Genomic DNA, 57,671 nt, shown 5'->3' with positions numbered 1-57,671 from the left:
TGCCCGCGCCAGTGAGAATACGCGCTGGAGGCCGGGCATCGAAGCACCGCGCGGAAGCGCACACGGGGATTGCACCCTCCACAGGTGGTGACACTGGCTGTGACGGTCACGCACGTCCCCGCCGGGGCTGCTGGACGCGAGCATGAGGGCAAGCTAGTCGGCCGGAGCTGATTAGAAGGCCCATCCTCAAGTCGGAGATCAGCATGTCAATGGAGCTACCTCTCGTGCCGGCTTCTGGCACCCTCGCCCTCGTGCCGGAAGCCGGCACTCTCGAACTGACGTCGGCCATTCGCAGTCAATGCCCCGCCTGCAAGGGGGTCGGATGCGACTTCTGTAGCGGCAAGGGCAGCGTCTAGGCCGACGGAATGACGAGGACCCAAAAGGGTGCCCCGCTTGCTCGCACACCTTCAACCCAAGGAAAGGAACGATGATCATGCCTCCGATCGAACTGTTGGAGTCCGACGCGGACGTGTTCGGCCTCGACATCGTCGTCACGCCCGTCGAGGGCATCGCGACCCCGGGTCGGGCGTGCGCCACCGACGACGGGTGCGCCGCAACATGTGCGTCGTCGTGCGTCAGCGGCGCGTGATCTAACCGAACCTAATGGCGCGGGGCCGGAGCATCACGCCGGCCCCGCGCACCGGGAAAGCCTGGGAGGACTGGATGGCTCCGCTGTACCGTCACCGCGAGGTCGGCCTGCTCCGAGCAGCGGCTATGTCTATATCCGACATCCCTGGTTGGTGGCCCAACCCCGATGACATGCAGGACAGCCGGAACTGGCTAGACCACATCTGGGGCAGCCCGACTGGGTTCGCCGACGCCGTGCGCCAAGCCAGTCCCGACCTTGCGGACGCCATCGATGACATCCGCACCCACGGTTCGCTTCGCCCCAAGCAGATCCGCCGTGCCACCCTTTCCACCATCCGATACGCGATGCGCGCCACCGGCCGGTCAACACCCTTCGGACGGTTCGCCGGAGTCGCCTCCGCGTCGCTGGGCTCCACGGCCAGAGTCCGGTGGAGTACTGGCCACCGTGTTGTGGCCCGTGCCGACGCGTCGTGGGTAGCCGACCTTATCGACCGGTTCGAGGTCGACCCCGAACTGCTCGCCCGCCTCGACGTGACGTGCAGCGACCTCGCGGAGCGGCGTGGCGACCGGCTCGAACTGCCAAAAGGCCCGACCCGGGTGTCGATCCGACACACGGCAGCAGTGCAAACTGTGCAGGCCGCAACGTCGTCGGCGATCCGCGTTGACGTCCTGGTCGACAAGCTCAACCAGGACTTCCCCGGCGGTGGGCGAGCAGCGGCGCACGCCATGGTCGCAAGCCTCGTGCAGCAGGGATTCCTGATCACCTGTCTGCGCGCGACAATGACCGATCCTGATCCTCTCGGTCACCTCGTCGACCGGCTCCGAGACACCCACGCCAGCAGCATTCCGGCCCTCGCGCCGCTGGTGAACGACGTCGAGACCATTCACCGCGACCTCAGCAGCGGACAGGCTCAGGCACTCGCGCCACGTATGAGGGCGCTGTCGCCGGCGGGCCGCACCCCTCTCGCGGAGGATCTGCGCCTCGACTGCGCGATACGCGTACCTCGACACGTCGGCCAGGAGGTAGCAGAGGCGGCGAGCGTACTGCTGCGCCTGACTCGTCGCCCTACAGGCGAACCGGCGTGGCTGCGCTACTTCGCGGCGTTCGTCGCTCGGTACGGCACCGGCACCCTCGTGCCGGTTACTGAGGTCGTCGACACCGCTGCTGGTCTTGGGTATCCGGCCAGCTACCCAGAGAGCGTGTTTGCGGTGTCTGCCGAAACAGTGATGGACCGCGATGAGCAGCTACTGCGGCTGGCGTGGCAGGCGCTCGCCGACAACCAGCAGGAGATCGTCTTGACGGCGGATACGATCCGCGCGTTGACCGGCGACAGCCCGTTCGACGAGCGGCACATACCCCCGCATGTGGAGGTCGCTACCCGGATCCACGCCGCTAGTCGCGCCGACCTGGAACAAGGCGATTACACCCTCACAATCTCGCCTGCCCGTGCCGTTGGCACGCTGACCGGCCGATTCACCCATCTGGTCGGCGACGACAGCCTGACCCGCGTCTTTCGGACTGTGCCCACCATCATTGACGGGGCGCTATTGGCCCAGATGTCCTTCCCGCCGATCTACCCGCACGCACAGAACGTGAGCCGCGTACCGGCGCACCTGCCCCATGTGCTGACGCTCGGCGAGCACCGGCACCGCGACGCGCACACCATCAACATCGACGACCTGGCCGTCACCGCCACCAGGAACCGCCTGCATTTGGTCAGCACGTCCCGCCAGCAAGTAGTCGAACCGCAGGTGTTCACCGGGCTCGCGCTGGAAAAGCAGCCCCCGCCCCTGGCGAGGTTCCTCGCCCATCTCGCCCGGGGTTCGTCCCCTGGCTGGCACGAATTCGACTGGGGATCTGCCGCCCGGCGTCTGCCGTTCCTGCCGCGAGTACGGTACGGCCGCACCATCATCTCCCCGGCCAGCTGGCGGCTCTCGGCTATTGACCTGCCCCCCGAGGCTGCCGACGACGACCAGTGGCGTCAGGCCCTGGACCGGTGGCGGCACCGTTGGAGCTGCCCCGAGACGGTGGAGTTACGCGATAACGACCGCAGCATGAGTCTGCGGCTGACGTTCACGGAGCCTGCTCATGTGGCGGTCCTCCGCGCGCACCTCAGACGGCGCAGCGAGGCCCTGTTCGTTGACGCTGTCCCCGAAGGTGACCTCGGATGGATCGGCGGCCACGTGCACGAACTGGTTCTTCCCCTCGTCCGGAGCGGGCCGCCCGCACCCAACCCCCTTACCGGCCCCCTGCCCCGCCTCACCAACGGCAGCCACGGGCAGCTTCCCGGAGCAGCTCCGAGCAGGTGGCTCAACGTGCGGCTCCACGCCCACCCGAACCGCCTCGATGCGATCATCGTCGGTCACTTGCCCGAGCTGCTCACGGCAATCGGACACGACACGCCCCATTGGTTCATCCGGTACCGGAGCCTGACCGAAACCGACCACCTGCGGCTACGCATCCGCACCACCAGCCCCGACCACTACGCCACCTGCATTTCTGCGGTCGGTGACTGGGCACAACGACTACGAGCCACCGGCACGGCAGGGGATTTGGCCATCGACACCTACCACCCCGAGGTCGGCCGCTACGGGCACGGGCCAGCCATGCTCGCCGCCGAGGAGGTGTTCGTGGCCGACTCCCGGGTGGCTGCCGTCGGCCTACGGCACCTGCCGCCCGCCGCCGTGTCCCCCACCGCACTGTGCGCGGCGAACATGCTGGATATCGCCCGTGGGCTGCTTGGCGACGACGACGCACTCCGCTGGCTGATAGACCAGCCGGCACCGGTCGCGCCGGTTGCAGACCGGGCGGTGTTCGAGGAGGCCATCGCCCTGGTCCAACGTGACTCGACCGCGTGGCCGCCCGATGTTGCCGTTGCCCGCCAGGCCCGCGCCGCCGCCCTGGCCACCTACCGGCGGCACCTGCCCGATCGCAGCATCGATCCGGTGTTGGAGTCGCTGCTTCACATGCATCACAACCGGGCCACCGGGGTCGACCCGGACGGGGAGGCCGTGTGTCGACGCCTCGCCCGCCAACTGGCCCTCTCCCACCAGGCCCGGCAACAGGTCGAGGCCGACCGGTGACCGGGACACATCCGCCCGACTGGAACCAATGCCTGGCGACCGGTGCGCCCGGAATCGCCCTGCTACACATCCACGCCGCCCGCGCCGGCACCGGCTCGTGGAGCACGGCGCAACGATGGGCCGCCGCCATGACCGGGCACTCCATCGACGCGCACGCCGACAACAGCAGCTTGTACCTCGGGGCACCTGCCGTCGCGTTCGTCCTGCACTGCGCCGAGCAGCCCGCCTGGGCCGGCACGCTGGATGCCCTCGACGGACACATCGCCACAGCTACCCAGCAGCGCCTGGCGCGAGCCCACGACCGCATCGACTGGCAGCAGCTCCCCACGCTCGGAGAGTTCGATCTGATTAGCGGCCTGACCGGTATCGGCGCGTATCTGTTGCATCGCCGCCACGACGACTTGCTGCGTGAGGTTCTGGTCTATCTGGTGCGGCTGACGCAACCGCTGGTGGTTGGCGGCGGAACCTTGCCCGGCTGGTGGTCCCACCATGGGCCAGCCGACCGGCCCTCGCCCCAGTGGCCCGGGGGCCACTGCAACCTAGGCATGGCTCACGGCATCGCCGGCCCGCTGTCGCTATTGTCGTTGGCGATGAGACGCGGCGTCACCGTGAGCGGACAGGCTGCGAGCATTGATCGGATCTGCACCTGGTTGGACCGGTGGCGCTGCGGCAGCACCCCCTCCATCTGGTGGCCGGAGATGATTTCACGGTCCGAATGGCCCACCCACACTGTTCGTCGGGAAACCCCACCACGGCCGTCCTGGTGTTACGGCACCCCGGGGTTGGCCCGCGCTCAACAGCTCGCCGGTATCGCGCTCGGAGACACCCGGCGGCAGCAGCACGCTGAGCGGGCGTTCGCGGCCTGTCTCACCGACCCGCGACAGGTTGACCAGCTGGACAATCCCACACTGTGCCACGGTTGGGCCGGGCTCACGGTGACGGCTTCGCGCATCGCGGAGGACAGCATCAACGACATGGGGCTAGCCGACCGGGTTTCCTACCTACGGGAGCAAACTCGGGCATATGCACACCACCACAAGGCATCGGGGGATGGTTTGCTAGAGGGCGCGACAGGTGTTGACCTGGCCTTAGCCGCCACAGCGGCCACCTCGCCAGCGACACCCCAATGGGACACCTGCCTGCTCCTGAGCTGACACCCAAGACCGCCGACTGAGAAGGAGACCGATGACTACTGCCATCAGCACACCGCCCGAGGTGCTACGCGCCCGCATGGTCGATCTCATCACCCAGGCCCGCCCTACGTTGCCGCGCGTCGAAGACGCCCTGCGCACGGTGGAGAGGCACCGGTACGTTCCCGACAGCCCTGTTGAAGAGGCGTACAACGTCGACCTGGCGGTCATTACCAAGCGCGCCAGTGACGGCGCAGCGCTCAGTTGCGCGTCCGTACCATCCCTCGTCGCTTCCATGCTCGACCAGCTCGCCGTCAACCCCGGCGACCGCATCCTCGAAATCGGAGCCGGCACCGGCTACAACGCCGCCCTGCTGGCGTACCTGACCGGGCCAACCGGGCAGGTCACCACGATCGACATAGACGAAGAGGTAACAGCCGGCGCACGTCGGCACCTTGACGCCACCGGCTACCAGCATGTTCGGGTTATCACCCGCGATGGTGCGCTCGGTGACGAGGCGTGCGCCCCATACGACCGCATCATCGTCACCGTCGGCCCGTGGGACATTCCGGCGGCCTGGTGGGATCAGCTCGCCCCGGGTGGCCGGATGGTGGTGCCGCTGCGGTGGCGAGGCCAGACCCGATCCATCGCCTTCGTCAAAGAGGAGAACGGTCTGCTTCGGTCCGAGTCGGTCGAGCTGTGCGGGTTCGTGCCCATGGTGGGCCAGGCCGGTGAGCACAGCAGCCCCATCGACCCCGACGGCCACGTCAGTCTCTACTGGGACGCCGACCAGCCCATCAACCCGGATGCGCTACGGGGCGTGTGCGGCGAGGCGAAAACCTCCACCTGGTCCGACACAGTGGTGCGCGGCGATGAGTCGTTCGACGGTATCTGGCTGCGTCTGACCGCCGCCGAGCCAGGCACGTGCCGTATCACCGCCCACTCGGACGCTGTCAAGGCTGGCCTATGTACGCCCGCGATCCCGGTCCGCAGCCCTGCCATCGTCGAGGGCAGTTCGCTGGCGTACCTCGCTCTGCGTCGGGCTGGGGGCACTGATCCTCGCTGGCAGTTGGGCGCGATCGGACATGGCGCGGATGGTGCGGCGCTGGCTGGTCGGCTTTGCGCCCAGATCCACGAGTGGAATCGAGATCGGGCTGCTCAGCCCACCATCACCGCGTACCGGCCGTTTGAGGAGCCGGACGGACACGTTGTGGTGAAGGATTCCGTGAGACTGGTTGTTTCCTACCGGTGATGCCGGGTTCAATCGCCGGCACCCGTGCTTCGGGTACCGGCGATTTCGGCAGATGGCGTGGGCTGTTGAATATAAGAGGACTAGTTTCGAGTACGTACGGTCGACTGCCTTCGGCTGAGGGTGACGCCAATGAGGATCAGGCCGGTTTCCGAGCAGGATCGCGGTGGTGATGGCTTCGTGGAGAGCAAGCCAGTCATCGGTATCCGGCGTCGCGGAGGAGACGGTCAGCCCGGGCGGCGGCGTCGATCTCGATGAGCCAGTTCCTGGTCCGGCCGCGTAGTTCGAACAGTTTCCACACGTCGGCTTCGATTACGTCCGCTATTGCGGTCCCCACCGCGAGCGCGTGACGGCATGGCGCGATCCAGTCGTCACAGCCGCAACTGGCGTCGAGAAGGTGTCCGGACGGGATGAGGTCGTCGAGGACATCTGCGAGGTCCTCTTCAAGGGGTGACGTGTCGTTCTCGCGGAGGAGACCGACCACCGCCAGTGGCCTGTGCAGGAGTTCGGCGCCGAGCCGGTCCCAGGCACCCTCGGTCAACGTTGGCATCTTCCATCGGACGGGATATGACGTACCGCGGTCGCGGACCACGGCGGAAGCGTTGCCGGGGCGGATCTCGACCGCTTCGACTCCGGCCTGCCGCGTGATCTTCCGGGCATGCTTGGCGCTTTCGTCATCTAGGGCCAGGGCCAGCACCACGTCACGCCAGGCCCTGGCCCACTGCGGGCGGCGGTTCACGAGGTCACCGACTGGAGCTTCACGAGGCGGCTGAGGTCCTCATCGTCGAGTTCGGTGAACGTGCGCCCCGACTGTTCGACGTCCAGGATCGCGTCGGCCAGCGCACCCTTGCGCGTGAGCAGGTCGGCGATGCGTTCCTCCAGCGTGCCCTCGCTGGTCAGGCGGTGGACCTGCACCGGGCGGGTCTGGCCGATCCGGTACGCCCTGTCGGTCGCCTGATCCTCGACGGCAGGGTTCCACCACCGGTCGTAGTGGACGACGTGTTCGGCCCTGGTCAGGGTGAGTCCTGTCCCGGCCGCGTGCAGGGACAGGACGAGTACGTCGAACTCGCCGCCCTGGAAGCCATCGACGAGTCGTTGCCGATCGGGCAGGCTCAACCCGCCGTGGAGGAAGCCCACCCTCAACCTCTGGTCCCTCAGATGCCGCAGGATCAGCTCGCCCATCTTGACGAACTGGGTGAAGACGAGACCGGCGGCCCCTTCCGCGACGAAGATGTTGGTGATGTCCAGGAGCGCGTCGAGCTTGCCGGAACGGCCGGCGAGCATCGGGGTGGACTCGTCGAGGAACTGCGCGGGATGGTTGCAGACCTGTTTGAGCTCGGTGAGCAGCTTGAGGATGCGGCCCCGTCGTTCGATCTCGTCGAGTTGGCTGATGTCGGTGAGACTCTCGTCGACAAGTGCCTGGTAGAGGCCGATCTGTTCGTCCGAGAGCGGGACGCTCAGTTCGAGGAACGTCTTCGGTGGCAGTTCGGGTGCGATGCCCGGGTCGCTCTTGCGGCGTCGCAGGACGACGACCTTGGTCAGGTCGTTCAGGCGTTCGCGAGCCGCCTCGTCACCCTTGGCGATGGGCGTCGAGAAACGGCGGCGGAACAGTGTGCGGTTGCCGAGCAGCCCCGGGGTGGTCCAGTCGATGATCGCCCAGAGGTCGTCGAGGCTGTTCTGGATCGGCGTCCCGCTCAACGCGAGCCGATGTCTGGCCTGGAACCGTCGGAGTGCCTGGGCGATCAGCGAGCGGGGGTTCTTCACCGTCTGGGCCTCGTCGGCTATCAGTAGGTTCCAGTGCTGCCGGCTCAACTCGTCCGCGTCCAGCCGCATGGTCGCGTAGGTGGTGAGGGTGATGTCGGCGGTCGGGTCGAGAATCCGTCCGTCGCCGTGGTAGCGGCGGACGGTCTCGCGTGGTGCCCAGCGACCTACCTCGCGCTCCCACGCACCGAGAACCGAGGCGGGACAGACGACGAGCGTCGGCCCTGTCATGCCGTGGCTGCGTAGGTGAAGGTGGAAGGCGATGGCGGTGAGCGACTTGCCGAGTCCCATGTCGTCGGCCAGGCACGACCCCAGTCCGAGCGCGGCGTTGCGTGCCAGCCACGCCAGACCTTCCCGCTGGTATGCCCGCAGTGACCCGGCGATGCCCGTCGGCACCGGCACGTCCTCGGCCCGACAGGGTCTGCGCAGGGCCGCGCTCAGCTCCGTCTTCGAAACGACGGTGACTTCCCGGTCGCCGCTCGGCAGACGCCCGGTGAGCAGCGCTGCTGTCGTCTCGCCAGCGTTGAGGGAACCCTTCTGTGATCTGCGGACCAGTTTGAGGTCGGCTGCGCTACGGACGACCCACGTGTCCCGGACCCGGACGACGGGTCGTTGGGGGGCGGCGAGTTCGCTGATCTCGGTGGGGGTGAGTGTTCCGCCCGAGAACGACAGCGCCCAGTGCAGGGACGAGCCCGACTCGGAGACATCGTCGAGCCGTACGGTGGCGGACGGCACGGACACGCTCTCGTCCCACGTCAGCCGAATGTTGCGCGTGGCGAGTGTGTCGGACACTGCCGGCGACAGCAGTTCGACCAGTTCCTCGTCGTCGAGTTCGGTCGCTCCGGGGCTGTCCAGGAGTCGGCCCAGTGGCTTCCACACGTCGATACCGGCGAACAGAATGTCCCGTACTGCGGACTCGCCGCCGGCCGTCGTCCTGCGGGCCCAGGGACGGCCGTGTGGGTCGACGTGTACGACGATCTCGATTGTCGCGTGATGGTCGGGGCGGGCCGGGACACCACCGACGACGAACGCGTGCACGATCCCGTCGATCAGGTCAGACCGTTCGGGCTCGGTGCTGTACCAGCGTGCAGTGCGTCGGTCGAATCGGATGTTCCGGTCGGCAACCGCTCCCACCGCGGCGACGGCAGCTTCACCCAGTGCCCGTGCCGAGGTGGAACCGAGGTCCTGCGTCAGATGCATTCGGACCAACGGCTCGATGACGATGCTCAGCGGTACCTCGCGTTCGTCCGGGCCGGTCCGGAGGATGAGCGTGCCGGTGGCCGGGCTGGCTTCCACCGAGGTGGAGGCCAGCCGCAGCAGAGTGCCGACGTCGACGGCGGCGGTCGCAGCGCCACCCGGTTCTGCAGGGGTCACTTCGCTCCCTTCCGGAAGCGGAGCGCGGCGAGCGGCAGGAACAGTGCGGTGAGCACGACCGGCCAGGCCGACGCCAGCGCGAGGGCGTGTCGGCCGGCCCAGCTCTGTGCCGCCCAGATCCCGCCGCCGACAGCCTCACGTATCGCAGTCGCGGTTGCGGAGACGGGGTTGAACTCGGCGAGTGTGCCCAGCCAGTTCGGCATGGTGGAGGGGTCTACGAAGACGCTGGACAGGAACGCGATCGGCCAGACGAGAATCTGCACGTAGGCGACCGACTCGACCGAGGCGGCACCGTAACCGACGTAGATACCGACCCACAGCAGTGCGAATCGCAGCAGCAGCAACAGGGCCAGGACGACGAGCCCGTCCAGAAGACCCACGTCCGGCCGCCAGCCGAGGAGGAAGCCGGTTGCGAGGAGCAGTGCCAGGGTGGCGAGGGAACTCACGACGTCGGCGACACACCGCCCGAGCACGATCGACGCGCTGTTGATCGGCAGGGATCGCAGTCGGTCGTTGATGCCACGGGACGCGTCGGCGGCGACCGAGAGGGTGGTGGTTTCGAGGCCGAAGAGCATCGCCACCGCGAGCATGCCCGGCATCAGGAAGTCCGCGTATCCCGACCCCGTCGGTACGTCGATCGCGCCGCCGAACAGGCCGATGAACAGCAGCGTGATCAGGACGGGAAAGAGCCAGACGATCAGTACGGTGCCGGGTTGTGCCCGCCACGAACTGATCGTGCGCCCGGCGATGATGAGTGAGCCGGCGACGAGTCCGGTTTCGGTCGGCGGCGCCGTCGCGGTCGCCGTTCGTACGTCCGTGTCGATCATGCACACTCCCCGGTGCTGTGGTTGGCGACGGCTGTCGACGTGTTGGTGAGCGTGAGGAACACCTCGTCGAGCGACGGTTTCCGCAGCGTGATCTCGGCAGGGTGCAGTCCGGCGGCAGCCAACCGCTGGACGAGGGTGGTGAGGGTCCGGCTGCCGTCGACGGCCGGGATGCTCAGCACCGACGCGTCGCGGTCCTGGGCGAGCGCATCCGGTGCCAGCGAAAGGGCTTCGCGTGCTGCCGCACAGTCCTGCGCGGTCTCGAATCTCAGGTGCGCGATGCGCGGTCCGATCATGTCCTTGAGTTCGTCCGGGGTGCCGCTGGCGATCACCCGCCCGTCGGCGAGGATGACGACCTCGTCCGCCAACGCGTCGGCCTCTTCGAGGTACTGCGTGGTCAGTAGCACCGTGGTGCCGTCCGTCAGCAGAGCGCGGATCGCGTCCCACACGTCGCGGCGCGACTGCGGGTCCAGTCCGGTGGTGGGCTCGTCGACGAAGAGCACCTGGGGCGGGGTGATGAGGCCGACTGCGAGGTCGAGGCGGCGGCGCATGCCGCCGGAGAACCCGGTGACCGGCCGGTCAGCAGCATCAACCAGGGCAAACTGCTCCAGCAGCGCGTCAGCTCGCTGGCGTGCCGCAGCAGTGCGCAGGCCGCGCAGTCTCCCGAACAGGACAAGGTTCTGGCGGGCGGAGAGGAGGTCGTCGAGCGCGGCATACTGACCGACCAGGCCGATTCGACGTCGTACCTGGCCCGCCTCCCGCCCGACGTCGAAGCCGGCCACCCGTGCGCGTCCGGTGTCGAACCTTGCCAGGGTCGACAGCCCTCGCACGGCCGTGGTCTTTCCGGCCCCGTTCGGCCCGAGGAGCGCCAGCACGTGGCCCCGCTCGACCTCCAGGCTCAGATCACGCAGTCCCGTCGTGCGCCCCTTTCTGTCCCGGAAGAGTCTTCCCACATGTTCCGCCTCGATGGCCGGCATCGCCATGGCCCCCTCATATTCAACGTACGCCGTACCGTACAGTGTACCGTAGCATAGGATGGCCGGCGGATATTCCCGATGCCGGACAGGAGGCAACCAAGATGGAGCGGACCGGGACGGGCGATCCACTACGCAGCCTCGCGTTGCTGTGGCGAACCGAGGTCAAGACGGGACGCTCCGGGCTGACCCTCGACCGGATCATCGCGGCGGCAATCGCCGTGGCCAACGAGATCGGCGTCGACGCCATGTCGATGCGCAAGATCGCCGAGCAGCTGGGCGTAGGCGTCATGACGCTGTACAGCCACGTACCCGGCAAGGCGGAACTGGTCGACCTCATGGTCGACTTCGCCAACGGTTCGGCGTACGCCGATGGGACGACGCCGGCCCCCGGTTCGGACTGGCGTGCCGCGATCGAGCAGATCGCCGAGCACAACTGGAGGCTCCTGGAGGCGCACCGCTGGATGCTCGGCGTCGACAGCCAGCGCCCACCACTGGGACCGGGCACCATCGCCAAGTACGACATCGAGTTACGCCCGCTGGTCGGCATCGGCCTCGACGACGTCGAGGTCGACCAGGTCCTCACACTCGTGCTCGGGCAGGTCACGCACGCTGCCCGGCAGATGCTGGGACAGATCGAGACAGCCGCCGGCAGCGGCCGAGACGACAGCGAGTGGTGGGCCTCCAGCGGACCGGCGCTCGACCGCCTGATCGACTCCAAGCGGTTCCCGCACGCGGCCAGGATCGGCGAGGCCGCAGGCCAGGAGTTCAAGGCCGCGTCAGATCCGCGACGCGCGTACGAGTTCGGCCTTCGCACCATCCTGGACGGCATCGAAACCCTGATCGCCAGAAGACGCGGACCGGACGAGTCGACGAACGGGGCAGGTGGTGGACGCGATCGGCAAGTAGCCGTCGACCAGGAACAACGGCAGGCCTGATCGGCTTGCGGGAAGCTTCCCGGACGCCGCTTCGTCGCCGGCTCCCGTGGCCCGTGCCCGGCGCACCCGGCGAGCGGACGGGCGGACGGGCGGACGGACGGACGGATTGGGCCTAGGAGATCCCCTCCTCCCGGTCGGTTTCGGGGTGCTCCTCGGGGGCGGCCGGTCGACGGTCCGCACGCTCCCGGTCGGGGGCGGCGGGTCGGCGCAGGATGAGGTAGACCAGCAACCCGCAGAGCGCGATGAACGTGCTCCACGCGATGAGGAAGGCGAATCCGCCGGTCTGGGTCAAGGCTGCCTGTCCGGGTGGGAAAGTTCGTCGCGCCGCCGACTGATCTCGATCCGGGCACCGCTGATCCGGACGATGTCGGACCAGGGAATGAGCAGCGAGCGCCCGCTGAGGCGCCGCAACAGTGGCGTCAGCGGCCAGGGGCCCAGCAGGTCGCCCCGGGCATAGCCGAGACGGTGGGGGATGCCGATGGGGCCACACTCCAGCGCGGTGAGGCAGTACCGCATCGCATCGCCGGGCCCGTCACCTGGCCGGGCCTCGAACTGCAGGTCGCGGACCGAGCCGACCGGCTTTCCGTCGACGGCGTACACGGTCGCGCCGAGCAGGTCCGTGGCCCTCACGGCCCCGCCCCCGGGATCCGGCCGATGATGTGGTCCCGTATCCAGTCCCGGAACCGGTCGGCGTCGAGTTGATCACGGGATACCTTGAGCTGAAGTTGCAGGTGGTCGACGTAGTCGATGTCGGCGACGGGAATGCGGTTGGGGTACGCGTCGTCGTACGGGCGCATACGCTGCCCGATCGCGGCCCACCATCTGCCGAGCCGGCCTCCGATACGGGGGCCGAGGGCGGTCGGCCCACACAGGAGCGCGGAGAGGACGGGCTCGGCACCGTCACCGGGATCGGTCAGTTCCAGATCGTCGACCCTGCCCACCGGTGCGCCGTCGACGTCCACGATCTGCCGGTCGAGCAGCAGATCGTCCGCGGTGAACCGCTCGGGCACCCGCATCACCGGCCGGCCTTCGTCGCGAAGATCAGTGGTAGGGCGACGATCGAGATGACCATCATGCCGACGAGGAACACCACCGCGATGCCGTTCGTCCAGCGGCGGTTGATCCACCGGCCCATGTAGGTGCGGTCGTTCGCCACGACCAGGACCGGAAAGTAGGTCAGTGGCACGGCGGCGGCGCCGAGCACGACAGAGACGACGGTCACGGTGATTGGATCGATGCTGGTCAGGATGAACGCCGTGGCGACGAGTACGGCACCCAGACAGGCGAGATGGAACCGGGGTGCTTCCCGGGGCGGCCGATCCTTGCCCCATTGCCAGCCGAAGTACTGGGAGATGCTGTAGCCGATAGCGAGCGTGCACTCCGTCCCGGCGGCGAAGACCGCTGCGGCGAATCCGGTCAGGGCGAGCCCCAAGCCGACCGGCCCCAGCGCTTGGACGACCGGCAGTGCCACCTGCCCCAGGTGGTTGACGTCGATCCGGGCCGGCTGTAGTACCACGACCGCAGCGGCCATGATCGCGATTGAGAGCAGGCCACCGAGCGGAAAGCCGATCAGGGCGTTGAGCCGCATCTCCTGGAGATTCTTCGTGGTCCAGTGCTCCTCCCGTCCGCCGGAGGCGAAGAACACCACCTGGTACGGGGCGAGGCAGGCACCGAACAGCGATATCGCGTAGAAGAAGTACATCGGGTGGCCGTCCTGGGCCGGGACCCAGGGATGCGTCGCGTTGCGCCCGAGCGCGCCCCAGTCGGTGGGCAGGACGAACAGGGCCACGACAAAGACGAGAAGGGCAAGACCGAGCAGGCCGAACAGGTTCTCGATCAGCGAGAAGGGCCACCGCCACACGACCAACCACATGGCCGCGCCGATCAACGGCACCCACACCAGGTAGTTCAGCCCGGTCACCACCTCGAGGATGAGCGCCAGTCCGCCGATCTCGGCCGCCAGGGTCAACAGGGCCAGCAGCACGAAGGCGACCAGGTTGAGCATCGCCGTACGTACCCCGAGGCGTTCGCGGATCGCCTGGAACACGGGTCGTCGGGCCACCGCCGCCACCCGGCCGGCCATCTCGCCGTACAGCGTCATGCCGATCGTGCCGACGATGATCGCCCAGGTCAGCGACATGCCAAACCGTGCGCCGGTGATGCCACTGGTGACCAGGTTCCCGATGTCGACGAAGCCGCCTATCGACGTCATGATCCCCAGGCCCAGCCGAAAGATCCGATTCACCTGGTGGCCTGCTGGATCGCATCGAGGTCCCGGGCCGGCAGCGCCAAACCGGCGAGCCCGGCCCGAAGGGCCTCCCGATCGTCGCGGCGGACCGCGATCCGTACGGCCCGCAACGCATCGACGGCGTCCTGGAAGGGTTGTCGCACCCGCTCGTACAGGGCGACTGCGTCACGGGTGGGTGGCTGGCGGCTGAACAGGGCGGTGGTGGCAGACTCCGCATCCGACTCCGCCTGACTCACGGTCACGTCCGTCAATGCGAGGATCGTCTTCTGGTCGAGGTGCAGCCGCACGGCGAGATCGGCGGAGGTGATGGCGGACGACAACTGTTGCGCAGTGTCGGCCACCTTGTTGCGGTAGCCGTCCTCGGTCACCGTCGGACCCACGCATCCGCTCATCGCCGCACAGACCAGGGCAAGCGTCAGGAGTTGGAATCTGCTCCGGCCCGTACGACCACGGACCGGAGCCATCACCACATCGGCAGGCTAGCGAGCCGGAAACCCGGCCCGAGGACGGCTTTCTTCCGGTCACCCGTTAGAGGATCCAACCGGCTTCTCCTGAGGCGAACACGTATCCCTTCCGGCCCCCGTCCAAGATCATGGGTGCTCGGTAGGAGGTACCGTCTGGGCATGGCGTACGCGGGTTCCCGGACCATGACTGTCGGTACCTGGTTACTGCCCGAGGACGAAGACACGTTCGACCTGGCCCTGCGTGACAGGTTTGCCGGGGCCGCGTGGCGGTGCTCCCAACCGGGACCGGCAGGACTCCACCCGGTTCACCTGCACGACTCGCTGGCAAACGCGATGACCTGCGGCGGCCGTGGAGTACAGGCCCTTCTGCACCTGCCGATCGGCGCGAGCCTGCCGGCGACGGTAATGCTTGCCGACGGCGTCCCACTGCCGGACGGACCACCGGTTGCTGCCGTCGTTCAACTTCTGCGCTCGGCGCACCGACATGACCTCGGCGGTACCTACTGCGACCATGACGCCGGGTACCAGCACCCGGAGGGTGGTGCCTACTTCGATGCCGGCAGGCTGGCCGTTCGCTGGTACGAAGACGAAGTCGGTGCCGATACCCATCAGGTCCTGCTGGGGCAGGCACGGGCGATTCGGTCGGCGCTGACAGCCGCCACTCGTCCGGCTCACCTCAGGGATCAGAACGGCAACCGCCTGACTGGTTACCGCATCGGACGGGCCGCTCAGGCGATGGCCGAGGCGACGGGCATCCTTCTCGGTCGCAATGGCTCACAGCGGTTCCAGCTTGCCTGAACCTGTCGTGTCCCCTCCGGCGATCCCGTGGACCGGAGGGCACTGGACATCCACCACCGTGACGACTTCGCAGCGTTGGTCCTCGGCGTTCCCGGCACCCGCACCGGGAGCCGGGCGACCCTGAACCCGGACGGCACGAAAACCCACATCGGCCCCGGGACCGCGCGCGAGTCGCTGACGATCCTGACCGACGGCAGGAGCGCGACCGAGCGTCAGTGGACACCGCTGGCCAGAGGCACCGGCGCGAACCTAGACAGCGGCAGCTGCCGGAGAGGCGACCTTCGGCAGCACCACACTCGAAACCGTCGACTTCTTGTCCGCGCCCAGGCAGCCGTTGAGGAAGTCGTCCTCCTTGACCCGGACGAGCTTGCCGTCCGAGTCGTTGAAGATCAGCTCGTCCTTGTCGCGCCCGATCAACAACAACCACTCCTGGGACCGCGCGTCGCCGATGCGTACCGGAACGCTGTGCCCCTTGTCGACCGCGTCCACCGAATCCTTCAGCGCGGTAGTCACCGAACCACTGTCGCCGTGGTCGACCTTGCGGGACTCGTAGGTCGTGCCGAGTTCGCTGGCGTGGTCGTTGAGCCCGTTGGCCATGCCCTCGGGGGTCTCGGTGGCCATACTCGCCCAGTACGGGTTGGCCCGGGCGCTGATGCTCCCGCTCGGGTCGTCGTCCGGCTTCTCGGGCTGCCCCGAAGGGTTCTCGCTGTTACCGGTGGGGTTGCCGTCTTGACTGTTGTTGCCGTTGTTGCCGGTGGAGCTGCCGTCCTGGCTGGCGTCGTTGCCGCCCTTACCGGTGTTGCCGGTGTTGTTGGCATCGGACGGGTTGGAGCCGCCCGGTTGCGACGATGACGGGTTTGCCGAGCCGTTCGGGTTCTGGCCGGTCTGCGGATTCTGCTGGCCCGGGTCGTTCGCGTTCTGGTTGTTGTTGGAATTCTGGTTGTTGGAGTTCGGGTTGGCGACCGGGCTGATGAGGTTCGGCTGACTGGCAAGCCACTCTGGGCTCTTGTTCTTGATCTGTTCGGCGAACTTCCCCACTTCGTCCAAGCTGTGACCAGCCGCGAACGCCTTGAGCAGGTAGGCCTGATGCTCCGGCGTAGGCGCCGCGGAGAGCAGGGCACCGAGGCGGGCACTCTCCTCCGGGGACAGGTTCTTTCGCAGATCGGCCGCCTTCTTGGCCTCGGCCTCGGTGAGAATGGTCTTGAACTTGCCGCCGTTGGTCGCGGTCGCCAACAGCACCGCGTTCACCGCGCCCATGCCTTCGAACCTCTGTGCGACGGCACGCCGTTGCACTTCCTTGAGTTCCTTGATGAGGTCGTCCGCAGCCTCGAGGCTACGGTGGTATACCTGCCGGGAGTCCGCGTAGAGTTCGAGGGCTCGTACGGTCAACCGGTTCAGCTCGGCCCGACCGTCGGCCTTCGCCGCGTCGTGGAACACGTCAACGAGGCCGTCGTAATGGGCTTGATGACGAGCCTTGAGTTTTTCCACCCGCTCCGCGTGTTCGCGCAACGCCTTTGCGGCCATCCGCATCGCTGGTTGCGTCCGGTCCATGAGTTTGCTCGTGGCGCTGACGACCTCGCGAGCCGACAAACCGGCCGAGCTTTCCCACAGGTCGGGCAACCGCTTCCGGGCGAGCCCCTCGACGTCGGCGGCGATCGTCTCGACCTGCCTGCCGAGCGTGGTGAAGGCCTTCGCGAGTGTCAGCAGATCCTTGGGGCGGCCCGGCGGAGGAGGATCCATCAACCGTAGAACCGAGACGATACTCGTCTGCAAGGCCCGCCGTTTGACGTTGGTGTCCTGCTGGTCGCCGGCGAGGTCGGCGTACTCGTTTTCGATGCCCTTGATGATGTCGGCGATCTGGTCCCGGGACGCCACGCCTACACCTCCCGCGCGAGATCCCGCGCTGCCGCGTACTCGGTGTCATCGTAGGAGTCGGCAGCACGCTCCAGGCCGTCATGCACCAGGGAGAGCACCTCGATGTAGACACCGAGCTCGTCGAACCACGCATCCTGCATGCTCAGGTAGGTCTGGGTCGCCTCGCGTAGACCCAGCGTCTGCTGTGGCTCGTTGGTGTCGCCAGCCCAGCTGCTACGTGCCCTGGTGAGCTCGATAGTGGCATCATCCGCCTGGGAAATGGCCTTGCGTAGCTCCGGCAGGGTCAGCGAGACGCTGTCACCCGCCTGCGGCATCGGCCGCGGTGAAACGTCAGGCTGCACACCGGTCTCGTGCTCCGGAGTGCGCGCGAGTCGCGTTTGGACTGGCTCCACGTTGGCACGGTAGCGTACCCGGCCCTGTGCGGGTAGTACGGCAGTCGTGGTTGTTCGCTGAGCTGTTGTAACTCGCAGCGGTGTCGGCAGCTCGTCTTCCGTAGATCGCGCCGCCGGGGCGGTGTCCCCTGTGCCAATGGCTCGGCGACCCCGGCGAGATCACCCAGCTCGGCCCCGGGAATGTACCGGCGTAGCACGCCCTGCGCTCTTCGTCGGTGGACGGTACGGGACGGTGCCCAGTCCGCCCGGCCGGTGGCAGGTGCTGGATCGCGGCCAACCGGGTACGCCGTCCAAGTCCAGCCCGTGTTTTCTCTCTCCAGCATGACTCCGGGTCGGGTCGAGGGCTCCGGACTCACTACAGCAGGTCCAGCAGGGTTTCTATCCGCGTATTCAGGATCACCCCCATGTTTCCCTCGACGCGGACGCTGACGACCGCGCTGCCGAGTGACCGGGCCAGGTGAACCGTCAATGGGGGCATTCCGATCAGCGGATACCGGAACCAGGCGTCAGTTGACTCGTCGTTCGTGTCGTCCAGGGCTCCGGTGAGCGCCACCTCGTCAAGGTCGTCGTACGTGTAGGCGATGTACCCACTGATCCGTTTCATCAACTGGACGACGTTGTCCTCGGTTATCCACCCCGAAACGGCCTGCTCGGCATTGGGAGCGAACCAGGGGTGATCACTGGGTGAGTCGGACGGATGGCGGGATGGCGTGCGGGCGGGGAGAGGTCCGCCGGTCTGAGGGGTGTGTGGGTCCTGGTTGGCCAGGTACTGCCGAATCCTCCTTACCGCGCCTGGATGCACTGCCGACAACAGGTGTTCGAGTTCCTCGGACATGCCCTTCTCGGCTAAGAGCCAGGCTCGCACCGTCCAGGCGCGGACCTTGAAGAGGTCGGTGGCATCCACGAAGAGGGCGTCCCTGTCCAACATCCGCAGGAGTTCGGGCATCGTTTCGTCGACACGTCGCCGTGCAACTTCGGCTACTCGGGCAAGCGTCGATTGATCTTTGAATTTCCACTGATCGCCCCCGGGCAGGGTGGTGAACCCGATCCGGCGGCGCCAGATGCCGTCGTAGCTCTTGGGAAGCGCGGATGTGGGCAGCCCGAGGCGGTGCCGATCGCTCTCCCAGTGCGGAGCCAGTACCAGCGCCACGTTGATGTAGAAGACCTTTTCTTCCCTGGTGGAGTGTGTCGATGACTGCAACTCCACGATGAGGACGTCCCCGTCCCGGGAAGATCGACGAAAGATCCGCATGCCCTTGTCACGTTCGAACCCGTATCCGGCGAGCTGCTCGGCGAAGCCCTTGACGAAAGCGTTGAATAGCGATCGCGTACCCGTCACGATGCTCCCTCAGTCCGCCAGGGCGGCCTGGCGCGCACCCTACGACGCGGCAACCATGCTCTCAGCACTTCCGGGTCCGGTGCGCACTCCTCTCGGTAGCGCTCGATGCCTCCAGCAACTCAGCTGCTACCGTGAGCGTCCCTGATTCGGGCATGGGGTGCGTTCAACGATGACCAGAACTCTCAGGCTGATTGGGTACTGGGATGGCCCGGCCGCACCGAAAGGACTGCCCGACGTCTGCGACTTCGTGTGCCTTGACGCCGATGTAACCATGCAGCGGGCTGTTGCGGCATATCTCCGATCCGGCACGGTCTTCGTCGCTGGGGCAGGGGTATCCGTCTGCCGGCTCTGTGGCGCTGCGAACGGCAGCACCGAGCAGACTGACGGAGACCATTTCGTGTGGCCCGAGGGGCTGGCGCACTACGTCGAGGAGCACGGCGTCCGGCTACCCGACGAGGTAGCCGCTGCCGCCGCTCGTGGCGCGGCCCCAGCCGTCGATCCGGAGTGCTTCACGCGCGCGTTGCTGGAAACCGGTGAGCTGAGAGTCGATGTGGACTGGTGGTACGGCCTGGCCGGGGCGGGCACCGCAGGCCCCGCCGGGCATCTGCGCGGCTGCAGACGAAGCGGTTCGGCGGGGTACTGGGATCTACCCGCCGCCGCCGATATCTATGTCGACCAGGTACCGTCGGACGACATTGTGACGTTGGCTCAGCTCCGACGACTACTCGGTGCCCAATGGCCATTTTCCGACCTTCGCGGCCTGCTCAGGTCCCAACCATTTCTCGCCGGTTCCGGCAACCCGATCATGCTTTGTCGCGCCCTGACCTCGTCCCCCGGACTACGGCCGTATCTCTTCTACGACGGGGACGGTGGCCTCATGCCAGTGTGGTCCGATACCTGGAATCGCCAGGTCCAGGTGCCGAAGTGAAAAGATTAGCCAGGAGACCATCACTCGGCGCGCCACCGCAACGGCAGTAGTGGCTCCGCCCACGGAACGCCGAGGTCGTCGTCGAAGTCGTCGTAGAGGCCGATAACGGAGTTCGGATAGAGCACGAGCCGGTCGACGGGGACGTCGACTGGGGCGATCCGCAGCCGGCCAGCGTTCTCGACGACCGCGTACAGGCGATAGGTCGGTCCCAGTCCTGGCGTTCCGGCCTCGATCTCGAGATATCGCCTCCCGTCCTCGTCGACGTTGACGGAGGCCGGAAGCCTCTCGATCCGTTTCGTGCTGTCGTCAAGTAGCGGTGCACTGAGATACGCCGGCTGATCTGGACCCGGGCTGACCGTGACGGCGATGCCGTGTTCCCCGTGGACGAGTCGGATGGTCTTCCCATCGGGCGCAACCCAGGTGCCCGTCCATGACGTCGGCCACCCCTCGATACGCTCCACCCCTGTATTCTCCGACATCCCATGACCTGCGTGCCCTACACCAGTACGGACTTCGCAGATGAACGTGGGCGGCAGCTTGATGCGGGGACTCTCCCGGGTGACGATCCGCCAACCGGTGGCATCCACCACCAAACCAGGTACCGCAACCCGTCTGTGACGAGCTCGGTGCTTCGCGGTGTAGGTCCTGTGTATGTCGCGTCTGAACACTGCGCGTATGACCAAACTACTCAGTAGGCGGCCCATGGTGTGGGCCATGACCACGTTGACCGCGACCACCCTCATCGTCGCCGGGATGGCTCTTCCCGCCCAGGCCGCCAGCGTCAACGGCAAGGTGATGACGGCGGACGGCGGCAGCGTCCCGGTTCGCTCCGGACCCAATGACAAGTGGACCATCATGGAGCGGAGAGACAGCGGCTCGACCGTCAACATCCTGTGCAAGACCACCGGCAGTACCCAGACCGGCTACTACGGTACGACCTCGACCTGGTACATGATAGGCGCCGGCGGTTTCATGACCGCCGCGCGCGTGAAGGCGGTCTCGACCCCGCCGAACTGCACCTACGTGGGTGACCCGCCGCGCGACAACCCCCGGGCCGTGAACGGCGCGATCAACTGGGCGTTCGAGCGGCTCGGGTCCACCGCGCACGAGGGCCTGTGCTTGGCATTTGTCCGCCAGGCGTACGGTTGGAGCAGCTCCGGTTGGGCGACCGCGGAGATCGGTGGGGACTGGATCCAGAGTCACGGCTACATGAAGAGCGGGGTACCGCCGCGTGGCGCCGTGGTGTGGTACCACAACTCGTCCGGTACGGGACACGTGATGATCAGCCTCGGCGAGGGCAAGGTGATCGGTACTTCCGTCTCCGGCAAGGTAGGCATCGCAAACTACACCTACCGCAGCGGGTTGCGTGGCTGGAGCAAGCCGTACTTCCCGGCCGCCGGCTGATTTCTTTCACTGCTTCGAGGCCACGGCGATCCCGCGGACACCTACTGTCCGCGGGATCGCGTCGTCGTGCTCTGGACCGGCCGACCGCCGCCCCATAACATCCACGTTCTATGATGCCCAGTTCGGCGCAGGTCACGTTCAGGGTGCTTGGTCCGCTGTCGGTGGCGGACGCGAAAGGGAACGAGGTCGCGCTGGGTGGTCGCATGCCGCGGTTGCTCCTGGCGACGCTGCTGTTGCACCCGAACCAGGCGGTCCACACGGATGTGCTCGTCGATGTCCTGTGGCCCGAGTCCCCTCCGCGGTCGGCGATCGCCAATCTCCGTACCTATGTGTCGCGGTTGCGATCCACCGTTGCGGTGGTCGCTCCCGACGGGCCGCGCGTGGACCTACTCACCCGACCAGGCGGCTACCTGCTCGAGATGGATGTCGACCAGCTCGACCTGACCCGCTTCGAGCGCTTGGCCCAGCTAGCGCAGCAGGCCCGGCAGTCTCACGATGCGGCCACCGCCCTGGGGCACGCGCAGGCGGCCCTCGCCCTGTGGCGAGGTCGCCTGCTGGAGGACCTTCCGCAGGGCGTCGTCTGGACTTCCACTGCCTTTCGGCTTGCCGCGCTCCGGGATGAACTGGTCGAGCTGTCGGCCGACGCTCGTGTCGAGACCGGGCGCTACCAGGAGGCGATCGTCGAGTTGCGTGGTCTGCTTGCGTCGGACCCGCTACATGAGGGGTGGTGGCGTGGTCTGGTACTGGCACTGCACGGCAGCGGCCGTACCGCGGAGGCACTGCGTGTCTATGGTGAGGCGCGCCGGGTGTTGGCCACCGAACTGGGAGTGGAACCGGGCCCACGACTGCGCCAGGCACTCACCGTCGTACTGGGCGATCGCGACACTGCCAGTGTCTGCCAACTCCCCATGGATGTCGTGGACTTCACGGGCCGGACCGAGCTGGTGAGCGACCTGGTGTCGTACCTGGGGTCGGCCACCGAGCGACCACATGTGGTGGCACTGTGCGGCTCACCCGGTGCCGGCAAGTCGGCGCTGGCCATCCGGATTGGTCATGAGCTACGAGAGGCGTTTCCGGACGGTCAGCTCTACGTCGAGCTGCAGGGCACCGCTGGGCCGGTACGGGATCCTGCCATGGTGCTGGCCGAGCTGCTCGAGGTCCTCGGTGTGGCAAGCAACGCCATCCCTGCCACATTTCCGTCCCGGTCAGCGCTGTTCCGGTCCAAACTGGCCTCCCGACGCATGCTCGTCGTGCTCGACGACGCAGCCAACGTGAGCCAGGTACGACCGCTGCTGCCTGGCGCGGGAGGCTGTGCGGTGCTCATCACCAGCCGCGCCCGCATGCCCGAACTGAGCGGGGTGAGGATGGTCGACGTAACGAGACTGCCCGGCCAGGAGGCACGACAGCTGTTTGCGAGGCTGCTGGGCGCGGACCGGTTGGACGCTCCGACAGGCGGCACCGACGAGATTCTGGACGCGTGCGGTCATCTTCCGCTGGCCATAAGGATCGCGGCGGCACGGCTGAAGGAACATTCGGACTGGACACCGGCGAGTCTGGCCAAGCGATTGGGCAATGAACGCCATCGCCTTGATGAGTTGCGCGTGGGCGACCTGGACGTGCGGGCCAGCATCACGCTCAGCTATCGCCTGCTCCCGGCCGCCGTAGCGACCGCGTTCCGTCGGCTCGGGCAACTCGGCGCGGTGACGGTTCCCGGCTGGGTGTTGCGTGTGCTACGGGGTGGTCTCGATTCCGACGACCCGGTCGAGGTGATGGTGAATGCCAACCTTCTGCAACGGGTCGGTGCCGACAAGCTGGGGCAATCCAGGTACCAACTGCACGACCTGCTGCGCTCCTACGCCAGGGAGCAGGGTGAGGAGGACCCCGCAGAGGAAACCCTGGCGGCCCTACGTCGCACTTTCGATGCCTGGCTGGCCCTGGTGTCGCTGGCCGGGCGGCATCTGCCGGCGCGGTTCTTCGGGGTGCAGCCGCGCACGATCGGGCCGGAATCGCCACGGTGGCCCTCGGCCATCGAACCAGCGCTGGCCGAGAGGGTCGTCGCAGATCCGGTGGCCTGGTTCGACTGCGAGCGAGCGAACCTGCTGGCCGCCGTGGAGATCGCCGAATCCGCAGGGTTGGACGAACACGCATGGCGGATCGCTGCCAGTCTCGCGCCGTACATCGATCTTTGCGGGCACTACGACGACTGGGTGCGCAGCCACGAGTGCGCCCTTAGATCCGCACGGCGTGTCGGCGACTCCTGGGCGGAAGCGGTCCTGCTGCGCAATCTCGGTCAGGCGTACCTGTTCCTGGACCGCTACCCGGAAGCGGCGGCGGCCTTCGCCACCGCACGGGAACTCTTCGTGCGGTCCGGAGACCTGAAGGGGGAAGCGGTGGTGCTCTGCGGGCAGGGGGCGGTACACCGGGTCGGCGGCCGGTTGGCACCGGCGCTGGCAGCCCAACGGCAGGCCCTGCGCCTCTTCCGGTCGGTCGGGGACTTCGATGGAGAGGCAGTGGTCAGTATTGCGATTGGCCGGATCTGCTTGGCCCGTGACCGGGTCGAAATGGCCTGGCATTGGTTCACCAACGCCTATGAGCTCGCGTCGGAACTCGGCGACCAGCATCGCCAGGCACAAGCGCTGCACCGGCTGGCCATGATGCATGCCAGACAGAGTAGGCACGAGGAGGCGTTGGCTCTCATCAAACAGGCGTTACAGATGCTCGAAGAGATCGGTGACGCGCACTGTGCTGCGTACGTCCGGCAAAGTTACGGCGAGGTGTATCTGGAGCGCGGGAACATCGCCCACGCACGCGCCCTGCTAGCCCGATCCATGCACGTCCAGGAGCAGCTTGGAGACCGATTGGCGGCTGCCAACATCGCAACCCTGCTGGGGGCGCGGCAGGGGGCCCGGGACGACAGGGAAGCAGGGCAGTTGCCAGACCGAGAGGTTCCCAGCCCAGGTGCCCCCGACCGGACCCGCGCTGATCGGTTGGCATCTGTACCTGCCGGTGCCGTGGACCGTCGGTCGGAACCAGTACCGTGATGCCGGGCATCCCGGCTCGCATCGCCGGTCCAGGTGTGCCCAGCCGTCAGTCCTCGACGACTCGGACGTCCTTCCAGAAGGCGACCCGGTCCCGGACCTGTTCGGCCGCCGGCAATGGGTCCGGGTAGTACCAGACGGCATCCGGGCTCTGCCGTCCAGCGTGTTCGAGCGTGTAGTAGGACGCGGTGCCCTTCCACGGACAGAGCGTGTTCGTGGCGGACTCGCGTAGGACGTCGCTGCGCAGCGACGCACGGGGAAAGTAGTGATTGCCCTCGACCACAACCGTGTCGTCGCTCTCGGCGAGCACGAGGTCGTTCCAGATGGCTTTCGGCATGCTGTCAGCGTAGGTCCCACGGGCGCGGGATAACCAGATAAGCTGCGACGAACGTCGATGCGTCGGGGGTGTTCGGAGAAACCTCGAACGATCCCGTACGACCTCGATCAGCCAAAGCCTTCCGCTGCGGCACCTTACCGGCGAGGCTTGGGTTGTGGGTCGGCACGGGGCAACCCACGGAGGACGGAGAAGCTGATGAGCGGCGTCTGCCCGAGCGGACGCGGGCCGTCGGTAGTACCTGGTAGCCACTGCTAGCAGGTACGCCGGGGCGGGCGTATGTGGCCACTGTCGCGTATGCCGCCCCGGCGTCCACCTTCGACCCCCGAATCGCGCAGAAGGCGGGGCGACGGGGCAGGTTAGGGTCAGGATCGCCGGGCACAGGATTGCCGGACACCAGCGGATCCGACTCGAAGGACGACATCATCAGCATTCAGCAACTCGCCGGACGGGTCTGGCTGTTTCCCCACGACCCGGACCCCGGCAACATCCGGGGGAGCGTCGCGATCATCGCGGACGACCGGGGAAGCGTGATCGTCGACGCTGGTCACAGTCCGGCGCACGCCCGCGAGATCCAGTCGGCGATGGCGGCTGCGGGACTACCCGCCGCCAGTTGGCTGGTCTACACCCACCACCACTGGGACCACACCTGGGGCGCCTGCGCCTGGCCGGACGTGGAGATCGTCGGGCACGTCGCCGGCCGGGAGATCCTCCAGAACGAGGCAGCCCGGCCATGGAGCCATCGCTACCTACGCGACGAGGTCCGGGCGAACCCCCGGCTGGGACCGAGCTTCCGGGCTCGTGCCCTGGCCATGGACACGTGGGACGGCTTCACCATCCGGCCGCCACAGCGCGTCTTCACCGACGAACTCACCCTGCCCACCGGCGTACGGCTGCGGCACGTCGGCGGTGCGCACGCTCCCGACTCGACGGTCGTCCTGGTGCCCGACTCGGCCGTCGCGCTGCTCGGTGACTGTTTCTACCCGCCGCCGGCGCACCTGCGTGCTCCCGACGACGGTCCGGACCTCGCGATGCTGGGTGGCCTGGTCAGCGGCGACTACGAGTGGTACGTCGACAGCCACGACGACCCCTGGACCCGGGAACAGGCAGTGGCCAACGGGCTGGTGTGACGACCGGCAGCGCTGCGCACCGCCGACGCGGCCGGGGCCGGTGCCTGCCCAGCCGCCACCGGGGTCGCGTCAGTCGTCGCCGGCCAGTTCGCCGAGCGGGATCGGCTGCGCGATCGGTCGGCCGGCATAGGCGGCAAGGTCCGCCCCGGTCACCGTACGGCCCGCCTCATGGGCGGTGAGGCAGGCCGTGGCGTAGCCGCACATCCGCCCCTGGCACCAGCCCATCCCGGTACGGGTCATCAGCTTCGCGCCCCGACCGTCGATCACGGACCCGTCCCGTCCCGCCTGCCGTACCCGGCCGACCGGCACCTCCTCGCATCGGCAGAGCAGCGTGTCGTCCCGGCACCACTGCGGCCAGCCCGCCGGTACGGGGTGGACCGCGGCCAGCACCGAGGCGAACCGGCGCAGCGTTCGCCGCCGCAGCAGCAGGCGGGAGAGCCGGCCAGTCGACCAGGGAGTCCGGTGGCCGAACGTGCCCGCCACGGCGGCTCCGGCGAGCTGCCCCTCGACCAGCGCCAGTGCGGCACCGCCCACACCGGTGACCTCGCCGGCCGCGTACACATCGGGAACCGAGGTCGCCTGTGCCGCGTCGACCGCCACCACCAGGTTGCCGTCGGCGTCCAGCCGGGTCTCGCAGCCGAGCGCCACGGCCAGCTCCAACTGCGGTACGAAGCCGAAGCCGACCGCCAGCCCGTCACACTCCACCTCGTACCCGGTTCCGGCCACCACGCCACCGTCGTCGACCCTGGCGACGGTGACCCCGGTCAGCTGGTCGGTGCCGTGCGCGGCCACCACCGCCGTACGGGGGCGGTAGGGAATCCGGTGCCGGAGCAGCGCCGCGCCGTATCCGGCGGCCTCGGTGAGTTTGCCCAACGCACCCGGGACCGAGGACAGGTGCCGCAGGTAGGCGGCCGGATCGTTGGCTTCGTACACCCCGACGACCGTGCTGCCGGCGGCGGCCAGGCTGGTTGCGACGGGCAGCAGGAACGGGCCGGTGCCGGCGACCACGACCCGCTGCGCGAACCGTACCCCCTGGCCCTTGAGCAGGGCCTGCGCGCCGCCGGCGGTGACCACACCCGGCAGGTCCCAGCCGGGGAACGGCACCACGCGGTCGTGCGCGCCGGTGGCGATGACCAGGCGACGGCCTTCCACCACCCCGTTGCGGGTGTGCACCGCGAACCCGGGCTCGACGAACCAGACCGCCGCGTCGTGGTGGTGGTCCACCCTGGCGAGGCCGGCGCGCAGCCGGGTGAACGTCGACCAGTCGTGGTGCTCCCGGCCGTCCGCGTCGGCCCGGTGCCGCCAGTACTGCCCGCCGGGCCGGGGCGCGGCGTCCAGCAGCGCCACCCGGCAGCCGGCCTGTGCCGAGGTCACCGCCGCCGCCATCCCGGCCGGACCGGCACCGATCACCACCACGTCGTACGTCATCACACTTCCGTCCCGTCCTGGGAGTCCACCACGTCGCCGGGGTTCGCGACGACCAGGCAGGCCCGTTGCCCGGGCACCCCGTTCACCCGGACCAGACAGTCGAAGCAGACCCCGATCCCGCAGAACACGCCCCGGGGACGCCCCTGGAACCGGGTGGTACGCCAGGAGCGGATGCCGGCGTCGAGCAGCGCGGCGGCGATGGACCGCTGGCCGTCGGTGGTAATCCGACGACCGTCGAAGAGGAAGTGCGGACCGTCAGACAGGGACTGCTGATCATCAGGCAGGAGTTGCCGATCGTCAGACGTGGGCATCGAAGCGCTCCGGGGCGAAGGGGCGTAGGTCCAGGTCGGGTGCCTGCCCGGTCAACAGGCCGGCGATCGAGTGGCCGGTGACCGGTGCCAGCCCGATGCCCGCACCCTCGTGCCCGCAGGCGTGGTACAGGCCGGGCACCCTTCGGTCCGCGCCGATGACCGGCAGGTGATCGGGGGTGTAGGGCCGGAACCCACGGTAGGCCCGGATCGTCGAGGCGGTGGCGAGGACCGGGAAGAGTCGGACCGCTCCGGCGGCGAGCTGGCGTAGCGCCGGTAGGGACATCGTGGCGTCGAACCCGACCCGTTCGCGGCTGGAGCCGATCAGGATGGTCCCCGCCGGGGTGCCCTCGACGACCGGCGAGATCTCCAGGTCGGCCGAGTCCCGGCCCACGTTGGCCACGTAGCCGGCGGCGTAGACCTTGTGCCGTACCAGGGCCGGCAGCGCCTCGGTGACCAGGATGAACCCCCGCCGGGGCAGGACCGGCAGCCGTACCCCGGCCAGCTCGGCGAGGTTACCGGACCACACCCCGGCGGCGTTGACCACCGCCGGGGTGTGGATGAGTCCTCGATCGGTGACCACCGCCCGGATCCGGTCACCCGGATCGCGGCGCAGTCCGGTGACCGTGGTCGCGGTCGACACCCGCGCCCCGCTGGCCCGCAGCAGCCGGGCGGCGGCCAGCATCGGCTGGACCTGCATGTCCTGCGGATAGAACGCCCCGCCGGCCAGATCCCGGGCCAGGTGGGGTTCGTAGCCGGCGAGTTCGTCGGCGGCCACGTCGACGACGTCCACTCCGGCCGCGCGTTGGCGTACGGCCAGCGCCGCCAGCCCCGCCTGCTCCGGTGGCGAGGCGGTCACCACCAGACCCCCCTTGGGCTCCAGTTCGATCTGCTGGCGCCCGAGCATGTCGCCGAGTTCCCGCCACAGCTGGACCGAACGCTGGGCCAGCGTCAGCTCCGGGCCGGGCGGTTTGTCGGAGACGAGGATGTTGCCCTCGCCGGCCCCGGTGGTGCCGCCGGCCACTCCCGCCCGCTCGACGACGATGACGGACAGGCCCGCCCGCGTCGCGTAGTAGGCACAGGCCGCACCGACCATCCCGGCGCCGACGACGACGACATCCGCGCTGGCATCGCTCACGACGAGGCGATCCGGTGCATCCAAGCCTCGACGTCGTCGGCCCGCCGGGGAAGCGCGTCGGAGAGCATCCGGTACCCGTCGTCGGTGATCAGGATGTCCTCCTCGATCCGGAATCCCATTCCACGCAGCTCAGCCGGGATGAGTTCGTCGTCGGGCTGGAAGTAGATCCCCGGCTCGACGGTCAGGACATGGCCGGCGACCAGCCGTCCGTCGAGGTAGTTGCTGGCCCGGGCCGCCCCGCAGTCGTGTACGTCGAGACCGAGCATGTGCCCCGATCCGCACAGGGTCCACCGCCGGTAGAGGCCGGAATCCTCGGCCAACGCCTCCTCGACCGAACAGGGCAGTACGCCCAGATCCGCCAGGCCCTGTGCCAGCACCCCCATCGCCGCCTGGTGGAACGCCCGGTAATCCGTACCGGGACGTAGACAGGCCAGGGCGGCGTCGTTGGCCCGGCGGGACAACTCGTACAGGTCCCGTTGCAGCGGGGTGAACCGTCCCGAGATCGGCAGCACCCGGGTGATGTCGGCGGTGTAGAGGCTCCGGGTCTCCACCCCCGCGTCCAGCAGCAGGAGGTCACCGTCGCGGACCGGGCCGTCGTTCTCGATCCAGTGCAGCGTCGCCGCGTGCGCGCCGGCCGCGATGATCGAGTGGTAGCCCACGTCGTTGCCCTCGAGCCGGGCCCGGTGCCAGAACACCCCCTCCAGGTAGCGTTCGGACGTGCGCTTCGCCTGCGGCAACGCCCGTACGACGTCCTCGAAGCCCCGGGTGGTGATCGCGACGGCCTCTTCCAGTTGGGCGATCTCCCACTCGTCCTTGACCAGCCGCAACTCGGCCAACACGGCGGCGAACTCGGCGTCGGCGTGGTCGTCGGAGAAGGCCGGCAGCAGCGTGTCGACGTGCTGGTCGACACCGCGCAGTACCCGGGTCGGGGTGTTTCCCGCGAGCGCCTTGGGCAGTTCGGCGATGTGCCGGGTGGGCAGGTCCAGCCGGCGGGAGTTCTCGCCCAGGGTCGGTCGCCGCCCGGCCCACAGCTCGCCGTACCTGCGGTCGCGGAAGAACTCCCCGGTGTGGCGGTCGGAGCGGGGCCGCATGAAGAGGGTGGCCCCGCCGTCCGGCTCGATCACGAGTACGCCGTCGGAGGTCTGGTCACCGGTGGCCCAGGTGTACGCCGAGTGCGGCCGGAACCGGTAGTCCTGGTCGTTGGAGCGTTGCTTGAAACCACCGGACGGTACGACCAGCCGCTGTCCGGGGAAGGCCTCGTGCAGGCGTCGACGCCGCTGGGGAGTCCACCGGGCGACCTCGTCGGCCGGTAGGTCGTGTAGCTCGGTGTCCGCCCAGCCGGTCCGCATGAACTCCTCGAGTGCGGGGCTGACGGGCAGGTCGTGGCTGCCGGTGTGCAGTTCGGGATGGTTCACCGAAGTCTCCTCTCAGGTCGCGCTGGGTGGTGCGGCCAGGGTGATGGTGCGGGTGGAGGTGTAGAAGTCCAGGGCGGTCAGCCCCTGCTCCCGGGGGCCGATGCTGGATGCCTTCTCCCCACCGAACGGCGCGTAGAAGTCCACGCCGGTGGAGGGGGCGTTGACCCGGACCAGGCCGGTGTCGACACCCCGTGCGACGTGCAGCAACTCCCCGATGTCCCGCCCGTGGACCGAGGTGACCAGACCGTACGGCACGCCGTTGGCCAGCTCGACGGCGGTGGCGGCGTCCGGGGCGCGCAGGACCAGCGCGAACGGCCCGAAGGTCTCCTCCTGGGCCAGTGGATGGGTGGGGTCGATCCGGTCGACCACCACCGGACCGACGTGGTAGCCCTCGGACCGGCCGGACCCGTCGGCGGGGATCCGTCCGCCGGCCGGGGTGAGGATCCGTCCGCCGGCGGTCCGGGCCGTTTCGACGGCGTCGCGCACCCGGGACCGGGCGGCGGCGTTGATGACCGGCCCGATGGTGACCGCCGGATCGGCCGGGTCGCCGACGTTCATTGACCGTACGGCGGCCACCAGCGCCTCGGTGAACCGGTCGGCGTCCCCGACGACGATGACCCGGCGGGTGGCGGTGCACTTCTGCCCGGCGTAGCCCATGGCCGCGCCGGCCAGCATCACCGCTGTCTGTTCGATGTCGGCGTCGGGTAGCACGATGGCCGCGTTCTGCCCGCCCATCTCGGCCTGCACCGCGATCCCCCGACCGGTGGCGGCGACCGCGACCTGCCGGCCCACGGCCGCGCTTCCGGTGAAGGAGAGCACGTCACCGACCTCGACGACCGCCCGCCCGGTGTCGGCACCCCCGGGTACGACGCGTACCAGCCCGTCGGGCACCAGCCCGGTGAAGAGCCGTTCGACGGCCTGGCCGCAGCCGATCGCGTCCGGGGACGGCTTGAGCAGTACGGCGTTGCCGGCCGCCAGCGCCGGTGCCGCCTTCCACAGCGGGATCGCCAGCGGGAAGTTCCAGGGGGTGATCAATCCGGCGACACCGTGCGGGCGGCGCTCGGTGTAGAGCAGGCCGGCCTGGCTGGCCGGCAGCGAGGGCGGGAGGAGTTCGCCGACGGGTGTGAAACTGGACTGCGCGTAGTAGTCCAGGATCGCGATGCTGCGGGCCACCTCGCCCCGGGCTTCGCCGACCGGTTTTCCGACCTCCCGTACGACGAGGTCGGTCAGCTCGTCGGCGTGTTCGCGCAGCCGGTCGGCGACGGCCCGCAGGGCGGCTGCCCGTGTTGCCGCGCCCTGCCGCCACCACAGTGCCTGTGCCGCTCGGGCCTGGTCGGCCAGGGCGGTGACGTCGGCGGGGGAGACGACCTTCGCCTCGGCGACGATCTCGTCCGGTCGCTGCGGTGACCGGCTGACCAGTAGTTCGCTCACAGTAGGAATCCAGCCGGGAACGGGTCCGTCGGGTCGAGGAGGTGCTGCCCGGTGGCGGTCACCCAGGCCCGCCCGGTGATCGTGGGCAGTACCGCCTCGTGGCCACCGACCGTGGTGGTGCCGACGAGGCGACCGATGAAGTGGGTGCCGAGGAACGACTCGTTGACGAAGTCGGTGTCCAGGTCGAGTTGACCCCGGGCGTGCAGTTGGGCCATTCGGGCGGACGTTCCGGTGCCGCACGGGGACCGGTCGAACCAGCCGGGGTGGATCACCATGGCGTGCCGGGACAGCCGCGCGTCGGAGCCTTCCTCGGCGAGGTAGACGTGGTGACAGCCGAAGATGTCGTCCTGTTCCGGGTGTTTCGGCGGGTCGGTCGCGTTGATGGCCGACATGATGGCCAGACCCGTGTCCAGCAACTGCTGCTTGGCGTTGCGGTCCAGGCGCATGCCGAGTTCGGCCAGTTCCACGATGGCGTAGAAGTTGCCGCCGTAGGCGAGGTCGTAGCGGACCGGGCCGAGCCCGGGGACCTCGACCTGGGCGTCGAGTGCGACGGAGAAGGACGGCACGTTGTGCAGGGTGACGGACCGGGCCGCGCCGTTCTCCACGGCCACCGACGCCACCACCAGCCCGGCCGGGGTGTCCAGTCGTACGGTGGTGACCGGCTCGGTGACCTCGACCATGCCGGTCTCGACCAGGACGGTGGCCACCCCGATGGTGCCGTGGCCGCACATTGGCAGGTAGCCGGAGACCTCGATGAACAGCACACCGTAGTCGGCGTCGGGTCGGGTGGGCGGTTGCAGGATGGCCCCGGACATTGCGGAGTGTCCGCGCGGCTCGAACATCAGCAGGCCACGCAGGTGGTCCGAGTGGGTGGCGAAGTGCTGACGACGTTCGGCCATGGTGGCACCGGGGATGGTGCCGATGCCGCCGGTCACGACGCGGGTCGGCATCCCCTCGGTGTGCGAGTCGACGACGTGGATGACCCGGTTCGTACGCATCACTCGTCCTCCAGTGGAAGCGGCTGGTCAGCCACCGCGAGGGCCCGGAGGGTGGCTTCCCGGATCGCGGTGGCCACGGGTGGTGTCAGCGGCTGCCGGGGTGGCCGGCAGGGACCACCGGGTCGTCCGGCGACGTCCATGGACAGCTTGATCGCCTGGACGAACTCGGTGCGGGAGTCCCAGCGCAGCAACGGATGCAGCAACCGGTAGAGCGGCAGGGCGGTGGCCAGGTCACCGGCCAGCGCGGCCCGGTAGAGCTGGACGCACTGGGTGGGGATGGCGTTGGGGAAGCCGCCGATCCAGCCGACCGCGCCGGCGACGACCAGTTCGAGGGTGACGTCGTCGGCCCCGGCCAGCAGGTCGAGCCCGGGAGCCAGTTCGTTGATCTCGTACGCCCGGCGCGGGTCGCCGCTGAACTCCTTGACCGCGACGATGAGCCCCTCGTCGTACAGTTGCTGCAACAGGGGCGGGGTGAGGTCCACCCGGGTGTCGATGGGGTTGTTGTACGCCACGATCGGCAGACCGACCTTGGCGACCGCCCGGTAGTGGGCCAGCACGGCGGCCTCGTCGGCACGGTAGACCGTGGGCGGTAGCAGCATGACGGCCGGACAACCGGCTTCGGCGGCCTGTTCGGTCCAGCGTTGTGCCTCGTCGGTGCCGTACGCCGCCACCCCGGGGATGACGGCGAAACCATCGGGTGCCGCGTCGACCGCCGCACGCACCACGGCTGTCCGTTCGGCGGCGGTCAGCACCTGGTATTCGCCGAGCGAGCCGTTCGGGACCACGCCGTCACAGCCGCTGTCCGCCAACCAACGGACATGGTCGGAGTAGGCGTCGAGGTCGACGCCGAGATCGGATGGGTGTAGCGGCAGCGTGGTCGCGACCAGGACGCCGCGCCAGGGGATGGTTTCCACTCGACCTCCAGTAAAATATTACATAGCACAGTAGCATGGGTTCGTTTCATCGATCAATGCATCTGGATGACCTCGCTGGTAGGAGCCTCGTCGATCCGACGTGAACCTGTCGAGCCGCCGCCAGCCTGTCGAGCTGCCCCGTTCACGCCTCCGGCTGTCCGCCACAGGCGTCTCACCAACGGCCTCGGCGACGATCGGGGATCTGGCGCGGCATTCCTGGCAGCGCTCGATCGAGGGGGCCGGACCGTGCCGCGCCTACGTCTTGGTCAACCGTGTCCGAGGCAGGGCAGCCTGCCCCGTCAGTGCGCCCAGCTCGACAGGATGACGAAAAGTGTGCCCGGGGGCGACTACGCCTCGGGCCGGTCCGCCCAGATGCCCCGTACGTGGCGCAGGTGGCGGCGCATCAGGTCGGTGACCGCCCTGCGCTCACCGGCCGTCAGCAGCTCGACCAACTGCACGTGCTCCTCGGCGGAAGCGACCAGTTGACCACTCTTGACCAGGGCGTCCAGGCCGTACAACCTGGTCCGGTTGCGCAGGTCGGCGACCGTGTCGACCAGTCGTGCGTTACCGGCCGAGCCGAGCAGGCTGAGGTGGAAGGCGGTGTCCGCCTCGATGTAGGTGACGATGTCACCCCGGCTGGCGGCGGCCACGATCGTGTTCGCCAGCGAACGCAGTTGCTTGAGCTGCTCGGCGGAGAGCTTTCCGACCTGCTTGGCGACCACCGGGATCTCCAGCAGTTCCCGGATCTCGGTGATCTCGTCCAGGTCGCGGTCGGACAGCGAGCTGATCCGGAACCCCTTGTTCTTGGCGATGGTGACCAGACCCTCCTTGGCCAGGTCGAGAATCGCCTCCCGGACCGGTGTCGGGGAGACCCCGAACTGGCTGGCCAGGGTGGGGGCGGAGTAGATGGTCCCGGGGCGCAGCTGCCCGGCGACGATCGCCGCCCGTAACGCCTGGGCCACCTCTTCCCGGAGACTCTGCCGGCCCTGAAGTGTCGCCAACCCCAGGTTCTCCCCGGTGGTGCCCATGGCAGCACCTGCTCGCCATTCGGCCGTCACGACCACACCACCGTTACCTTTTCGTGCGCTTTGGCGAGCACACGATCAGCAGTCCCGCCTTGCAGTGGGACGGTCCCGGTCCGACCGGCAGATGCCGTGCCGGGTTCACGCTTCGAGGCCTCCCGCCCAGCAAGCTGGGTCTTCCGGATGGCTCCACGTGCTGCCACCGGGCCACTCCCGGCGGTGTCGTACTCGGCCGCCAGGGCGGCCAGGTTCGCGGCGGCGTTGCGGTCGCGGTCGATGTCCAGGCCGCACGCCTCGCAGTGATATTCACGCTCGGACAGGGCCAGCTTGGCTTTCACCGTGCCGCATCCCGAGCAGGTCTTGGAGGACGGGTACCAGCGGTCGGCCACCACGAGCCGGCCGCCGTTCCAGGAGGTTTTGTACGCCAGTTGGCGGCGGATCTCCGCGAGCCCGGCGTCGGCGATGTGCCGGGCCAGGCGTCGGTTGGCGAGCATGCCGGTGACGTTGAGGTCTTCGACCACGATCGTGCCGTGCTCGCGGGCCAGCCGGGTGGTGAGCTTGTGCAGCCCGTCGCGGCGCAGGTTCGCTACCCGGGCGTGCATGCGGCCGAGCCGGTTCGCGGCACGCTGCCAACGGTTGGAGGGGCGGCGACCGGTGCGGCGGTCCGGGCCGGACTTCCGCGACAGGGCACGGCCGAGCTGACGCATCCGTTGCTGGGCAGCGACCAGGTGGCGCGGGTTGTCCACCAGTTCACCGGTCGACAGCACCGCAAGGTACTTGATGCCGACGTCCACACCGACCACCGAGTCTGTTCGGGCCGGTGTACGCTCAGCGCGCTCGACCTCGACGCAGAACGCGACGTGCCAGCGCCCGCCGTCGCGCCGCACAGTCGCGGACAAGATCCTCGCGGTGTCGTTGTCGAGGCGGCGGGCGAGCTTGCGGGCCGACTCGTGCAGCTTCAACCGGCCCAGCCGAGGCAACACGACGTGCATCCGGTCGGGCTCGACCCGGATGGCACCGGTCGTGAACCGCACCGACGGGATGGTGCGGCGGCGGGACTTGAACCGAGGGAAGCCGACCCGCCGCCCGGCCCGTTTGCCCGACCGTGAGTCCGACCAGTTCTTCAGCGCGCGGGCCAGCGCGTCCAGGCCGGTGTTGAACGCCTCCTTGGAACACTGCGCCCACCACGGCGCGACCACCGGCTTGGCGGCGTTCCACGCCTTACGTAGCGCGGGCAGCGACCACGACGCTGCCGGGGTGAGCCGGTCGTCCGGCACACCGTAGGTGCGTTCAGCCGCCCGCTGATCCATGACCGCCTTGACCCAGGCCAGTGCCCAATTGTGCGCCACCCGGGCCGCGCCGGCGTGCGCGAGCACGTCACGCTCCTGACCCGGGGTGAGGTCGAGGGCGAACCGGTACGCCTGGATCGTCTTCACACCGGGCCCTCTGTGGCAGCCTCAACCGCGCGGCGGGCACAGTTCACGGCGGCACGACACCCGTACAAGCGGGCACACAGCGATGTCAGGATCTCGGTCACGTCGTCCACCAGCAGGCGGCGGCCCTGCGCGGTCAGCGCAGCCTTGACACACTCGGCACCGAAACGAGCGAACCGGTCGCCCACCATGATGAGCCGGGCCAGCTGGTACCTGGGAACGGGCAGCGTCCCGGACTCGTAACGCCGCCGCACGGTTACGTACGAGACACCGGTTACGGCTGCCCATTCCTTCAAATTCACACCGTCACTCCAGCCACCTACGAACACTAGAGACAACCGACACGCCGACAGTTGATTACCCCGCGCTCACCCTATCGGAACCACTACCGGCCCGCCCCGCTGCGACCACGTTCCTCGACCCACACCTCAACCGGCTTCTCGACCCGTGACTCAGCCGAGCGCGACGGCCCGCAACTCGGCGAACGCCGTACCGAGACTCGCCACCGTGCCCCGGCCAGTAGTTCCGTGCGGGTCAGCTCCTCGGCTCGGACGGTCGCCCCGGGGCGCCAGGTTGGTGATGCCCAGCCAAAGATCCAGCAGCTCGCCCTGCTCGACCAGGCGCAGCGTGAACCCGCGCCGATACAGGGCGGGCCAGAAGCGGCTGCCAACTCGGCCCGGGTCGGGCGGGGCGGATAACCCGCCGGTGGCGGCGGCAGGGACCGTGGTGACATGGCACCGATCCTGCCGTACGCCGGTCGGGCCGTACGGCTTGTTTCCCGGCTCTGCCCGAGCCGGGCGGACGTCGGGTCGACCCCGACGTCCGCCCGGCCCCGGACCTGTCCGTGCCGTCAGTACTCGGTCTTCACCGTCACGCCGCTGAAGTTCTGCCCCCGGGCGTACAGGCTGATGAAGTTGTAACCGGCGGGCGGGTTGGTGATGGTCAGCGTCTCGCCGTTGCCGGTGTTGACCGACCGGTTGTCATAGGCCGAGGTGGTGGCCCAGTTGCTGCGGTTGTAGTAGAGGTCGGCCTCACCGGTTCCGCCGGAGGCGGTGATCTTCAGCGAGGTGACGCCGGCCGGGAGGTAGATGTACAGGTAGTAGTAGTTGCCGTTGGTCGCGGCAAGTCCGCTGCGCTGGCAGTTGCGGTCCAGCGTCCGTACGTCGCTGCCGGTGCACTCGGCGATCGGTACGCTGCCGCCGACGGTGACGCTCCTTGCGGTCGTACCGGTGGCACCCTTGTCGTCGGTGACGGTCAGGGTCACCGTGTACGTCCCGGCGCTGGCGTACGTCTTCGTGGGGTTCGTGGCCGTCGAACTGGTTCCGTCGCCGAAGTTCCAGGACCGCGCGACGACGCTGCCGTCGCTGTCGGTGGACTGGTCGGCGAACGAGGCCGTCAGGTTGCTGGTCGTGAAGCTGAAGCCGGCCACCGGTGCCTGGTTGGTGGGCGGGTTGGTGCCGCCACCGCAGTTGCCGGCCGAGCAGGCGGTGAGCCAGGCGTCCCAGTCACTGTCGTAGCGGGTCCCGATGGTGCTGGTCAGGAACGTCCGGGCGGCCGTCCAGTTGCCGGACCGGTAGTACCCGAGCAGCGTGGTCATGTCGCCGCGATGCGACTGCATCATGTAGCGCACCGCCAGGTAGCCCCACCGGTAGATCCGGGTGCTGTCGTGGCTGTACGTCGTGTCGAACAACGTACGCAGCGAGTAGGTGTGCCTGCCCGCCTCGGTGATCGCCGCGGTGTAGGTGAGGTTGCGGTACGAGTAGGACACGTATTCGGCGAAGCCCTCGATCCACCAGATGGTGGGCGTGGAGATGTTGGCGGTGAAGTCCCCGTACATGTCGAAACGGCCGTCGAGGTAGTGGGTGTACTCGTGGTTCAGGTTCCAGATCTCGAACGTCGGGCGCAGCCACTCCGCCTCGTAGGCGATGAACCGGGGCTGGTTGCCGACCGCCGCCGGGTTGCCTTCGAGGTACATGCCGCCGTTGTTGGTGTCGATGCCGAACATCGGCCCGCCGTACGTCCCGTAGTCGGTGCTGGAGTCGAAGACCACGACCTCGAGCGTGGTGTTGTTGTCGTTGGCGACCGGGCCGTTGTCGGCCACCAGTGAATGGAAGTACGCGTCCTGGTTGCGCATGCTGTCGCAGGCCCAGCTCAGCTCCGCCGAGGTCATCTGCTGCGCCCGGATCCGGATGCTGGCGCTACAGGTGTAGGTGATCGGCAGGACCACGGCGGCCAGCCGCTCCTGGAGGTTGCAGGTGTCGTAGTAGGCGCAGTTGGCCTGGTCGTAGTAGTCGGTCATCTCGGCCACGCCCACCCACAGCGGGGCGGTCGGTCCGGTGATCGAGCTCAGGTTGAGCAGCCCCCGGGCGAGGGGACGAACCTTCGTACGCAGTTCGGTGTGCTGGAGGAACCGGCCCAGTTCCCGGCCCGCGTTGGAGACCAGGTAGCTCTGGTCGGTGCCGAGCAGCGACCGGTTGGCGGAGGCGAAGTTGTACAGCGTGTCGGTGACGCTCGGGTCGGACCTGACGAGCGTGACGAACGCCGGCACCTGGTGACCACGGAACAACACGATGTAGACGTTGTTGACCGCGCTGAGCATCCACCAGGAACTGTTGTACGAGCTGTTGTAGCCGGTCAGGAGCCGCTTGACCACGTACAGGTAGCGGGCGTTCTCCTCGGCGCTGTCGATGAGGGTGACCGCCTCGGCCAGGGTCTCCCCGTTGGCATCGGTGACGTCGTTGGAGCGGCTGTTGGCGAAGAAGGTGTCCAGCCCGGACCGGATGGCGGTCTGCAGGGTGGTCCCGTACGAGCCGACCGTGTCGGGGTAGTACCAGTGCACGTAGTACCCGGCACGCAGGTAGAGCACGAGTTGGGCGGTGCCGGTGCTGTTGTTGCCGGGGTAGCTGCCGGCGTTGTCCCGTAGTCCGTACGCGACGCTGGCCATCTGCGCCTCACGGAAGGCGTTGTACGCGTCGGTGCCGGTCAGGCTGAACAGGGTGTTGACGCAGTCGGTGGTGGACGCCTTGATCTGCTGCACGAGGGCGTTACCCGTACGGCTGGTGAAGTCGCTGACGTTGCAGGCGGCGGCTGCCGTGGTCCGCCCGGTGGCCGACGGGCGGGCAGCCCGCTGGGCGGGGGTGGCTGGATCGTCGTAGTCGCGGCGGAGCTGCTCCCTGCTCGACGAGGTCGGTGCCCGGTCCGGCACGGCCAGCGGCTTCTGCTGCGTGTGGCGGGCGGTGTCCTCGGTGCCCGTCGGGGGTGCCCCGGCGGGTCGGGCCGCATCCGTTCCTGCGGATGGCCGTGCCGGATCCGGCGGTGCCGCCGTACCTGGTTGAGCGGTCAGGGTGAGGCCCAGCGCCGCGGTGAGCGCGACGACCGAGAGTCTGGCCAGCCGGCTGGTGAGTCTGGTCTTCATCTGTCGCCTCCGGACAGGTCGTTGGTGTGGTGTCCGGACAGGTCGGTGCTGCCGTGACGAGGTTGCGGGTGGCCTGAACTGGACATGCTGCGATGTGACATCGGCGCTCCTGGAAGTGGGGGTGGGGCGCGGGTCGGGCAGTCGATTGACGGGCTCCGATCGCCAGTGCCATGTACCATGGCACACATCACATAGCGTGTAAAGAAAAGTTCACCATCGATTCATACCGTGGTGGTCGAGCTGCGATAAGTGACGGTTCTCGATCCCGTGCTCCGCGTCCAGGTAACGAGGAAGGCCCAGGGGCAGAGCTCCCGGGCCTTCGAGTCGCCTGATCGTCAACCGTCAGGATTCGACCACCGGAAGGTCGTTCACACCGGCCGACTTCAGTGAACGGCTCACCTTGCGGTCCTCGAGCCAGAGGAAACACCGGACGCCCCGCTCGCCCGCTTCCCACTGCTGCTCATCGGGACCATAGGTGATCGTGCCGAACCGGTATTCCAGATCGCCGTCGTTCGGCACGTTCGCAAAGCGGGCGAGCACGTCCGCGCAGCCCCTGTCCATGGCATCCCCGGCGAGGTCCCCGTACCGGCCATCCGGAGCCGTCCAGACGCCGCCGAACTCGCTGGTGTGCGGCGCGGTGCAACTCGCCGGGACCATCTCCTGTATCTGGCCGAGCTTCGACTCCGGGTTGAAACAGGTGAGGCGCAACGGTGTCGAGCGGCCCAGGGCGCCCTTCAGGGTGCCGGTACGGCCGTTCGGATCCGGAAAGTCGATTGCCAGCATCTCGGTCAGGTCGCAACGAAACCACCGTTGGCCCGCTGCCCAGCCGTCCTTCGACGGCATCAGAAGCCGCATGATCAGCCGTGCTTCCCGCCAGTCGCCGCCGACGAACGCGCGTACCGCAGAATCACACGCCTGGTAGGCCCTCAGCTGCGCCGGGCTTCCGTTGGCCGGCGTGCTGCCGAGGGTCGCGTCCTTTCCTTCGAAGGTCCCGACATGCACGGTCTCCGTCTCATGGGGACCGAAGCAGTCCATCGGCTCGTAGGGCTCGGCCTTCTGCGGCATCGTGCGGTGGCAGACGCCGGCAGTCGGGGCGAACGACGCCTCCGCCCTGGGTGACTCCTGCTGACAGCCGGCCAGCAGAGCGGCCGTAACCAGGAAAGTCGTCGTCGAGACAGCCGTCAAGCGCCGCATGTGCCCTCCAAGATCAGGCCGTCAGCATACGGATGAGTCGATCGAGGCGAGCACCGGGGAGCGCAGCCGAGCGGAACCGCGAGGACCCGACCCGGTGTTAGCGTGACGTTGCCTTCCGCATCCCTCACCCCGGGGAGGAGAGCATGACCGCAGTCGTGACCCCCACCCAGTGGCAAGCCGTACGCGCCGCGCTGAACCGTGCGGGGGAGGGATTCGCCGAGCTGATCTGTGCCGTGCCGGATCCGACGAGGAGGGTGACCGCCCACTGGTCGGTGGCCGACACCGCTGCGCACATCGCCTCGATCACCCGGCTCTACACCGCGATCGTGCGGTTCGAGGAGTCCACGCTTCCGGTGCCCGACCTGGCCGAGCAGCTTCGGCAGGCCACTGTGGACACCATTGCCGACGTCAACGACCTGGTCCTGCGCCACCTGACCGAGCGCGACCCCGGCCGGCTGGCTGAGCAGATCCGTACGGAGATCGCTGACATCCTGGCCACCAGCGCCGACCTCGACCCGTCCGTGCCGGTGCCCTGGCTCGGTGACTCGCGGGTGCCGATCGCCGGGGTGTTCGCCCACCTGACCAACGAACTGCTGATCCACGGGTACGACATCGCCACCGCCACCGGGGCGGACTGGTCGATTCCGGCGGCGGACAGCGCGCTGTTCTGGGAGGTGTTCCTCGTCAAGATGACCCAGCACAGCTACGGACGGTTGCTGGACACGGACGAACCCCCGAGCAGCCGCCGGATCGCAGTCGAGTTCCGCTCCGACCACACCACCCCGGTGACGCTCGTGTTGCGGGACGGTCTGGTGTCGGTCGAGGAACCCGGCGACGACCCCGACGTACGACTCCTTTTCGACCCGGTGGTGCTCAACCTGATGCTGTTCGGCAGGGTCAGCCGGCTGCGGGCCGTGCTGACCCGGAAGGTGGTGATCCGGGGACGTCGGCCCTGGCTGCTGCTGCCCTTCCTGCGGGTGATGCGCCTACCCAGCTGACCGCTGGCCGGGCTGGCTGGCTTGGACTATTCCCAGTCCCAGCGGAGGCCGAAGACCCCGGGGGCGACACCGGTGCGTACCAGGTGGGGGCTGTGGTACGGACCGAGGTTCACCTCCTCGCACTCGTGGTCGGCGGCGTTGTCGTTCCGTCTGGCGAACCGCCAGCAGCGGACGGGCAGTGCGCTCGGGTCGAACCGGATCCGGATCGCCACCTGGTGGGTGGGGAAGCGGAACGCCCGGCTGTATTCGTGGCAGGGCACGCCGCTGCCATCCGTGACGTGGTAGCGCAGGATCTGCGTGTCGCCGGTCCGGACGACCCGGTCGAAGAGCAGTTCGGCGACCACCAGCCCGGCGAACGGGTCGCGACGTACCCGGCCGACGCGGCAGTTGTCCAGGGCGGTGACGGCGATGGTGTCGACGTCACAGCCGGGGTCGCCCCAGTAGATCGCGACGTGCCGGTCGGTGTCGGCATGGGCGGCCAGCACCTGGAGGTGTTCGTGCCCGGTCCCGTCCCGACCCGGCCCCACCGTGATCGCGTCGTAGCTGCTGACCAGGTGGAGTCGGCCGTCCGGCGCGTCGAGGTCGGCCAACAGCGTATGGAGCGCGTCGGCCTCCTTCATGACATCGGCATAGCGTCGAGCGCCCTGTGGGAGCCCGGCGACGGGACCACGCGGTCTCGGTGGTCCGAGCAGGACGGTCAGCGAGTTCGGCGGTACGCCGAGGATCTGCTCGAGCGCGACGATCGCATACAGCGACTCGCGGCGCTCCGGCCGTCGCTGCCCGGACTGCCAGTAGCTGAGCGTGCCCAGGCTCACGTGGAAGCCGAGTTGGTCGAGCCGGTGCTGGAGGCGGTGCAGGGCGAGCCCCCGCGCCTGGATCGCGGCCCGTAGTGCGGCGTGGAAGGGGCCGGTCCGCAGCACCGTGGCCAGTTCACGATCCATGGCAGTTTGTCTCCCGTGAATGTTCACAAATGATTGCCGATCAGTGAACAGAAGGGCAATACCCGCCGCCACCGCCATCGGTCGTCGTCGGGGGCACCGTTCACCGCCCCGGGACGTCGTTCACCGAGTGACGGTCGGCCGTTCGTCGGCCGTTGTGCCACCGGTCCGGCGCTTGCATCGTCTATGCGTCCGTCCTTCCTCCACCCCCGAACGAGGAGTACGCCATGGACCGGTTCCCCCTGGCACGAAGATCACGACGTCCGGCAGCGCGCTGGGCCGCAGCCTGGCTGACCGTGGCGGTGGTGGCCGCGCTCACGCCGGGTGGTGCGGCCGTCGCCGGCCCGGCACCGGACGACGGCCAACTGCGGCAGGCGGTAGCCACCAGCCTGGTCGTCCAGCACGGTGCGCGGGCCAGCGCCGCCTACGGCCAGCGGGCGTCCGTCCCGGTGGAGACGATGGTGGAACCCAAGCGGTACGCCGCCGGGCGGAACTGGGTCTTCGGCGGTGGCGTGATCCGCGTACCGTCACACGTCGAGGCGGCCCCGGTGGCCGTGCTGTTCCTGGCGAAACGGGTCGGTGGTGCCTGGCGGGTGGCCCTGGAGGGCACCCCGGAGTTCGCCGACGCCGCCCGGGAGGCTCCCGTCCTCAGTACGGCCGAGCGGCAGCTCTTCAGCCGGCTGACCGGCAACGCCACCAGCAACCCCACCAGTAGGGCCTCCACCGACACGGTCACCAGTGCCGCCACCGGCCTGGCCCTGCCCTGGCAGTCCGGCCAGGGATGGGCGCACTGGGGAGTGCACGGTGACTCCGGTGAGTCGTACCCGTACAACTCGATCGACTTCTACGGCGGTGACGGCAACGTACGCGCATCCCGGGGCGGCTACCTCTACCGCTTCTGTACGAACGCGCGCTGGCCGTACATCAAGGTGGTGCACGACAACGGGTACAGCACGGGGTACTACCACATCAGCGGCCAGACGACGAAGGGCGACGGGGCGGCGGTCGCCACCGGCGAGTACCTCGGTCGGATCGACGTGCAACTGCCCTGCGGCGGCCGGGCCAACGGTGACCACGTGCACTGGACCCTGTGGCAGGGCAACACGGCGGTCAGCGTGGTCGGCAAGACCATCGGCGGCTGGACCTGGTACGCCGGCAGCGCCGCCTACCAGGGCTACGCGGAGCGCAACGGGCAGCGTGTCTACCGTAACTACTGCTGCCCGATCGTCAACTACGGCTCGGGCGGCACCACGTATCCGACCGGTGTGGTGGAGACCGGCACCCTCGACTACGTCAACGTCCGCTCCGGGCCGGGGCTGGACAGCCCGATCACCGGCTCGGCGTACGACGGTGACGTGGTCGAGATCGTCTGCACCGCCCTCGGCGACTACGTCACCGGGCCCTGGGACAACCGGACGAACCTGTGGAACCGGATGCCGGGCGGCGGCTACATCAGCGACGCCTACGTCGACACCGGCACCAACGATCCGGTGGCGCCCACCTGTTGACCCAGGTCGGCAACCCTGGTGGTCGGGATTTCGTACGCCATGGGCTGTCCGCCGGTCCGCTCGCGTGACGACCGGCGGGCAGCACCGTGTCCGGCCCCTCAGCGGTGCTTCCTGGTGGTGATCCGGACCTGGTCGGCGGTGACCGTGATGGTGCCGGTCCACTCGCCCTCGTCCTTCTGGAACCTGACGACCGTCGCGCCGTTGGCCGTCTCGTCGCTGACGATGTCGATGAAGCCGGTCGGCAGGTACTGCCGGTAGAAGGCCAGCACCGTCTGCGGGTCGGGTGCGACGAGCGTGAACGAGGCACCGTCGACCGGATCCGAGACGTTGGCCAACTTCGTACCGGGCGGGAACCGGAAGTTGAACGGCAGGTTGGTCACGCCCAACTCCCGGCCGGTCATCGCCACGGCGGCCGGCGGCTGACCGGTGACCTCCTGCTCCGGCTCGTCGAGCCCGAAGGTGACGGTGGAATCGGACGACGTGGTTATCACCTGCACCACCCAGCCGTATCCCCGGAAGTACAGTGTCGATCCGGTGTCGGTGACCATGGTGTACCCCTGCGCGGGTGCCTCGGTGCGGTAGTGGGCCAGCACCCGATCCGGTGCCGGCCGGTCCAGGATCACGGTCGCGGAGGTGTCGTCGCCGAAGGCCGTATCGACCTTGCTGCCGGCCGGGAAGGTCAGTCGCGGGGCGACACCGGTGACGGTCCGGCCGTCGACCTCGACCCGTTGGCCGGACCCGGCGGGGGAGGATCCGGCGGGGGAGGGGCCGGCCCCGCTGTCGGAACCCGAGGCGGCGGGGCTCGTGGCTGCCGGCCCGGGCACGGGAACCGTCGAGTTTCCGCAGCCGGGCACCATCGACAGGAGCGCCGTCGCGGCGAGGGACACCACCAGGACGCGTCGAGGGGGCCGGCCGGACGCGGTGCAGCTCGATCTCATGGGGAAACCCTCCGGGGTCGACGTGGAGTCCTGGCAGGATCCTGACCGGTACCGGCAGTGTCCTGCACGTCGGAAGAACTGCTGTCGACAGAGTGCCCGACAGGCGACCCGGACACCGGGTTCGGCATGCTGATCCCCATGGCCACAGTCACCGCCGTACCGTCGGCCGGCCGCCGGGTCGTCCGGAGGACCCCGCTGACCCGGGGTACGGATGCGCCGCAGCGTCTGACGGTGACGCTGCTGGCGATCCTGACCGGGGTCCGGATCGTCCAACTTGCCGCCTGGCCGATCGCGGTCACCACGGGCGGCCCGGCTGGACTGCGGTCGGTCGCGTTGGCCTGGGCGACGTACGCCGTACCGGCCGTGGTGGTCGTGGTGGTGCTCGTCCTGGCCTGGGCCCGGCGTGGCCTGACCCCGACGCTGGCCGGGTTGGATGCGGGGGTGGCGGTGCTGGCGCTGCTGGTCGGAGGTTGGGTGACCACCCCCGCCGCCGGTACGGGTTTCAGCCACCCGACGCTCCCGGTCGGGATCGGCGCGGCCCTCGGCATCGCGCTGGCCTGGCCCCTGTCACGGGCGCTGGTCGGGCAGCTCGTCCTCTGCGTCGCCTACCTCGGCGGCGTCCACGCCACCCTGGCACTCGGGCCGATCGTCCTCTCCAGCGTGCTGGGCAACCTGGCCATGCTGGTCGGAGTGCCGGTGGTCGGCGCGGTCGTCGCCCGCACCCTGCTGGACGCCTCGGTCAGGTCGGCCACCGCCGAGCAGGCACTCGCCGAGGCACGGACCCGGGTGCAGGCGGACGTGGTCCGGGAGGCGGAACGGTCCCGGCAGTACCGGATCCTGCACGACACGGTGCTGTCGACGTTGAGCGCGCTGTCCCGGGGAAGCCTGGACACCGAGGATCCGCTGGTACGGCAGCGGCTGGCGGCCGACGCGGACTATCTACGCGGTCTGATCGCCACCACCGGGTCCACCGCCGGGATGCGTCTCGTCGGGGCACTCGCCGCGATCGGCCGGGAGCCGGCAACGACGGGGTTGCGGGTGCACACCCACATCGCGGACGTACCGGACGACCTGCCTTCGACGGTGACCGAGGCGGCGGCGGACGCGGTGCGGGAGGCGCTCAACAACGTGGCCAGGCACAGTGGGACCCGATCGGCCTGGGTCACCGTCACCGGCCCGTCGCCGGTCGCGGTGGCCGGTGAGGCGCCGACGCGTCTCCAGGTCACGGTCGCCGACCGGGGTACGGGATTCGACGTCGGCGCCGTACGGCAGGGAATCGGGCTACGTGAGTCGATCACTGCCCGGGTCACCGAGAGCGGCGGGACGGTGCTGATCGACAGCGAGCCGGGGCAGGGAACCACGGTGGAGATGAGGTGGCCGGCATGAGTGTGATCCGGATCGGTGCCATCGACGACGACCGGATGCTGTTGGGCGGGCTGCGTTCCTGGTTGGCACCGATCGCCGACGTCGAGCTGGTGCTGGTCACGACCACGGTGGCCGGCTATCTCGCCGAGGTCGACCGGGAGGCGGTGCCCCAGGTGGTGCTGCTCGACCTCAACCTGCGGGACAACTCCGTGCCCGCGGAGAACGTGACCCGGGTGCTGGCCACCGGTGCGCAGGTACTGGTGGTCTCCACCATCCCGGATGCCGACGGGGTGCTGGCGACCATCGAGGCGGGTGCCTCGGGATACGTCACCAAGGATCAGGACCTGGAGGTTCTGGTGCAGGCGATCCGGGACGTGGTCGCGGGGGAGTTGGTGGTCAGTCCGGAGTTGGCGTTCGTGCTGAGTCGGGACTCCCGGCCCAACCGGCCGCAGTTGTCCCCGCAGGAGCGGGTGATCCTCACCGCGTACGCGTCGGGGGCCACCCTGGCTGCGGCGGCCCGGCGGGCGGGGGTGGCGTACGGCACCGCCCGGGAGTACCTGGAGCGGGTCAAACGCAAGTACGCCGAGGCCGGGCGGCCCACCCACACCAAACTCGACCTGGCCGACCGGGTACGCGAGGACCGGCTCGAACTACGCGGTCTCGGCGGTGCAGCCGAGTAGCCCTGTGCTTGAGCTTTCCGCAGGATCGGCCTTGAGTGTCTGACCGGCGGGTAGCGCCTTCAGCCTGTTGCCTTCAGCCTGCTGTCGGTCCGTGCCCGGGTAGGTCGACAGCGGTCCAACCGTCACCAAGCGGATACCACGCTCATTCCCTGCCGGTGCGTACCTCCGAGGTCAGGAGGCGACGTAGATCTCCACGCCGAGTGCATTGCTCCCGAGGGCCTCAGCCCGGCATCTGTGTGGCAGCGAACAGCCTGCCTTCGCGGGGTGCGCCGCTGGGCGGCAGCCATCACGTCACGGTGGAGGTTGTCGCCATCGCTGCCGTGCGCGTCCGCGGGTATCACCGATCACCAAGCGGTGATGGGTGTCCATCCGCCGATGCGTAGCGGTCGCGGAAGGGGTAGGTTGGATGCCATGGCTCCCCTCGCACTCGCTCGCCCCCTGTGGGCGGCGGTGCGACGGTCGATGCAGGTGCTGACCGGCCTGGCGATGGCGACACTGCTGCTGGCGCTGGGTGTCTCCGGTGGAGCAGCCGAGGCGGGCCGCAGTTCGGCTCTGTCCATGATGCCGCCGGCATCGGCGGTGGCGGCCGTCGAGGTCGTCGACGTCGTGCTCGTCTCGCATGCCGGTGCGGCCCTGGACCATTCCGACCTGGACCTCGCCGACGATCAACTGCACGGAGGCGACCGCTTCCCGGCAGTTTCCGTAGCTTCGGCGGATACGGCAGGTCAGCGCCCCACGACGTCGACCTGGGAGCCCGACCAGGGGATCTTCACCCGGTCGATCGGGCAACGCGCGCCACCCCGCGAATGATCTCTGGCCGGGCGTGAACGCCGGCCGGCCTCAGGCTCCCCCCTCCATTCCCTGAACCGTGCGCGCCCCCGGCCATGGCAGCCGGCCGTCGGCGCGCCGGACCTGGTCGGGCCAGCGTGGACATGCGGCACGACCGATCCCAGTCACATCGTTCCCCTGTGAGGTCGTGATGTTGGAAACTGCCATGTACAACTTCCTGCTGGGCGTGCCGAGGGCCGCGCTGATCTGGCTGGCCCTGATGTTCCTGGCGGTGCTGGCGATAGCCGGGCTGGTCGCCCGGCCGAGCTGGAACCTTTCCGTCGGTCGGCTGCGCCGCCGGGACGCCGCGCTGCGTCGTCAGCGGCTGACCGTACAGGCACAGGAGGCCGACCGTTACGCGGAGGAGGTCGCGGTGGCGGCCGAACGTGCCGAGGCCAGGGCTCGGCGCTGCCGGGAGGACTGGCTGGCGGCGCAGAACGAGGCCGAGGCAGCCTGGCAGGCGTACGAGAAGTTGGCTGCCCTGACCCCGAGGATGGCTGCGGCAGCGGCGATGCCGGTGCCCCGCACCCCCCACACCCCGGCGGAGTACGCCGCACGCGAGCGGTACCTGCACCGGGCGGCGACGGCCGCCTACTGGCGTGGGGAACTGTCGGTGCTGGAGTTGGGTGACGTGTTGGCCCACCGGCACGGGTGGGACCCACGGCGGCATCCGGTCGAGCAGGAGGTCGTCCTGCATCGGGCGGCCCGTGCCGGACTGCGGGCCAGGTACCAGCGGGCGACGGAGCGGGAGCAGGCCGCCTGGCGGGCCGCCGAGATGGCCACCCTGGCGGCCGGCAGTCTGCGTGCCGAGGCGACCGTGGCGGCCGGGCAGGTCCGTCAACTGAGGCATCAGTTGGCTGGCGTCGGCTGGCGACCGGTTCCGGTACCGGCCCCGCCCCGGCAGTCCGAGGCACCCACCCAGTTGCTGCCCGTCCGCGTCGCCTGACCGGGTGCCCGGTCAGGCCGGGTCACCGGGGGTAGTTGACAGTGTCGTACGCCGCTTCGGCGATCCGTTCCGGTTGACGGGGGGACAGCCGTTTCCCGGTGACGGCGAGGTGGTGCTGGATCTGTCCATGGCGGAACTGGTAGACAGCGCCGGATTGGCGCAGCACGCCGCGATGGTAGGCGTCATTGAGGAAGGTGATCGTACGCCAGGGCAGTCGCCCGGTCAGGGGAAGCCAGAACCGCGCGAGGATCAGCCAGCGACCCCACGCGTTCCCGAGGAGGCCGCCGAGGATGCCGCCCAGGAGGCCGCCCAACAGACCGACGGTCAGCCCGCCCAGGTAGCCGATGGTGAGGGCGAACACCAGACCGAACAGCAGCAACTGCACGATCGTGTTGCGTCGGTCGGAGGCCAGCAGTCGCATCGGGTTGACCATCGTCCGTACGTCGATCGGCGCGGTGAACTCGCCGAAGCCGAAGACGAGCACGATCGCCAGCCCGACCGCGATCCCGACGAGCAGACCGGCCGACAGCCCCGCCTCCCGGCCGAAGGCCAGCGCGAACAGCAGACCGAGTACGAAGCGCACCACGATGCCGACGGCGAGCCCGACCGCCAGCCAGAGTACGAGGCCACGGAGCACCTCCCGTAGTCGTCCGCGCAGGCGGAGCTGGGTCCGTGACGGCTCGGCCTGCTCACCGGCGAGCCCGAGGGCGAGGCCCACCGCCAGGCCGACGGAGAGCCCGACGGCCAGCCCGAGGAGCAGTCCGTGGGTCAGGCCACCGAGGACACCGACCGCCAGTCCGTGGGCCAGCCCGAACAGGACGCCACGGAGCACGTTGCGTTCGGAGCTGCGTACCCGGACCTGGGCCGGGGACGGGTCCGGGCCGTCCAGCACGAGACCGTAGGCCAGGCCGAAGACGACCAGGAATATTGGTGCCGCGACCAGACCGTAGGTGCGGCTGATCATGATGCCGCCCGCGATTCCGAAGCCGGTCGCGGTGACCAGTCCGTAGCCGAGGCCGTGCAGCGCATTGCGGGTCCGGCTGCGTTCCGGCGTTCCGGTAGGGGTCGGTCCGGGGCCGTCGACGGCCAGGCCGAAGGCGAGTCCGCCGACCAGCCCGAAGGCGAGCGCGAAAGCGGTACCGGCGACGATGCCGGCGATGATGGCGAAGATCGCCCCACCGAGGAGCCCGTACGCCAGCAGCCGGGACCGCCGGGCGATGGTGCCGCCCAACTGCCACCAGGCAAGGTCACGGGTGCCGAGCAGGTCGAGGTGGGTGGCGAGGTGGGCCAACCAGCGTTGGACCTGGTCGGGTTCCCAGTGCCGGTAGCGGTGACCGGCGGAGCGCTGGGCACCACCCGGATGCTGGTAGACGGCTGGCACGAAGGCGACGAACAGGTGCTTCCGGAGCGACTCCGGGGTTGGGAAGCGGACGCTGTCGAGCAGGGTGACCGGGTCGTGTCCAGGCGTGTCGCTGTAGATCGTGCGGGCCAGCGCGACCATCAGCGGGGTGGCCAGGGCCGAGCTGAGCGTGGCGGCGTGTGGATCGCCGGGGTGTGCCGCCAGCCAGCGGAAGACCGGATCCCACGCTGTGGTGTGCGTGGTGTCGCCGACCGTCCTGCGGGTGGTCCGGGGCAGATAGTCGGCCAGGTCCGCGACGGTGAGTTCGTCGAGCGTGACCGCGGCGGCCGACCGGAGCACGCCGCTGGCGGCAACCGCGGACTCGTACTCCTCGGGTCGACTGGTCAGCAGCAGCGGTGTGGTGGTCGCGTTGAGCGCGGTGAGGGCCCGGTGGTGCAGACCATCGGCGATCTCGTCGAATCCGTCCAGGACCGGCAGGATCCGGTTCGCTGCCACGAGCGCGGCGGCCAGGCTGGGGGCCCGGTTGCCCGGCAGTCCGGGCGCGGCGGCCGGTGCGGCCAGTCCGGGATGGTCCCGGATGAGTTGGTGAGTGAGCCAGGCCTCGAACGTCATGCTGGTCGGATCCCAGGAGCCGAGCGTGAAGACCACCGGTACGGGGTCGGTTGGTTGGCGGCTGGCCAACATGTCGAGTACGAATCGCAGGGTCAGGATGGTCTTGCCGGAACCGGCCGGACCGAGGATGACCAGACGACGTGCGGCAATACCGTGGAATACGGTCAGGATCCGGTCCAGACGATTCGCCAGTGGCAGGGGACCGGGATCGGTGCCGGGCGGCGCACGGCGAATGTTGGCCCAGTGGTCCATCAGTTTCTCGTCGGCAACCTGCCAGCGGATCGCCAGCGGAAAGGGGTCATGTATTCGTCGCTGGTCTTCCTCACGATGCCACAGCACCCCGACCGCGTCAGCCAACTGTTCGGCTGCCTCGGTCAGGGCCAGCCCTCGTCCCGGGGTGCGCGGACCCTCACCCGCCCCGGCCTTGCGCGCCTCAATTATCGTCACGGCGACCAGTAGCGTCCCGACGGCCAGCCAGATCCACGGCTTCCATGCCGGGGGCAGTTCGATGTCCCCGGTGGCGAGGTTTCCCACCAGCCCCAGCAGGGAGGCCGGTACCCCGACGATGGTCACGAGTGAAGGTCGGCGGCGCACCGTACCTCCTTGTCCCTGGCTGCTTTTCGTGCAGGTTGCCCGAGGCGGCTATTCTCGGTGGGAGAATTGTTACCAGTGGGTATTGATCGATGTGTGTTCTGGTTGCCACGGCAGGCGAATTTCGACTGCTGGGTCGTGTGTCGACAATTCGCGAAAAAATTCGAGCATGGCGGTACGGGCGATGTCAATGGACTGCTGCTGTCGGGGTGAGCGTACGAATGGCTCGATTGCATCGACGCTTGAGCTGTTCTTTGTTCCGGCTTGGTATCATGCGGCAATTAGTGTTGAGCGTGCAATTCAGTTGCATTGCTACGTGAAGAGCTCCATGTCCTGGAAATTCGGATAAGGCTATCTTTCCGGAAGGAGAGGGTAGATCCTCAATTACCATCGCCAGGGTGCCGGTGAGCCGTTGGTGCTGGTGCACGGGATCGGCGGGAACTGGCGGATCTGGTCACCGGTGCTCCGTCGGTTGGCGGCGCGGCGCGACGTCGTACTGGTCGATCTGCCGGGCTATGGTGGCTCGCCCCGGTCCGAAGTGGGCGACGCGTCGGGCGTGGGTCCACTTGCGGACGCGACCGCGCGTTTCCTGGACGGTCTGAACATCGAGACCGCGCATCTCGCCGGGAACTCGATGGGTGGCTGGGTGGCGCTCGAACTTGCCAAACGCGGTCGGGCCCGTACGGTCACCGTCTTCTCGCCGGCTGGCTTCTACAACGACTTCGGGGCCGCCTATCTGCGGGCATCGCTCCGGGCCTCGGCGCGGGTGGCGCGTGCGCTTGCGCCGACTGCGGACCGTGTGTTCGATAGTGGACTGTGGCGCACGGCGCTGTACGCCCAATCCATGGGGCGGTCATGGCGGTTACCCGGCGACGACGCGGCGGCGATCCTGCGGGCCGTCGCCGGGTCCGCGAACTTCGACGCGGACCTTGTCGCGATCACCCGTGACCGGTTCGAGTACGACCGGGTCATCCCGGTGCCGGTCACGATCGCCTGGGGATGGCGTGACCGGCTGCTGCTGCCCTGGCAGGGGCGACGGGCCGCCCGGATGATCCCGGGGGCCCGGCTGGTACTGCTTCCCGGTGTCGGGCACCTTCCGACCTTCGACGACCCGGACCTGGTGGCGGACGTGCTGCTGTGCGGATCAGCAGCGGCGTCCGGCTGACTCCGCGCCTACCCGTAGTTGTGACTGTTCTCCGGGTGGTTCGGGCCGGGCCTGGCGGCGGCCGCGCTGCTGGCGGCATGCCGATGCGCAGCGGCCTGCCCCTGCTGGACTGCGGCATGGTCCTCCGAGGCGGCCCGGCGGGACCGGTCACGCCAGAGAAGGTATCCCGTGACCAGGCCGATTGCGGCGGCGACGCCGATAATTGCCCATGTCCATGTCATGGCTCCAGCGTAGACCCGCTGATCGATGGGTCGGGGTCACGCTGGCGCCGACCCAAGGGGGTCTCCGACCTGGACCGGGCCGGGTTCCTGCCGACCGCGTTGCTCGACCCGCAGCAGCGTGGCGTGGCACTGCGCTACCTGGCGGTGCTGGTCGGGCGGGCCGACTACCAGGGGGCCGACCTGCTGGTCCGCCGGGTGCTGGCCACACTGTCGCCGGCGCAGCGGGCCGACGAGCGGACGCTCCAACTCGCCCTGGAACAGGGGCGGGCCTGCCCCGATCCGGCGGCCCGGGTCGTGGCCGAGACCACCCCCGGATAGTCGACGAACCGAAGTCGTCACCGTCCGGTTGCTGTCGGCTATCTGACCGCGGCCAGGCGGAGACGTGGGCCGTTCTCGATCTTCGTATCGACCTACGCTTCGTCGCATGTTCGACACGCTGCGGCAGGACTTTCGGCGTAACCGGGATCCGCTGGCCAGGCTCGTGCTGACGGTCTTCCGGCTCGGGCAGTGGACGCACGCCCGACGTACGCTGCCCCGGCGGCTGTGCGCGGTGCCGTACAAGATTCTCAATCTGCTGGTGATCCGGCTCGGCACCAACAGCGACCTGCCCCGGGAACTGCAATGTGGGCCGGGGCTCAAACTGTTCCATCCGTACGGACTGGTCCTGCACCGGGGCGCCCGCCTCGGGGAGAACGTCAGCATGTACCACAACGTCACGGTCGGCCGGAAGGACTTCACCGGTGAACCGGTCATCGGCGCGGGAGTGACCCTGGGGGCTGGTGCGGTCGTGCTGGGGCCGGTCGTGATCGGCCGTGCCGCGAAGATCGGTGCGGGCGCGACCGTCCTCGACGACGTGCCGGAGGGCGGCCGGGCGCTCGGGCCGCGAGCCGTGGTGGTGGGACCCGCCGAGTCGGCCGCGCGGACGGGTGCCGGGTAATCCCGGAATCGGCATGTCAGCCGGGCGAACGTGGCGATGATGAGAGGGTGAAGAGTCCGGCTGGCATCCCAGATGCCGGAATCGCGTGAGCCAGACCGGGCCTCGACGGGCACGGCTCGGACGCCGTCCCCGCGTTCCGGTGCCTCACCCGTCGTCCAGGCTGCTGCGACGGGTCCCGAGGAGGTGCTCACAAGCCTGGGCGGCAACCGTGACGGCCTGACGGCCGGGGAGGCGGCCCGCAGGCTGACCGAGCACGGACCCAACGTCGTATCCACCTACCGGCTGTCGGCGCTGTCCGTGCTGGCGCGGCAGCTGCGCTCGCCCCTGCTGGCGCTGTTGCTGGCTGCCGCCGCAGTGTCCTTCGTCGTGGGGCAGCGAACGGATGCTGTGGTGATCGGGGTGATCCTGGCGATCAGCGTCGGTTTCGGATTCGTCAACGAGTACCGGGCCGAACGGACCGGGGCCTCGCTGCACGAGCGGATCCAGCACACGGCGCAGGTGGTCCGGGACGGCGCGGTCCAGCGGGTCAACGAGCGCGACGTGGTCCCCGGTGATCTCCTGCGGTTGGGGCTGGGCAGTGTGGTCGCCGCCGACGTGCGGTTGATCGAGGCGGAACGGCTGGTCTGCGACGAGTCGGTGTTGACCGGGGAGTCGGTGACGGTCGTCAAACAGACCGCACCGGTCGCCCCCGGTGCGGCACTCGCCGACCTGACCTCGTGTTGCCTCATGGGCACCGTGGTCCGGGGCGGGGCCGGGCTGGGCGTGGTCGTGGCCACCGGCGCCGACACCGAGTTCGGTCGGGTCGCCGCCGGCCTGAGCAGACGTCGGACCGAGACCGAGTTCCAGACCGGATTGCGACGGTTCTCGCTGATGCTGGCCCGGATAGCGGGTGTGCTGACGGCGTTGATCTTCGTGGTCAACCTGTTCACCCACAAGCCGATCATCGATGCGGTGCTGTTCAGCCTGGCCATCGCGGTCGGTATCACGCCACAACTGCTACCGGCGGTGGTCACGACCACCCTGGCCACCGGCAGCCGGCGACTCGCCGCCCGGCGGGTGCTCGTGAAGCGGTTGGTCTGCGTCGAGGACCTGGGCAACGTCGAGGTGCTCTTCACCGACAAGACCGGCACGCTGACCGAAGGGACGGTCCGGCTGCGGACCACGTTGAACCGCGACGGACAACCTGATGATCGACTGCTCCTGCTCGGGTTGGTGGCCGGCGACCGGGACCCGGCACAGCGGGACGACCAGGATCAGGGCAACCCCCTGGACGTGGCGCTGTGCCAGGCCCCGGCGGCGGCCAGCCAGCCGGTCGGCGACTACCGACGGATCGGGGTGTTGCCCTTCGACTCCGACCGACGGCGGGTCACGGTCCTGGTCGATACACCACACGGGCGGCAACTGGTGGTCAAGGGCGCACCCGAGGAGGTGATGACGCTCTGCACGGACGTGCCACCGGACGGACAGGCGATGTTGGCTGACCAGGTGGCCGCTGGTGCCCGGGTTCTCACGGTAGCCACCCGACCGGCACCGGACCTGGAGCATCCGACCCCGCAGGACGAGCGGGACCTGTCGTTCGCCGGCCTGCTGATCTTCGATGACGCAGTCAAGGCCCAGGCCAGGAACGCGTTGGCGCAGTTGGCCCGGCTCGGCGTCGCCGTCAAGGTCATCACCGGTGACCACCCCGCCGTGGCCGAGCGGGTCTGCCGGGACCTCGGCCTGACGGTCACCGGTGTGTTGACCGGGAAGGAGCTGGGCGAGATCGCCGACGGTGACCTGCCCGCAACTGTCGCCGCGACCACCATCTTCGGGCGGGTGGGGCCGGACGACAAGGCGCGCATCGTCCATGCCCAGCGCAGCGTCGGTGCCGACGTCGCATTCCTCGGTGACGGGGTCAACGACGCCGTGGCCCTGCACACCGCCGACGTGGGGATCTCCGTCGACACCGCCACCGACGTCGCCAAGGACGCGGCCGACGTGCTGTTGCTGGAGAAGGATCTCGGGGTCCTGGCACAGGGGGTGACCGAGGGACGGCGGGCCTTCGCCAACACGATCAAGTACATCCTGATGGGAACGTCGAGCAACTTCGGCAACATGTTCAGTGCTGCGGGCGCGTCGACCTTCCTGTCCTTCCTACCGTTGTTGCCGTCGCAGATCCTGCTCAACAACCTGATCTACGACCTGACCCAGGTGGCCATCCCCAGCGACCGGGTGGATCCGGAGCAACTCGCCCGACCGGCGCACTGGAGCCTGCGGGAGATCCGGCGGTTCATGTTCATCTTCGGGCCGCTGTCGTCGATGTTCGACTTCCTCACCTTCGCGCTCCTGCTGTTGCTGCTGCACGCCGGACCTCCCGAGTTCCGGTCCGGTTGGTTCGTCGAGTCGCTGGCCACCCAGACACTGGTCATCTTCGTGATCCGTACCCAGGTCAGCCCGTTCTGGCGTAGCCGCCCGAGCCGACCCCTGCTGTTCGCCGCCCTGGCCGGCGTCACCGTGGCGGTCCTGCTGCCGTACAGCCCGTTGGCCGGGACACTCGGCTTCACCCGGTTGCCGTCGGTGTTCCTGATCGTGGTCGTCGTGCTGGTGGCCGTGTACCTGGCGATGGTCGAAACAACCAAACGCATCCTCTTCAGCTCCAGCAACCTGTTGCGCCCGGCGCCCGGACCACGTCGACCCGAACGGCCGCACCGCTCTGCTGCTGCCCGGATGATCAATCGGTTCACCACCCACCACCCTCGACGAAGGTCGAGGACGGTGGGTGCGGCGGCCTGAAGCCTGCGCCGCCGTCCCGGGCGGGCTATTGAGTGCCGGCGGTGGGCACGGCGGACGTGTCCACGACCTGGGTGACCGGCATCCGTGGTGTGTGGGGTGGCGCAGGCTGCGCCGGGTCGGCGATCCCCAGCCGCAACGCAAGGTACGGGTAACCGAGGTCGGCCAGTAACCGGCGCAGCGTGTGCCGGGTGCTGACCACCTCGACCACCGCGCTGAGCGGCACCACCGACACGCCGAGTCGGGTGGCGGTCAGCCAGGCCGCAGACAACGCCTCACCGGCCCGTAGCCAGTTCTTCGGCTCGTCCTCGTCGCCGTACAGCAGCCCGTAGGCGGCGGCCCGGTCGTGGCCCGGTCCGACCGGCAGGGTGCCCTCCCGGCCGAAGTCCCGGCCCGGCACCGTGGTCTCCGCCGCGTGTGCGGGCAGCACCTCCGCCGGCAGTCCGGTGCCGGCCGGGCCGGTCCGGGTAGTCCAGTACTGGAGTTCCTGTTGGAACACCGGGTCCTTGGCCTCCACCTCGGCGGCCCGGGACGCTGCGGCGGCCAGTTCGTAGACCTGGTTGGCGCCGAGGATGTGCAGTTGCAGGTCCTCGTCCGCCACCGCCTTCCTGATCGCGTCCAGCGACCTGGTCGGCACCGGCTCGGTGCTGACCGGTCGGCGGTCCGTGTGCCGTTCCCGCAGGCAGGCCGCCAGTTCGACGGCGTCGGAGGTCGGCGCGCTCGGCCCGGTGACGACGATCCTGGCCAGGAGGTCCGGGTCGGCCGGATCAGGCAACCGGGTGACCCGGGCCGCCCAGCCCTGTGCCGCCAGCGCCACCCGGGCGTGGTGCAGCCCGGTGCCGCAGCTCACCGCCAGCAGCCGTCCATCCGGATCGGTGACGGCCAGTTGCCGGTCGCGTACGGCGTACAGCTCCAGGCCGTCCGGCTGGACCCGCCAGCGCCACGGTTGGGTGTTGTGCACCGAGGGCGCGTAGCCGGCCGCCGTGGCGGCCTCGGTCAGCGCGGCAGTCAGCGACCGGCTGGTCTCCGGCGTCTCGTCGGTCATTCTCGCGCCCCTTCCGTCTGATCCATCGTGCCCGACCGGGTGCTGGTCCGAGGTTACTTGCCGGTCCACGCCACCCGGACAATGGTCTCCGTCCCGGGAAGGACAGCACGTCCAGCGCCGGGAAGCCGCCCGGACCGTCGTGTCGCACCCTGAGCCTGACGACGGCAGGAATGCCCGCGTCGACACACCACTAGACTCCCGA

50 protein-coding genes and 1 pseudogene are annotated in these 57,671 nt (G+C 68.8%); 20 read left to right on the top strand and 31 right to left on the bottom strand.

Annotated elements, in window-relative coordinates:
- Positions 1–427: 427 nt before the first annotated feature.
- The 4 genes from fxlA to fxlM all read left to right on the top strand — a co-directional run bounded on the left by fxlA (position 428) and on the right by fxlM (position 6,054).
- Positions 428–589, top strand: coding sequence for an FxLD family lanthipeptide (gene fxlA, locus ACFQ4H_RS08380; protein WP_377568912.1), 162 nt, complete (start codon positions 428–430; stop codon positions 587–589).
- Positions 590–663: 74 nt separating this feature from the next.
- The gene (locus ACFQ4H_RS08375) at positions 664–3,672 is read left to right on the top strand and encodes a lantibiotic dehydratase (RefSeq protein ID WP_377568910.1); all 3,009 of its coding nucleotides are present in this window, start codon (positions 664–666) and stop codon (positions 3,670–3,672) included.
- Positions 3,669–4,826: a lanthionine synthetase C family protein gene (locus tag ACFQ4H_RS08370; RefSeq protein ID WP_377568907.1), complete on the top strand. Its 1,158-nt coding sequence runs from the start codon at positions 3,669–3,671 to the stop codon at positions 4,824–4,826. The genes ACFQ4H_RS08375 and ACFQ4H_RS08370 overlap by 4 nt, the downstream gene beginning before the upstream one ends.
- A gap of 31 nt (positions 4,827–4,857) precedes the next feature.
- Positions 4,858–6,054, top strand: coding sequence for a methyltransferase, FxLD system (gene fxlM, locus ACFQ4H_RS08365; RefSeq protein WP_377568904.1), 1,197 nt, complete (start codon positions 4,858–4,860; stop codon positions 6,052–6,054).
- Between the two features lie 193 nt (positions 6,055–6,247).
- On the opposite strand, the gene ACFQ4H_RS08360 is transcribed toward fxlM, so the two are convergent.
- Genes ACFQ4H_RS08360 through ACFQ4H_RS08345 form a run of 4 tightly spaced genes read right to left on the bottom strand, consistent with a single transcriptional unit; the run spans position 6,248 to position 10,993 of the window.
- On the bottom strand, positions 6,248–6,790 hold the full coding sequence (locus ACFQ4H_RS08360; protein WP_377568901.1) for a hypothetical protein: 543 nt from the start codon (positions 6,788–6,790) through the stop codon (positions 6,248–6,250).
- Positions 6,787–9,186, bottom strand: a complete 2,400-nt coding sequence (locus tag ACFQ4H_RS08355) for a DEAD/DEAH box helicase (protein ID WP_377568898.1) — start codon at positions 9,184–9,186, stop codon at positions 6,787–6,789. Before ACFQ4H_RS08355 ends, ACFQ4H_RS08360 begins: the two co-directional genes overlap by 4 nt.
- The gene (locus ACFQ4H_RS08350; protein ID WP_377568895.1) at positions 9,183–10,013 is read right to left on the bottom strand and encodes an ABC transporter permease; all 831 of its coding nucleotides are present in this window, start codon (positions 10,011–10,013) and stop codon (positions 9,183–9,185) included. Before ACFQ4H_RS08350 ends, ACFQ4H_RS08355 begins: the two co-directional genes overlap by 4 nt.
- Positions 10,010–10,993, bottom strand: a complete 984-nt coding sequence (locus tag ACFQ4H_RS08345; protein ID WP_377568892.1) for an ATP-binding cassette domain-containing protein — start codon at positions 10,991–10,993, stop codon at positions 10,010–10,012. Before ACFQ4H_RS08345 ends, ACFQ4H_RS08350 begins: the two co-directional genes overlap by 4 nt.
- 95 nt (positions 10,994–11,088) lie before the next feature.
- Here ACFQ4H_RS08345 and ACFQ4H_RS08340 point away from each other — a divergent pair, with 95 nt between their 5' ends.
- Entirely contained in the window at positions 11,089–11,922 is an 834-nt protein-coding gene (locus ACFQ4H_RS08340) for a TetR/AcrR family transcriptional regulator C-terminal domain-containing protein (RefSeq protein WP_377568889.1), read from the top strand.
- A gap of 112 nt (positions 11,923–12,034) precedes the next feature.
- On the opposite strand, the gene ACFQ4H_RS08335 is transcribed toward ACFQ4H_RS08340, so the two are convergent.
- From ACFQ4H_RS08335 to ACFQ4H_RS08315, 5 genes are read right to left on the bottom strand one after another with little or no spacing between them, the layout of a single operon-like run.
- Positions 12,035–12,214: a hypothetical protein gene (locus ACFQ4H_RS08335; protein ID WP_377568886.1), complete on the bottom strand. Its 180-nt coding sequence runs from the start codon at positions 12,212–12,214 to the stop codon at positions 12,035–12,037.
- Positions 12,211–12,552 (bottom strand): PRC-barrel domain-containing protein, encoded by a 342-nt coding sequence (locus tag ACFQ4H_RS08330; RefSeq protein WP_377568884.1) that lies wholly within the window; start codon positions 12,550–12,552, stop codon positions 12,211–12,213. The genes ACFQ4H_RS08335 and ACFQ4H_RS08330 overlap by 4 nt, the downstream gene beginning before the upstream one ends.
- Positions 12,549–12,941, bottom strand: a complete 393-nt coding sequence (locus ACFQ4H_RS08325; RefSeq protein ID WP_377568881.1) for a hypothetical protein — start codon at positions 12,939–12,941, stop codon at positions 12,549–12,551. Before ACFQ4H_RS08325 ends, ACFQ4H_RS08330 begins: the two co-directional genes overlap by 4 nt.
- A complete protein-coding gene (locus ACFQ4H_RS08320) occupies positions 12,938–14,167 on the bottom strand; it encodes an NRAMP family divalent metal transporter (protein ID WP_377568878.1) in 1,230 nt (409 codons plus the stop codon). The genes ACFQ4H_RS08325 and ACFQ4H_RS08320 overlap by 4 nt, the downstream gene beginning before the upstream one ends.
- A complete protein-coding gene (locus ACFQ4H_RS08315; protein ID WP_377568875.1) occupies positions 14,164–14,640 on the bottom strand; it encodes a hypothetical protein in 477 nt (158 codons plus the stop codon). Before ACFQ4H_RS08315 ends, ACFQ4H_RS08320 begins: the two co-directional genes overlap by 4 nt.
- A 327-nt stretch (positions 14,641–14,967) precedes the next feature.
- Here ACFQ4H_RS08315 and ACFQ4H_RS08310 point away from each other — a divergent pair, with 327 nt between their 5' ends.
- The gene (locus ACFQ4H_RS08310; RefSeq protein WP_377568873.1) at positions 14,968–15,432 is read left to right on the top strand and encodes a hypothetical protein; all 465 of its coding nucleotides are present in this window, start codon (positions 14,968–14,970) and stop codon (positions 15,430–15,432) included.
- A gap of 249 nt (positions 15,433–15,681) precedes the next feature.
- On the opposite strand, the gene ACFQ4H_RS08305 is transcribed toward ACFQ4H_RS08310, so the two are convergent.
- The 3 genes from ACFQ4H_RS08305 to ACFQ4H_RS08295 form a co-directional block, all read right to left on the bottom strand.
- A complete protein-coding gene (locus ACFQ4H_RS08305; protein WP_377568870.1) occupies positions 15,682–17,307 on the bottom strand; it encodes a hypothetical protein in 1,626 nt (541 codons plus the stop codon).
- 2 nt (positions 17,308–17,309) lie between these two features.
- Positions 17,310–17,699, bottom strand: a complete 390-nt coding sequence (locus ACFQ4H_RS08300) for a hypothetical protein (RefSeq protein WP_377568867.1) — start codon at positions 17,697–17,699, stop codon at positions 17,310–17,312.
- A 355-nt stretch (positions 17,700–18,054) separates the two neighbouring features.
- Positions 18,055–19,038: a DUF4304 domain-containing protein gene (locus ACFQ4H_RS08295; RefSeq protein ID WP_377568864.1), complete on the bottom strand. Its 984-nt coding sequence runs from the start codon at positions 19,036–19,038 to the stop codon at positions 18,055–18,057.
- A gap of 397 nt (positions 19,039–19,435) precedes the next feature.
- Between ACFQ4H_RS08295 and ACFQ4H_RS08290 the strand changes: the two genes are divergently transcribed.
- Positions 19,436–19,966 carry a hypothetical protein gene (locus ACFQ4H_RS08290; RefSeq protein WP_377568861.1) on the top strand — a complete coding sequence of 177 codons (531 nt, stop codon included), beginning with the start codon at positions 19,436–19,438 and terminating at the stop codon, positions 19,964–19,966.
- 20 nt (positions 19,967–19,986) lie between these two features.
- Here the strand turns inward: ACFQ4H_RS08290 and ACFQ4H_RS08285 are convergent, their stop codons facing one another.
- On the bottom strand, positions 19,987–20,427 hold the full coding sequence (locus tag ACFQ4H_RS08285) for a hypothetical protein (protein WP_377568858.1): 441 nt from the start codon (positions 20,425–20,427) through the stop codon (positions 19,987–19,989).
- 253 nt (positions 20,428–20,680) lie between these two features.
- Here ACFQ4H_RS08285 and ACFQ4H_RS08280 point away from each other — a divergent pair, with 253 nt between their 5' ends.
- Both ACFQ4H_RS08280 and ACFQ4H_RS08275 read left to right on the top strand, forming a co-directional pair.
- Entirely contained in the window at positions 20,681–21,370 is a 690-nt protein-coding gene (locus tag ACFQ4H_RS08280) for a hypothetical protein (protein WP_377568856.1), read from the top strand.
- Positions 21,371–21,573: 203 nt separating this feature from the next.
- Positions 21,574–24,411, top strand: a complete 2,838-nt coding sequence (locus ACFQ4H_RS08275; RefSeq protein WP_377568853.1) for an AfsR/SARP family transcriptional regulator — start codon at positions 21,574–21,576, stop codon at positions 24,409–24,411.
- Positions 24,412–24,457: 46 nt separating this feature from the next.
- On the opposite strand, the gene ACFQ4H_RS08270 is transcribed toward ACFQ4H_RS08275, so the two are convergent.
- Positions 24,458–24,745 (bottom strand): DUF427 domain-containing protein, encoded by a 288-nt coding sequence (locus ACFQ4H_RS08270; protein ID WP_377568851.1) that lies wholly within the window; start codon positions 24,743–24,745, stop codon positions 24,458–24,460.
- A 383-nt stretch (positions 24,746–25,128) separates the two neighbouring features.
- Here ACFQ4H_RS08270 and ACFQ4H_RS08265 point away from each other — a divergent pair, with 383 nt between their 5' ends.
- A complete protein-coding gene (locus tag ACFQ4H_RS08265; RefSeq protein WP_377568848.1) occupies positions 25,129–25,872 on the top strand; it encodes an MBL fold metallo-hydrolase in 744 nt (247 codons plus the stop codon).
- A gap of 69 nt (positions 25,873–25,941) precedes the next feature.
- Here the strand turns inward: ACFQ4H_RS08265 and ACFQ4H_RS08260 are convergent, their stop codons facing one another.
- The 12 genes and pseudogenes from ACFQ4H_RS08260 to ACFQ4H_RS08205 form a co-directional block, all read right to left on the bottom strand.
- Entirely contained in the window at positions 25,942–27,300 is a 1,359-nt protein-coding gene (locus tag ACFQ4H_RS08260) for an FAD/NAD(P)-dependent oxidoreductase (RefSeq protein ID WP_377568845.1), read from the bottom strand.
- A complete protein-coding gene (locus ACFQ4H_RS08255) occupies positions 27,300–27,611 on the bottom strand; it encodes a (2Fe-2S)-binding protein (RefSeq protein WP_377568843.1) in 312 nt (103 codons plus the stop codon). Before ACFQ4H_RS08255 ends, ACFQ4H_RS08260 begins: the two co-directional genes overlap by 1 nt.
- Positions 27,598–28,746: an NAD(P)/FAD-dependent oxidoreductase gene (locus ACFQ4H_RS08250; RefSeq protein ID WP_377568840.1), complete on the bottom strand. Its 1,149-nt coding sequence runs from the start codon at positions 28,744–28,746 to the stop codon at positions 27,598–27,600. The genes ACFQ4H_RS08255 and ACFQ4H_RS08250 overlap by 14 nt, the downstream gene beginning before the upstream one ends.
- The gene (locus ACFQ4H_RS08245; RefSeq protein ID WP_377569019.1) at positions 28,743–30,095 is read right to left on the bottom strand and encodes an aminopeptidase P family protein; all 1,353 of its coding nucleotides are present in this window, start codon (positions 30,093–30,095) and stop codon (positions 28,743–28,745) included. The genes ACFQ4H_RS08250 and ACFQ4H_RS08245 overlap by 4 nt, the downstream gene beginning before the upstream one ends.
- 78 nt (positions 30,096–30,173) lie before the next feature.
- On the bottom strand, positions 30,174–31,592 hold the full coding sequence (locus ACFQ4H_RS08240; protein WP_377568837.1) for an aldehyde dehydrogenase family protein: 1,419 nt from the start codon (positions 31,590–31,592) through the stop codon (positions 30,174–30,176).
- Entirely contained in the window at positions 31,589–32,590 is a 1,002-nt protein-coding gene (locus ACFQ4H_RS08235) for a proline racemase family protein (RefSeq protein WP_377568834.1), read from the bottom strand. Before ACFQ4H_RS08235 ends, ACFQ4H_RS08240 begins: the two co-directional genes overlap by 4 nt.
- Positions 32,590–33,504, bottom strand: coding sequence for a dihydrodipicolinate synthase family protein (locus ACFQ4H_RS08230; RefSeq protein WP_377568832.1), 915 nt, complete (start codon positions 33,502–33,504; stop codon positions 32,590–32,592). The genes ACFQ4H_RS08235 and ACFQ4H_RS08230 overlap by 1 nt, the downstream gene beginning before the upstream one ends.
- A 347-nt stretch (positions 33,505–33,851) precedes the next feature.
- On the bottom strand, positions 33,852–34,532 hold the full coding sequence (locus tag ACFQ4H_RS08225; protein WP_377568829.1) for a GntR family transcriptional regulator: 681 nt from the start codon (positions 34,530–34,532) through the stop codon (positions 33,852–33,854).
- A gap of 26 nt (positions 34,533–34,558) precedes the next feature.
- Entirely contained in the window at positions 34,559–35,962 is a 1,404-nt protein-coding gene (tnpB, locus tag ACFQ4H_RS08220; protein WP_377568826.1) for an IS607 family element RNA-guided endonuclease TnpB, read from the bottom strand.
- Positions 35,959–36,141, bottom strand: a pseudogene (locus tag ACFQ4H_RS08215) (IS607 family transposase); the annotation flags it as partial. The gene tnpB and the pseudogene ACFQ4H_RS08215, both read right to left, overlap by 4 nt.
- Positions 36,142–36,809: 668 nt before the next feature.
- Positions 36,810–39,374 (bottom strand): collagenase, encoded by a 2,565-nt coding sequence (locus ACFQ4H_RS08210; protein WP_377568824.1) that lies wholly within the window; start codon positions 39,372–39,374, stop codon positions 36,810–36,812.
- Between the two features lie 342 nt (positions 39,375–39,716).
- On the bottom strand, positions 39,717–40,568 hold the full coding sequence (locus ACFQ4H_RS08205; protein ID WP_377568821.1) for a septum formation family protein: 852 nt from the start codon (positions 40,566–40,568) through the stop codon (positions 39,717–39,719).
- Between the two features lie 143 nt (positions 40,569–40,711).
- On the opposite strand from ACFQ4H_RS08205, the gene ACFQ4H_RS08200 reads away from it, so the two are divergent.
- Positions 40,712–41,566: a maleylpyruvate isomerase N-terminal domain-containing protein gene (locus tag ACFQ4H_RS08200; protein ID WP_377568818.1), complete on the top strand. Its 855-nt coding sequence runs from the start codon at positions 40,712–40,714 to the stop codon at positions 41,564–41,566.
- A 26-nt stretch (positions 41,567–41,592) separates the two neighbouring features.
- Here ACFQ4H_RS08200 and ACFQ4H_RS08195 read toward each other — a convergent pair whose 3' ends face one another.
- A complete protein-coding gene (locus tag ACFQ4H_RS08195; RefSeq protein ID WP_377568816.1) occupies positions 41,593–42,507 on the bottom strand; it encodes a helix-turn-helix domain-containing protein in 915 nt (304 codons plus the stop codon).
- A 224-nt stretch (positions 42,508–42,731) separates the two neighbouring features.
- Here ACFQ4H_RS08195 and ACFQ4H_RS08190 point away from each other — a divergent pair, with 224 nt between their 5' ends.
- Complete coding sequence (locus ACFQ4H_RS08190; RefSeq protein WP_377568814.1) at positions 42,732–44,012, top strand: peptidoglycan DD-metalloendopeptidase family protein; 1,281 nt, start codon at positions 42,732–42,734, stop codon at positions 44,010–44,012.
- Positions 44,013–44,110: 98 nt separating this feature from the next.
- On the opposite strand, the gene ACFQ4H_RS08185 is transcribed toward ACFQ4H_RS08190, so the two are convergent.
- Positions 44,111–44,950, bottom strand: a complete 840-nt coding sequence (locus ACFQ4H_RS08185; RefSeq protein WP_377568812.1) for a hypothetical protein — start codon at positions 44,948–44,950, stop codon at positions 44,111–44,113.
- Positions 44,951–45,088: 138 nt separating this feature from the next.
- Between ACFQ4H_RS08185 and ACFQ4H_RS08180 the strand changes: the two genes are divergently transcribed.
- From ACFQ4H_RS08180 to ACFQ4H_RS08165, 4 genes are all read left to right on the top strand, one after another.
- Positions 45,089–46,336 (top strand): sensor histidine kinase, encoded by a 1,248-nt coding sequence (locus ACFQ4H_RS08180; RefSeq protein WP_377568809.1) that lies wholly within the window; start codon positions 45,089–45,091, stop codon positions 46,334–46,336.
- On the top strand, positions 46,333–46,995 hold the full coding sequence (locus tag ACFQ4H_RS08175) for a response regulator (RefSeq protein ID WP_377568807.1): 663 nt from the start codon (positions 46,333–46,335) through the stop codon (positions 46,993–46,995). The genes ACFQ4H_RS08180 and ACFQ4H_RS08175 overlap by 4 nt, the downstream gene beginning before the upstream one ends.
- A gap of 411 nt (positions 46,996–47,406) precedes the next feature.
- Positions 47,407–47,805 carry a hypothetical protein gene (locus ACFQ4H_RS08170; RefSeq protein WP_377568805.1) on the top strand — a complete coding sequence of 133 codons (399 nt, stop codon included), beginning with the start codon at positions 47,407–47,409 and terminating at the stop codon, positions 47,803–47,805.
- 169 nt (positions 47,806–47,974) lie between these two features.
- Entirely contained in the window at positions 47,975–48,769 is a 795-nt protein-coding gene (locus ACFQ4H_RS08165) for a hypothetical protein (protein WP_377569017.1), read from the top strand.
- Positions 48,770–48,791: 22 nt separating this feature from the next.
- On the opposite strand, the gene ACFQ4H_RS08160 is transcribed toward ACFQ4H_RS08165, so the two are convergent.
- On the bottom strand, positions 48,792–51,335 hold the full coding sequence (locus ACFQ4H_RS08160; protein ID WP_377568802.1) for an NACHT domain-containing protein: 2,544 nt from the start codon (positions 51,333–51,335) through the stop codon (positions 48,792–48,794).
- A gap of 412 nt (positions 51,336–51,747) precedes the next feature.
- Here ACFQ4H_RS08160 and ACFQ4H_RS08155 point away from each other — a divergent pair, with 412 nt between their 5' ends.
- Positions 51,748–52,497: an alpha/beta fold hydrolase gene (locus ACFQ4H_RS08155; RefSeq protein ID WP_377569014.1), complete on the top strand. Its 750-nt coding sequence runs from the start codon at positions 51,748–51,750 to the stop codon at positions 52,495–52,497.
- A gap of 8 nt (positions 52,498–52,505) precedes the next feature.
- Here the strand turns inward: ACFQ4H_RS08155 and ACFQ4H_RS08150 are convergent, their stop codons facing one another.
- The gene (locus tag ACFQ4H_RS08150) at positions 52,506–52,718 is read right to left on the bottom strand and encodes a hypothetical protein (protein WP_377568800.1); all 213 of its coding nucleotides are present in this window, start codon (positions 52,716–52,718) and stop codon (positions 52,506–52,508) included.
- 123 nt (positions 52,719–52,841) lie between these two features.
- Here ACFQ4H_RS08150 and ACFQ4H_RS08145 point away from each other — a divergent pair, with 123 nt between their 5' ends.
- The 3 genes from ACFQ4H_RS08145 (at position 52,842) to mgtA (ending at position 56,427) form a co-directional block, all read left to right on the top strand.
- Entirely contained in the window at positions 52,842–53,036 is a 195-nt protein-coding gene (locus tag ACFQ4H_RS08145; RefSeq protein WP_377568797.1) for a hypothetical protein, read from the top strand.
- A gap of 106 nt (positions 53,037–53,142) precedes the next feature.
- Positions 53,143–53,655 (top strand): serine O-acetyltransferase, encoded by a 513-nt coding sequence (locus ACFQ4H_RS08140; RefSeq protein ID WP_377568794.1) that lies wholly within the window; start codon positions 53,143–53,145, stop codon positions 53,653–53,655.
- A 72-nt stretch (positions 53,656–53,727) separates the two neighbouring features.
- Positions 53,728–56,427, top strand: coding sequence for a magnesium-translocating P-type ATPase (gene mgtA, locus ACFQ4H_RS08135; protein WP_377568791.1), 2,700 nt, complete (start codon positions 53,728–53,730; stop codon positions 56,425–56,427).
- 25 nt (positions 56,428–56,452) lie between these two features.
- Here mgtA and ACFQ4H_RS08130 read toward each other — a convergent pair whose 3' ends face one another.
- Positions 56,453–57,469: an Acg family FMN-binding oxidoreductase gene (locus tag ACFQ4H_RS08130; protein WP_377568788.1), complete on the bottom strand. Its 1,017-nt coding sequence runs from the start codon at positions 57,467–57,469 to the stop codon at positions 56,453–56,455.
- Between the last annotated feature and the right edge of the window lie 202 nt (positions 57,470–57,671).

The sequence above is a fragment of the Micromonospora sonneratiae genome, from assembly GCF_042679305.1.
Lineage (GTDB): Bacteria > Actinomycetota > Actinomycetes > Mycobacteriales > Micromonosporaceae > Micromonospora_H > Micromonospora_H sonneratiae.
The sequence above is the reverse complement of the archived record's forward strand: the minus strand, read 5'-3'. Positions and strand labels throughout refer to the sequence as shown.

Bases quoted from the DNA above. Each gene is read 5' to 3' on its own strand.
- fxlA (WP_377568912.1), top strand. From the start codon at position 428: ATGATCATGCCTCCGATCGAACTGTTGGAGTCCGACGCGGACGTGTTC.
- ACFQ4H_RS08375 (WP_377568910.1), top strand. From the start codon at position 664: ATGGCTCCGCTGTACCGTCACCGCGAGGTCGGCCTGCTCCGAGCAGCG.
- fxlM (WP_377568904.1), top strand. From the start codon at position 4,858: ATGACTACTGCCATCAGCACACCGCCCGAGGTGCTACGCGCCCGCATG.
- ACFQ4H_RS08350 (WP_377568895.1), bottom strand. From the start codon at position 10,013: ATGATCGACACGGACGTACGAACGGCGACCGCGACGGCGCCGCCGACC.
- ACFQ4H_RS08345 (WP_377568892.1), bottom strand. From the start codon at position 10,993: ATGGCGATGCCGGCCATCGAGGCGGAACATGTGGGAAGACTCTTCCGG.
- ACFQ4H_RS08340 (WP_377568889.1), top strand. From the start codon at position 11,089: ATGGAGCGGACCGGGACGGGCGATCCACTACGCAGCCTCGCGTTGCTG.
- ACFQ4H_RS08310 (WP_377568873.1), top strand. From the start codon at position 14,968: ATGACCTGCGGCGGCCGTGGAGTACAGGCCCTTCTGCACCTGCCGATC.
- ACFQ4H_RS08280 (WP_377568856.1), top strand. From the start codon at position 20,681: ATGACCACGTTGACCGCGACCACCCTCATCGTCGCCGGGATGGCTCTT.
- ACFQ4H_RS08275 (WP_377568853.1), top strand. From the start codon at position 21,574: ATGCCGCGGTTGCTCCTGGCGACGCTGCTGTTGCACCCGAACCAGGCG.
- ACFQ4H_RS08270 (WP_377568851.1), bottom strand. From the start codon at position 24,745: ATGCCGAAAGCCATCTGGAACGACCTCGTGCTCGCCGAGAGCGACGAC.
- ACFQ4H_RS08260 (WP_377568845.1), bottom strand. From the start codon at position 27,300: ATGACGTACGACGTGGTGGTGATCGGTGCCGGTCCGGCCGGGATGGCG.
- ACFQ4H_RS08255 (WP_377568843.1), bottom strand. From the start codon at position 27,611: ATGCCCACGTCTGACGATCGGCAACTCCTGCCTGATGATCAGCAGTCC.
- ACFQ4H_RS08245 (WP_377569019.1), bottom strand. From the start codon at position 30,095: ATGCGGACCGGCTGGGCGGACACCGAGCTACACGACCTACCGGCCGAC.
- ACFQ4H_RS08235 (WP_377568834.1), bottom strand. From the start codon at position 32,590: ATGCGTACGAACCGGGTCATCCACGTCGTCGACTCGCACACCGAGGGG.
- ACFQ4H_RS08225 (WP_377568829.1), bottom strand. From the start codon at position 34,532: ATGGGCACCACCGGGGAGAACCTGGGGTTGGCGACACTTCAGGGCCGG.
- ACFQ4H_RS08210 (WP_377568824.1), bottom strand. From the start codon at position 39,374: ATGAAGACCAGACTCACCAGCCGGCTGGCCAGACTCTCGGTCGTCGCG.
- ACFQ4H_RS08205 (WP_377568821.1), bottom strand. From the start codon at position 40,568: ATGCGGCGCTTGACGGCTGTCTCGACGACGACTTTCCTGGTTACGGCC.
- ACFQ4H_RS08200 (WP_377568818.1), top strand. From the start codon at position 40,712: ATGACCGCAGTCGTGACCCCCACCCAGTGGCAAGCCGTACGCGCCGCG.
- ACFQ4H_RS08195 (WP_377568816.1), bottom strand. From the start codon at position 42,507: ATGGATCGTGAACTGGCCACGGTGCTGCGGACCGGCCCCTTCCACGCC.
- ACFQ4H_RS08190 (WP_377568814.1), top strand. From the start codon at position 42,732: ATGGACCGGTTCCCCCTGGCACGAAGATCACGACGTCCGGCAGCGCGC.
- ACFQ4H_RS08185 (WP_377568812.1), bottom strand. From the start codon at position 44,950: ATGAGATCGAGCTGCACCGCGTCCGGCCGGCCCCCTCGACGCGTCCTG.
- ACFQ4H_RS08180 (WP_377568809.1), top strand. From the start codon at position 45,089: ATGGCCACAGTCACCGCCGTACCGTCGGCCGGCCGCCGGGTCGTCCGG.
- ACFQ4H_RS08175 (WP_377568807.1), top strand. From the start codon at position 46,333: ATGAGTGTGATCCGGATCGGTGCCATCGACGACGACCGGATGCTGTTG.
- ACFQ4H_RS08170 (WP_377568805.1), top strand. From the start codon at position 47,407: ATGGCTCCCCTCGCACTCGCTCGCCCCCTGTGGGCGGCGGTGCGACGG.
- ACFQ4H_RS08165 (WP_377569017.1), top strand. From the start codon at position 47,975: ATGTTGGAAACTGCCATGTACAACTTCCTGCTGGGCGTGCCGAGGGCC.
- ACFQ4H_RS08150 (WP_377568800.1), bottom strand. From the start codon at position 52,718: ATGACATGGACATGGGCAATTATCGGCGTCGCCGCCGCAATCGGCCTG.
- ACFQ4H_RS08140 (WP_377568794.1), top strand. From the start codon at position 53,143: ATGTTCGACACGCTGCGGCAGGACTTTCGGCGTAACCGGGATCCGCTG.
- mgtA (WP_377568791.1), top strand. From the start codon at position 53,728: ATGCCGGAATCGCGTGAGCCAGACCGGGCCTCGACGGGCACGGCTCGG.
- ACFQ4H_RS08130 (WP_377568788.1), bottom strand. From the start codon at position 57,469: ATGACCGACGAGACGCCGGAGACCAGCCGGTCGCTGACTGCCGCGCTG.